This is a genomic window from Streptosporangium amethystogenes, from assembly GCF_000721075.1.
GTDB classification, from domain to species: domain Bacteria; phylum Actinomycetota; class Actinomycetes; order Streptosporangiales; family Streptosporangiaceae; genus Streptosporangium; species Streptosporangium amethystogenes.
On sequence record NZ_JOEQ01000010.1, the window covers coordinates 1 to 57,022 of the forward strand.

Sequence of the window (57,022 nt, forward strand, 5' to 3'; positions counted from 1 at the left end):
AAGCCTGGCAGTGCACCGACCCCAACGAATGCCACATCGTCTACGCGAACAGCGCCACCGCCCTGTGGGACCTCATGCAACAGACAGAACTCGACCTCCAGCGAGCCACACCACCCGGCACGGCCAGCCGCTCGGACCCGGAACCCGTACCCCTGGCCCTACCTCCAGGACACACCGAACCGAGCCCCTCGCCTCCAGAGGGGAGCCAACCGTGATCCCTCCGGCGGGCGAGCGGCCGCACGCCACCGGATGGCACCCCGGTGCCGTCGCCGCCCTCAAGCACCTGCGCACCGAACTGCACACCCACCGCATCTACCCGGCCATCTCCTACGACCACGGCCGGCCCCGCCTCGCGATCAACACCGACCTGACCGTATGGGCCGACACCGCAGGCACGGTCTTCTGCTGGGGACCCCGCCTCCTCGAAGAACCCGCAGAGCAGGCGCCGGCAGACGACCTACCGCAGGTCGCGCACCGCATCGCCGGACGACTCGGGGAGCACTACGCCGAACCGACGGACCCACCCTGAGCCGCGCGGCGGCACGGCGATCCCACCTCCCGTGCCGCCGCGCCCCCAACTCCCTGCTGGGCCTGCATACCTGATGGCCCAGATACCGGTGTTCCTGATCGCGCCGGCCGCGCCGGGCAACGGTAACCCCCTGGCGTGCGCCGTACTTTAATAAGCGCCTGCACCTCAAAGGGAGATGGCTTCCGTCCGTCTGAGCCTGGGTGGCGGACGCCTACCCGCGATGGTTCGCTCGGGGCAGCGCCAACAGCACGAACTCGGGCTCAATGAGCACTCCTCGACCAACCAGGCGTGCTGCGCGGCCGATCCGGTGCCCTACCAGCTGATCCACGACGTCGCGCACGGATCAGCCGGTGCGGTACTCCACCCATGCCCGGCAAGCCGTGGCGGTCCTCGCACGCTTCGCCCGCAGATGAGCCGGACCGACCTCGGCCAGGCGGGCGGCGAACAGAGCACGAGTCGCAGCCAGTGCGGTCACCGCGTCCACCGGAGACGAACCCCACGCGGGCCCCCAGGCAGCGACCCGCTCAGCCCCGGCAGGCGTGTGCCCGGCATCGATCAGCCGTGGAACGAGCAAGGCGACGTCCACCCACGCGGCACCCTGACAGGCCATGGACCAGTCGACGACCAGACACCGATCATCGTCGACCAGGAGATTGCCCGCGTGTAAGTCCGCGTGCAGCAACGTGCTCCCTGTCAGGTCGTCCAGGTCCAGGGTTTTGACGAGCGGCCCGTAGTGAGCGACCTCGGGCCACGGGTCGGCCAGGACGTCTTCGGCCGCGCGTAGCAGCGCGAAGACCTTGACCGTCACTGACGGCGCCCCAGGCCAGGGGCAAGGTATGCCGATACTGTGCACCGCGTCCATCACGAGGGGAAGGGATGGCGAGCCGGGAGCCAGGTTCGCCTCTCGGCCGGGCGCGTGCTCGAAGACGAGTAGGTGCCAATCAGCGACATCATCGGCCCACACCATTCGGGGTGCTGAGATACCCGTGGGGAGCGCCTGGTTGGCGGCGCGCTCCCGTACGTAGTGAGGAGCGACGGGTGCGGCGGAGGGGGCAGCCTTCACGAAGAAAACGGCCCCCTCGGCGGTGGTGACGTGTGCGGCGATTCCAGAGGTCAGACCGGCCTCGGCCGAGCGGATGTGAACGACCGGGCCGATCTGCTCCTCGATCGCCGCACGAGCGGGATCGGGCAGGTCAGCCCACTGTCTTCTGCTTTGGACTGTCACTGCACCCCGCATAGCACTGGTTGCACTTGCCACTGCTGCACTCGGCGGAGGTCGGCCATACCACCGGGTCCACCCGGTAACCGGCGGCCTCCATCGCGGCCATCGTAACCGCGAGGCTGCCCCCGGCCTCGGTTTCGCTGGGGATGTCGTCGGGGGTGTGGTGGATGAACCGGCCGGCGACCCTCGTGCAGAAGTCCCGGTACTCGCGGGTGTACATCAGGAACGTGTGCCAGCCGATGTCGACCTGCTCGGACGGCCCGAGGCCGGCCCCGGGGTTGGCGGCGCAGGCGGCGAGGAACGCGAGCGCCTGCTCCAGGATGACGTCGGCCTGGTGGGCATGAGCGGGGTGATCGACGGCGATCCGCGCGGTCAGCCGGTCGAACAGGTCGGGGCTGATGAGGGTGCGGGGGGTGGTGACGGGCCGGTCGAGGATGACGGTCATGGCGAATCCTCCTTTTGACGGTGCCGGTTGGCTTACGCTTCCACGGTCGCCGCCGCAGGTCGGGGCTGTCATTGCTGGGCTGCCCGCCGATTATTGAGAGTGAGGCGTCAATTACACACACATGGCCTACACGGTAAGTGCCCAGTCGGTTACGGTGCATCGACCGGCGTGCGTGACGTACGGAGGTGCACCCTCATGGGGCAGATCACCAGGTCCAGACGTGCACAGATCCAACGCGAAGCGGCCAGCATCCGCATCCGTGGGCAACGGGAGGGCTTCCCGACCGAGCGAATCGTCACCGTCCTGCGCAGCACCTGCCAGGAGTTGACCCCGCTGGAGGCATGGCGGCTGGCTCTCGGCTGGTCACGCGCCCAAGTCGTCGCCCAGGTTGCAGCCCTGTACCTCGCTGACGGACTACACCCACCAGCCCTGTCTGAGGCGATGCTGTGCCGCTTCGAACACGGCCCTGACCGGCCGGGCCAGGAGTACGCCACGATGCTCGCCCGTGCCTACGGAGCGCACCCGGATCAGCTCGGCTTGCGGCCACGGTGCGTGTGTGGGCGGGGCGAGCGGGAATACGGTCAGCCGTACGAGCCCCATCCCGAGTGGGCGCCGGTCCTGCTGCCAGGAGTAGAACTGATGAGCACAGCCAGTGGACTGCCCGCCATCCGAGAGTCACTTCGCCTTGCCCTGCTGGATGCCCCGCACGGCAACCCAGCGGTGGTGGAGCTCGCCGAGACGGCTGTCGAGTACTACGCGCTCACCTACTCCCGCCACGCCCCCATGCCCCTCTTCAACGAGGTGCATGCCGCCCGCGGCCTCCTGGGCGACGCACTGGCCACCCCTGCTGACGAGGTGACCGGGACAGAGCTACGCCGCACGGCCGGATGGCTGTCCGCGCTCCTCGGCAACCTCGCCTTTCACTTGGGCGACCACAGCGGAGCCCGCGCCCACCTGGCGGTCGCCGGGGCACTCGGCGACCGCACAGGGGATGCCCGGCTGGCGGCGTGGACGCTCGGAGCGCAAAGCATGATCGCCCGGCACCGCCAAGATCTACCCGCCGCTCTCGCCTACGCTCACGCCGGTGCCGGGCAGGCTCCGTCAGCGCTGGTGCGTGCCCAACTGCTCGGCTGGGCGGTGCTGCCCTCGCCGGCCCAGACAGGTCAGGCCGCAGACGCTGAACACGCCCTGGGGGAGGCGACCAGTATCCTCGCCGCGGACCCTGCCGGTGGGGAGCCGGGTCGGTTCGGGTTCGACGCCGCCGAACTGGACTTGCATGAGGCGGAAGCGTGGCTTGCCCTGGGGCGCACAGACCGGGCCGCCGGCCGCGCTGAGACGTCGGCCGCTGGATGTGTGCCGCACACCCCGGGCTGGGCGGCGGCGACGCTGGTCCTCACTCAAGCGGAGGCGCTGCTACATCCGGGGGACGCTGCGGCGCGGGCTCTCGACGTGCTGGAGCGGATCCCAGCGGAGCGGCTACGCTCCACTGCCCGGGAGCGGCTTCAGCGGGTCGTGGCCACGCTGGGCGACATGGACATCGCCACGGTGCGAGACCTTCATGAACGGGTGCGGATACTGCCCCCGCTGATCGACATCCACGGCCGTAGCACCGCCTGAAGGCGAGATGCGCCCGCCGTCCAGCGAGAGTCGGAGACCTCCGCGACGCGGACTCGACATCTCAACTGGTCGGGGGCTTCGGTGCGGCAGGGAGTGGCCGACGATTCTCACCGACCCCGGAGGGTCGGTGCCGGCCCCTAGCGGCCTAAACCGATGGAGAGTCTTTTGAAAACGCACTGTGATCATCCGGGGAACCTGTGCATGCACTGCCATCATGGCTGACCGAGCCGCTGTGGGGCGGCACGGCGATCCCACCTCCCGTGCCGCCGCGCCCCAACCCCCCGCGGGCGGTGGTGCACAACCAGGGACCGGCCGGACCTCGCCCCGGAAAGACGTGTCGCGTCACCGCCGGGGAAGGTCAGCGGACCTTGCCGAAGAACTCGCGGATGTCGGCGGCGACGTGATCGGGCTGCTCCATGGCGACGAAGTGGTGGCCGCCTGGATTGTCTTCCGGCCAGTGAAGGATGACGGTGTGTCGTTCGGCGAGCCGGCGGATTCCGGGCGGTCCGCTGTACACGCCGGTCGGCGCCGTCGTCTGCCCCTCCGGCCAGCCGAAGCCCGTGCTGTCGTAATAGGGCCAGGAGGAGGTTCCCAGCGTTCCGGTGAGCCAGTAGAGGCTCACGTTGGTGAGGATCAGGTCGCGATCGATCACCTGCTCCGGCGGTTTCGCGGCGGTGGTGAACTCCTTGAACTTCTGCGTCATCCAGGCCAGCGCGGCGACCGGAGAGTCGTGCCATCCGTAGGCGAAGGTCTGGGGCGCCGCGCGCAGCAGCCCGTGATGGTCCACACCGTTCATCCAGTCCTGTTGCTGAAGCTGCTCATAGGCCGCCCGCTCGTCGGCGGTCATCTCGGGAACGTCGTCTTCGGTGGGGAAGCCGAGCCCGCCGATGACATAGACGCCGATCACGTGCTCCGGGGCGACCTTGGCGACTTCCGGGGCGACGTACGCGCCGAAGTCCCCACCCTGGGTGCCGTAGCGGTCGTATCCGAGGCGGCGCATCAGCTCCGCCCAGATCCGCGCCACGCGCGTGGCGTTCCAGCCGGTCTCGCGCGGCGGCTCGGAGAACCCGAAACCGGGTAGCGACGGCACGACGACGTGGAACGCCTGGGACGGGTCACCGCCGTGCGCGCGGGGATCGGTGAGGGGGCCGATGAGGTCGGTGAACTCCACGAACGAGTTCGGCCAGCCGTGGGTGAGGATGAGCGGCAGGGCGTCGGGCTCGGCGGAACGCACGTGCAGGAAGTGGATGTCCTGGCCGTCGACCTCGGTCATGAACTGCGGAAATTCGTTCAGTCGTGCCTCGTGCAGGCGCCAGTCGTACTCGCCGCGCCAGTATTCGGCCAGGTCCTTGAGGTAGCCGGTGGGGACGCCCCGGCTCCACTCCTCGCCAGGAAGTTCCCGGGGCCACCGGGTGCGGGCCAGCCGGTCGCGCAGCTCGTCCAGATCTGCCTGGGGGATCTCGATGCGGAAGGGGCGGACCTCGGTGCTCATGACTCTCCTCAGTGGGTACGCGATGCCCCGCCACGTCGTCCCCGGGCAGGCCCGGGTGGTACGTCGCGGTGACATGATCGAGAGTAGGAACCATCTAGGTCATTTCTTGTCCTATATGGCCGGGCATGATGGATCCCATGAGCGACACCCCCGCACGACTGCTCAAACTGCTGTCCCTGCTGCAGACCCCGCGCGAATGGCCTGGCAGCGAGCTGGCAGAGCGCCTGGGAGTCAGCCCCCGGACGATCCGCCGGGATGTCGACCGCCTGCGCGAGCTGGGTTATCCGGTGCGGGCGGCGATGGGAGCGGTGGGCGGCTACCGGCTCGCCGCCGGTAAGGCCATGCCTCCGTTGCTGCTGGACGATGAGGAGGCGGTGGCCATCGCGGTCGGCCTGCGCATGGCGGCCGGGACTCCGGTGGACGGCATGGAGGAGGCGTCCGTGCGGGCCCTGGCCAAGCTGGAGCAGGTGCTGCCGTCCCGGCTGCGGCACCGGGTCGCCACGCTGGCCGCGGCCCTGGTCTCGATGCTGGCCGGGAACGGACCAAGTGTCGATCCGCAGAATCTGACGGTGCTCGCCGGCGCGGTCGCCAGCCGCGAACGCCTGCGGTTCGCCTATCAGGCGGGGGACGGGAGCGAGACCAGACGCCTGGTCGAGCCGTACCGTCTGGTGGCGGCCGGGCGCCGCTGGTACCTGCTGGCCTACGACAACGATCGCGATGATTGGCGGACCTTCCGCGTCGACCGGATCGGTGATCCGTGGCCGACCGGCGTGCGGGTCCCGCCCCGCGAGCCGCCCGAGCAGGACGAGGCCGCCTTCGTCGTCGACAAGCTGTACTCGTCGGCACCCACCTACGAGATGCTGGCGACCCTGCGCCTTCCGGCCGACCAGGTGGTGCGACGGCTCGGCACCGCCCCGGGCGACGTCCAGCCGATCGACGAGTGCAGCTGCCGTCTGCACGGGCGCGCCGACACCCTGGAGTGGCTGGCCTCCCGGCTGCTCCTGCTCGGCTGCGAGTTCCAGGTGCACGAGCCGCCCGAACTGCCGGCGTACCTGCGTGCGGCGGGCGCCCGCGCCGTCCGCGCCGCCGGGGGTCCCGACGGGGCCGACCGGGATGTCGGCACCGATTCAGGCGGAGGCATCGGCGTGCCACCGACCTGACGGCCGACGATTCCCCGGCTTCTGCATGCGTCGGCTCACCGGGGCCGGGTGACCGGGACCACGGCGAGCAGGTGGTCCAGGCCTTTGAAGTCCTTCGGGTTGCAGGTGTAGAGGGGTAGCCGGTTCGCGATCGCCACGCAGGCGATCATCAGGTCCGCTGTCCGGGGGCGGGGTTTGCGGCCGGAGGCGATGACGGCGGTCCACAGCTGGCCGTACTCGCGGGCGGCGTTGTCATCGAAGGGCAGCGGGTCGAACTCGGCCTCGGCGGTTTGCAGGATCCTCATCCGCTGGGCGAGTTCCTGCGCTCCGCCGGCCGTTAGTACGCCGACCGACAGCTCCGCGGTGGTGATGGCACTGATCATCATCTCGTCCGGCAGTTCGTCGGGGTCGATTCCAGCACGCAGGATGAGAATGTTGGTGTCAAGCAGGCCTTGAGTGGGAGTCATTCCCCGTCCTCCGCGAACTCGCCTCTACTGTAGGCGCGGTCGTAGGGGTCGTAGAGGCCGTCGTTGACGTGCTGGTCCATGTCCTGGCGGTACTTCCGGTCGTCCAGGAGCGGCATGGCGCGGGACACGGCGGCGAACTCGGCCCGCGAGACGGCCCGGCGCCGACGACGGATGGGAACCAGATCACCGATGTGATGGCCGTTGCGTGTGACGGCGTACCGCTCTCCGCGTTCCAGTCCATCCATGATCTCCGCTGACCGGTTACGCAGATCGCGCTGGGAGATCTGGTGGGAGTGGTCGGGCTCAGGAATGCTCACCCATCAACTCTAACTCCGTGTGCCACCTAGTGCCACCAGGTAGCACCTGAATGCTCCCTGCGATCCGCCGCTAAGCTCCGAGCCGACACTGCTCGCGGCTGTTCGAAGCCTGGCACTCCGCCCCCGACCAGTGCCACATCGTCCACGCGCACAGCGCCACCGCCCTGTGGGACCTCATGCAACAGGCAGAACTCGATTTCCGTCGGATCACATCATCCGCACCCAGCACGGCCAGCCATCCGGACCCACCACTCCCGGCCCTTGGGCCCGTACCCCTCGCCCTACCCTCAGAATGCGCCGAACGGCCCCGGGGCCACACCCCTCACCGTCGGAGGGGAGCCGGCCGTGATCCCTCACCCTGACACCCCAGCGGGCAAGCGACCGAACGCCACCAGATGGCACCCAGGCGCCATCGCCGCCCTTTTCTGGCCCGTGTACAACCTCTTCGATCATGGCGCCGGGTCACGCCCGTAGGGTGACCCTGCACAGGAAGGCGATTCACCATGGCTGCTCGACCGTCGGTCGACGAGACGGACCGGCCGATCGGACCGTTCGTGATGCTCGTCTTCGTCTTCGGCGCGGTGTTCTACGTCCTGGGCCCACTGCTGGACGATCCGTCGCGCACGGTACTGGCCGAGCTGCCGGTCTCGGCGTTGATGTTCGTCTGCCCAATGATCGCCACAGCCGTTCTGGTGCGCGGTCGCGAAGGTGTTCGCGCGTGGCTGCGGGGAGTGTGGCCTCGTCCGCGTCTTTCCGATGCGCCGTGGTACGCGGTGTCGGTCGTGCTCATGCCGCTCATCGTCGCCGCTGCCGCAGTCGCGGCCGGGGCAGGGGCCGGGCCGCCGGGCGCGGTGGTCACCTGGGACGCCGTTTTCGGTTTGGCCGTGCTCTATCTGATCAGCGCCGTGGCCGAGGAACTGGGCTGGAGCGCCTATGCCACCGGCCCGCTGCTGCGTCGGCTGGGCGCGCTACGGGCCGGCGCGGTGATCGGTGTGATCTGGGCGCTTTGGCATGTCGTCCCGTACGTCCAGCAGGGGCACGGGCTTGACTGGATCGTCGGTCAGTGCGTGTTCACGGTCGGATTCCGCATCGTCTTGGTCCACCTCTACGCGGCCGGAACCGGGGTGACGGGCCCGACGCTCGCCCACGCCGCCTACAACGTTTCGTGGTCCCTGAGTCCCGTCTACGACCCGGCTATCGCCGCGGTGTGCGTGTTCATCGCCGCGGTCGTGGTCGGGGCAGCACGGTCGATCACTGCGCCGACCGACTCTTCATGTGGCCGGTAACACCAATACGCATCATCGGCGTCTCCGCGTTGCGGTCAATTGAACCGAGAGGGCGTTTTGATAGTTTATGAGTGATTGATTCCTGCATATCTGCAGGAGTACCTTCCGGAAAATCGGTGGACGGCGTCGTTATGGTGCTCGTATGACGATGGTGGATGTGGATCGTTTTGTGGCCGAAGGGTTCGTCAAGCTGGAGGCGGCCGTACCCCGGGAGATCGGGGACGCGGCCAGGGCGCTGGTATGGCAGCAGATCGGTCTGTCGCCTGACGACCCCGCCGGCTGGCGGCAGCCCGTGGTGTGGGCCGCCGACCTGACCGGCCACGGACCCTTCGGGGAGCTCGTGCGCAGTCCGCGGCTGCATGAGGCGCTGGACGAGGTGGCCGGTCCCGGTGGGTGGGTGCCGTCCGGGGCCATCGGCAACATGCCGATCCGCTTCCCCGGTATGGCGCCGGTCGACGATCGGGGCTGGCACATCGACGCCTCGGTGGCCCGGCCCGACGGCTCGTGGGCCGTGTCGGGACGGCCGGAGGCGATGCTGCTGCTGGTGTTGCTGTCGGAGGTAGGGGAGGACGACGCGCCGACCCGCATCAGGGTGGGCTCACACCGGGACTCCATCGGGGTGCTGGGTGAGCAGGTGCTCGACCCGTTCGAGGCCGGACCGCTACTGGACGCGGCTTCCAAGGACAGGCCGACGGCGTACGCGACCGGGCAGCCGGGCGACATGTACCTGGTTCACCCGCTGACCGTGCACGCGGCCGACGAGCACCGGGGGACGCGACCGCGTTTCATGGCCCAGTCACCGGTGTTCCTGACCTCGCCGGTCGCGCCGGGCACGGGTAACGCCCTGACACGCGCCGTACTGTATTGACATCCTCTCCGCCCTAAAGGACGGAGGTTCCCGCCTGCCGCGTGGGCTTCGGGTGGGTTACTGCTTCGCCGCGCTGCGCCGGAACGAGTACCGGTCTTACCTGCGCTCCACAGTCGTTTAGTCTCTCCGCCTGTCCGGCGGCGAGAATGTTGATCGCAGCGTTGATGTCCCGGTCGTGGGTCGTGCCGCACGGGCACGTCCAGGACCGGACGTTCAACGGCATCGATTCGGCATGCCGCGGGACCCGGCGGCGGACTCGGCCCACGAGACGGCCCGGCGCCGCCGGGGGGACCGGATCGCCGGTACGGATCATCGGTAAGACTCTCGGTCATGCAGATGCGGATCGAACTGGTGGCGGTTGTCGTGGAGGACTACGACCGGGCCATCGAGTTCTTCACCGATGCCCTGGGTTTCGAGCTGGCCGAGGACTCGCCGTCGTTGACCAACGACGGCCGCCCGAAGCGGTGGGTCGTGGTCCGGCCGCCGGGAGGCGAGACCGGCATCCTGCTCGCCCGCGCGGACGGGGAGCGCCAGGCCGCCGTCGTCGGGGAGCAGTTCGCCGGGCGGGTGGGGTTCTTCCTGCGGGTGGACCGTCGTGGCTACGAGGTCGCCCACGGCGATGAACACGACGTTCGGCAGGCTACTCCGAGCGGATGAACTCGCCCATGGGTGTGCGGAGTTCCCCTTCTCCGGTGAACTCCACCCGGGACTGATCGAAGCGGAAGACCAGATCGCGTACCGGTTTCAGCTCCTGGAAGTCGCCCTGGGCGATCATCGCGACCAGCGGGCCGTCCGCGCGGCGGGCCACGGTGGCGGTCAGCGGGCCGAGACGGTAGGTGCCGCACAGGGCGTTCAGCACGGTGTCGGTGAGGTGTGCGGTCTCCGGCACCCTCTCGAAGCGGATCGGGGCGACCGCCGCCTCCAGCGATACGGCCATGGCCGTGACATCGCCGTCGAGGTCGTGGAAGAACTGCACCGGTAGCGGGGTCTCGACGCCGCCCAGGTCGACGAGGAAGGTGAAGACCTCCAGGTGGCGGTGGTCGAGGCGGCCGGTCAGCGAACGGTAGCGTCCCGCCAGACCGTCGCCCTCGGCGAGGACGGCCACCTCACCGTACGCCGGGTGCCGGTAACGGCCCACGTAGTCGTGCGGGGGCCGTACCGGGGCCAGGTTCCCGGCGGTGGACGTCGTGTACCGCGCGGACTGGTCGCGGCCCTGACGCACTGCGGTCTCCAGGGCGAGAAACCGCTCGCCGTGCGAGCGCGGCGCCAGATCCAGCAGGCGGTCGTAGATGAGGCAGGGCAGCGCGTCGCGCAGCGCGGTGCCGTCCCGGTTGGCCAGCACCACCACGCCGCAGCCGGCCTCCGGGATGGCGCCGACCTTCGAGGAGAAGCCGTCGATGTTGCCGCCGTGGTGCGCCAGGCGGTGGCCGCGGTAGTCCTCGACGATCAGGCCCAGGCCGTAGCCGACCGGGCGGCCGGCGGCGAGCGGTGAATCCTCCGGGAGGGGGGCGGCCGGGGCACGCATCAGCGACAGGACGCTCTCCGGCAGGAGCGGGGGGCGGCCGTCGACCGGAAGGCCCAGCAGGGTCAGCAGCCACGGTGCCAGCTCCCCGACGGAGGAGTTGAGAGCACCGGCCGGGGCGATGAGGTCGAGCCGCGCGTGTGGCACGTCCTTGACCGGCTCACCCGGCGAGGCGGACACGTACGGTGTCGCCGCGTCGTCGTCGGCCCGCGTCACGTCCACCGAGAAGTTGGTCCGTGGCATGTCGAGCGGGTCCAGCAGGTACCGTCGCACGGCGTCCTCGTAGGAGGTGCCCGCGACGTGCCCGGCGAGTTCGCCCGCGACGGCGTAGAGCAGGTTGTTGTACTGCCAGGTCTGGCGGAAGCCCCTGTTCGGTTCGAGGTCCCGCAGTCTCGCCACGATCTGCGCGCGGGTCAGCTCGTCCCGGGCCGCGTACCAGAGCATGTCGTGACGGGGCAGGCCGGAGCGGTGACAGAGCATGTCGAAGACGGTGAGCTGCTCGGTCGCGACCGGGTCGCGCATCCGGAAGTCCGGCAGGTACTCCCGTACCGGCCGGTCCCAGGCGAGGGCGCCCTCGTTCACCAGGACGGCGCACAGGGCGGCGGTGAACGTCTTGGTGGACGAGGCGATCGGGAAGAGGGTGCGCGGGGTGACGGGAAGGTTTCGCGCGAGGTCGCGCAGGCCGAATCCCTCGCAGAGGACGATCCGCCCGTCGGCGACCACGAGGACGGCGCAGCCGGGCACCTCGAACCTGGCCCGCTCTCTCTCGACGATGTCACGGAGGTCGCCGACCAGATCATTCGCCATGTCTCCACCTCATCACACCGGCACCGCCGGACGCATTGTGACCGCCCACCAGAGCGGGGTGGCCGATTCGGGCGGACGGCCAATGACCACCCCGGCATGTTGGCCGGTGGGCCAATGCGGCGCGGCGCCGGTTACCGCGATGCTCGCGGGGTGAGTCGGGGAATCGAGACGCCGGCCGGTACGGCGGCCATCCGCCTGCCGGAGGGCCTGGACACGCCGGTGCTCGTCGTGGACGCCGCGCGGCTGGACGCGAACATCGCCCGGATGGCCGCCCGGGCGCGGGCCGCCGGGGTTCCCCTGCGTCCCCATGCGAAAACTCATAAATGCGCGGAGATCGCCCGTCGGCAGCTCGGCAGCGGTGCCGCCGGGCTGACCGTGGCGACCCTGGGCGAGGCCGAGTCCTTCGCCGCCGCCGGTTGTGACGACCTGTTCATCGCCTATCCCCTGTGGGCGGGCGGCCCCCGCGCCGCGCGGATTCGCCGGTTGCACGAGACCGTACGGCTACGGGTGGGCGTGGACGGCATGACGGCGGCCGAGCTGCTCGCCGCGGCCACCCGGGGTGCCGGCCCGCTCGACGTGCTGATCGAGATCGACTGCGGCGGGCGCCGGACCGGTGTCCCGGCCGAGGCCGTCGCCGGCCTGGCGGCCGGCTGTCTGCGGCTCGGTCTCAACGTGCTCGGCGCGTTCACCCACCCCGGACACGCCTACGCCACGCCGGCCGGTGCCGAACCCGCCGCCGCCGACGAGCGGACGGCGCTGGCCGTCGCCGGGGTCGCGCTGGAGAGGCTGCTCGGTCACCCCCCGGTCCTGAGCGGCGGTTCGACGCCGACCGTGGTCGCGGGCGTGGCGGCGCCGGTCAACGAGGTCCGCCCCGGCACGTACGTGTTCGGCGACCGGCAGCAGACGTACCTGTCGGGCATGTCCGCGCACGACATCGCGCTGGTCGTGGCGGCCCGCGTGGTCAGCACCCCGCGCCCCGGCGAGGCGGTGATCGACGCCGGTTCCAAGGCGCTGGCGAGCGACCGCCCGGCCTGGCTTGAGGGGTACGGCCGGCTGCTGGAGGTTCCCGAGGCCACCATCGACGCCATCACCGAGGAGCACGCCCTGGTCCGGGGGTTCCGGCATCCCCTCGCGGTCGGCGACCTCGTCGGCGTGGTGCCGAACCACGTGTGCACGGCCGTGAACCTGGGCACCGAGTTCGCCGTGGTGGCGGACGGCGCGGTCGTCGACCTCTGGCCCGTGTTCTCCCGCTGACCGTGCGTGTCTACGCGGGGGCACGCACGGTCAGCGGGTCACAGGCCGTCGCCGATGCCGGGGACCGCCGCCATGAGGGTGCGGGTGTAGTCCTCGCGCGGGTGGTTGATCACCTCGTCGGTGGGCCCCACCTCGACGAGCCGGCCGTTGTGCATCACCGCGATCACGTCGGCGACGTAGCGGACGACCGCCAGGTTGTGGGAGATGAACAGGACGGCGAGGCCGAGCCTGGCGCGCAGGTCTCGGATGAGGTTGAGGATCGCCCCCTGCACCGACACGTCCAGGGCGGAGGTGATCTCGTCGGCGACGAGCAGTTCGGGGCGGGCACCGAGGGCTCGGGCGATCGCCACCCGCTGACGCTGGCCGCCGGACAGCTCGCGGGGGTAGCGGGAGGCGACGGCGGCGTCGAGGGTCACCAGGTCGAGGAGGCGCGCCACCTCCGTGGCCCGCTCCCCTCTGGGCAGCCGGATCCCCTCGGCGACGCTCGCCCCGACGGTCAGCCTCGGGTCGAGCGAGTGGTACGGGTCCTGGAACACCATCTGGGCGTGACCCACCGGGATCCCGGTGATCGTGCCGGCGCTGACGGGGGCGAGGCCGACGAGTGCCCTGGCGAGGGTGGACTTGCCGGAACCGGACTCGCCGACGAGTCCCACCGCCCCACCAGGCGGGATGTCCAGGCTCACGTCGTCGACCGCGGTGAACGCGCCGTACCGCACGGTCAGCTGGGTGATGTTCACGGTGTTTCCTCCCGTACCGGACCGGACCTCGGGTACCAGCACGCGAGGCGCCGGCCCGCGCCGTGCTCTTTCAGCGGCGGACGTTCGGTGACGCACAGCGGTGTGGCGAAGCCGCAGCGCGACGCGAAGGCGCACCCGCCGGTCGACTCGGCGTCGACCGGCGACGGCGGGCGGCCCGGGATCGTGGCGAGGGGGCGGTCGCGGTCGGTTCGCATGTCGGGCAGGCAGGCCACCAGGGCGCGGGTGTACGGATGGGCGGGTTCCGGCAGGTCCTGGACCGGTAGTTCCTCGACCACCCGCCCGGCGTACATGACGACGACCCGGTGGCAGATCTGCGACACCACCGCCATGTCGTGCGAGATGAACAGCACGCCGGCGTCGGTGCGGACGGTGACCTCGGCGAGCAGTTCGAGGACCTGGCGCTGGACGGTGACGTCGAGCGCGGTGGTCGGTTCGTCGGCGATGAGCAGTTTCGGGGTGCCCATCAGGCCCATCGCGATGACGGCGCGCTGCCGCATGCCGCCGGAGAACTGGTGCGGCCGTTGCCGGGACCGCCGGTCCGGGTCGGGGATGCGCACCTGACGGAGCCGGTTCACCGCCCGGGTCCACGAGGCCCGCCGGGACAGTCCCTCGTGGACGATGGGCACCTCGGCGAGTTGCGAGCCGACGGTGAGCGCCGGGTTGAGTGACGACATCGGGTCCTGGAAGACCATCGCCAGTGCGGTGCCGAGCAGTCTGCGCCGGGCCGCGCGGGAGAGCCGGTTCACCTCCTGCCCGGCGAGGGCCAGGCGCGCGGTGGTGACGACGCCCGGGTACGGCACCAGCCCGCCGACCGCGAGCGCGGTGAGACTCTTGCCACTCCCCGACTCCCCGACGATGCCGACGATCTCGCCGGGGTTCACCGACAGTGACACGTCCCGGACCGGCCGGGCGCCGCCGGGGAAGGTGACGGTGAGACCGCGCAGTTCCAGCGCGGCCGAGGGGGTGTCCGCGGGTACATCCACGGGCGGCGCGGGGGCGGCGGGCCCGGTGGGAGCGTGCCGGCTCTCCCTGGCCGCGATCCGGGCCATGCTCTCGCCGAGCAGGTGGAAGCCGATGCCGGCGGCCATGATGGCGACCGCGGGGGCCAGCGCGACCTCCGGGTGCACGTACACCCGGGACAGCCCCTCCGACAGCATCCGGCCCCAGTCGTACTCGGGCGCCTGCACGCCGAGCCCGAGGAAGGAGAGCCCGGCCAGCCCGAGCAGGCTGGATCCGAGGATCATGGTGATGTTGAGGATCAGCGGCTCGGCCACGTTCGGCAGGATGTGCCGGAGCAGGACACGCCGACGGGGGACGCGCAGCATCCGGGCCGCGGCGACGTAGTCGGAACCCGCGACGGAGGCGGTGAGCGTGTGGGTCAGCCGGGCCACGGCCGGGGCCGCGGCCAGCCCGATGCCGAACACCGCGCCGCGTGCGCCGAGGCCGAGCACGATCGTGGTGAACATCGCGAGCAGCAGACCGGGGAAGGCCACCAGGGAGCCGATCAGGCCGACCACGAACCGGCCGGCCCGTCTGGGCAGCACCGCGGGCAGCGCGCCCAGCGGGATGCCGACGACGGTGCCGATCAGCGTGGCGGCCACCGCCAGGAGCAGGGACAGCCTCCCTGCGACGAGCACCCGGGCGAGGATGTCCCGCCCCAGGGTGTCGGTACCGAGTGGATGGCCGGGGGAGGTGCCCTGCAGGATCTTCGCCGCGTCGATCCGGGCCGCGTCCGTGGCCCACAGGGGCGGCCCGATGACCGCCAGCACGACGAACGCGGTCACCAGCAGCAGCCCGGCCAGCCCGGCGGGAGAGCTCCGGAGCCGCCGCATCAGCTCTCCCGGATTTCGGATCGGGGGTCGAGGAAGGCCAGCGCCAGGTCCACGACCAGGTTGACGACCAGCACGATCGCGCCGTACACGAGGATCGCCGCCTGGGCCACCGGATAGTCCTTGTCGATGATGGATTCGATGATCCGTGAGCCGAGGCCGGGCCAGGCGAAGACGTACTCCACGACGACCGTGCCGGTGATCAGTGAGGAGAGCAGCAGGCCGCCCACGGTCAGCGTCGCGGTCAGCGTGTTCGGCAGGAGGTGGCGCAGGTGCAGACGCCAGGCCGGCAGCCGTTTGGCGCGGGCCGACCGGACGTAGTCCCGGCCCAGCTCGCGCAGCGTCTCGACGCGGACCAGCCGGGCCAGGACGGCGGCGGGCCCGATCGCCAGGGCGGCGACCGGCAGGAGGTACGACTCGGGGCCTGCCCGGCCGGCCGGGGGCAGCCACCGAAGGTTCACCGCGAACACCACCACCAGGCCCACCGCCAGGAGGAAGTCGGGGATGGTGCCGAGCGCCCCCGACACGCCGGTGAAGGTCAGCTCGCTGCCCCGGTTGCGGCCGTTCTCGGTCCGTACGGCGAGCAGCATGCCGAGCGGCACCGCGATCAGGAAGGCGACGGCGACGGCGAGGGCGGCCAGTTCGAGCGTGCCGGCCAGCCGGTCCGAGATGATCTCGGTCACCGGCTGGCGGGAGGTGAAGGAGGTGCCGAGGTCCCCCGAGAACAGGTCCCGCAGGTACCGGCCGAACTGGGTCGCGATCGAGTCGTCGAGGCCCAGTTCGGCCCGGCGCTGGTTGACCAGGTCGACCGGCGCGGTCGGCCCGAGCGCGGCCCGGATCGGGTCGCCGGGCACGATATGGATCATCGCGAACGACGCCGTCAGCAGTACCAGCATCGAGGAGACGAACCTCGCGAGGCGTCTCGCGATCATCGATCAGTCCTTCAGCATCCGGGTCAGGGTCGGTTGCGCCAGCCCGCCCGGTATGAACGTCTCGGCCTTCTTCGTCGCGAACAGCTGGGTCTCGCCCGCCACCGGCACCACGTCGAAGTTGTCGAAGAGCGCGGACTCGGCCTGGGCCCAGGTGTCACATCCGCCCTCGTCGGGGAGCATCCCGGCGGCCTTGCCGGTCAGCTCGGTGTACTTCGCGTTCTGGATGTTGGCGAAGTTCGAGCCGTCCGGCACCGTGGGCCCGGACAGGTAGCCGGTGAGCTGCGACGGCAGGCTGACGCCGATCGCCACGGTGGAGACGTCCCAGTCGCCGGTCTTGAACAGCGCGTCGCTCCACGCGCCGCTCGCCGAGCCCTTGAGCTGCACCGCCGCGCCGATCTTCTTCCACGCGTCGGCCTGGTACTCCGCGCCCGCCTGGGGACCCGCGCCGTAGTCGGTGTTGTAGATCACCTTGATGGCCAGCGGTCTGCCGTCCTTCTGCCGGATCCCGTCCGCACCGGCTTTCCAGCCGGCCGCGTCCAGGGTGGCCTTCGCCGCCTCGGGGTCGTACGCCGGCCGGTGGCCGGTGACGCTGTCGGCCCGGCACGGCCGTGGCGAGAGGGTGGTCATGCCGGTGGTCTTGGCGCCGGTGCCCTGGGTGGAGATCTTCGCCAGTTCGTCCAGGTTGACCGCCTGGCTCAGCGCCTTACGGACGGCCGGGTCCGCGCCGGGCCGTCCCTTGCCCTGGTTGTAGAAGAACTCGCCGTTGCCACCGGGCTGGTCGGTCTTGGTGATCCCCGGCGCGTTCTCCACCCGGGCGCGGTCCGCGCCGCTGAAGGTGGCCGCGTTGATGCTCCCGGCCAGCAGCAGGTTCGCGGCGGTCGACTCGTTGGAGACCACCTTGAGGACGACCGTCTGCGGGATTCCCCTTTCGCCGGTGCCGCTGCCGCCGGGTCCCCAGGTGTAGCCCTTGCGCACCGTGAGCGTGTAGTGGTCGCCCGGTACCGATTCGGTCAGCTGGTACGGGCCGGAGCCGGAGGTGGTCGTGGCGAGGGTGGCCGGGTCGGTCAGCCCCTTGCCGCACACGATGAAGACGGCGACGGTGCTGTGCAGCAGGAACGGGCTCGCCTCCGGGGTGCTCAGCGTCACGGTGCCGGCCGTCTCGTCGGCCCTGGCCCTCACCCCCGCCGGGATCAGGACGCCGAGCAGCGGCGACTTCGTCGCCGGGTCGGCCACGTGGTTGACGCTCCTGGCCACCTCGGCGGGACCGAGCGGCGAGCCGTCCGCGCAGGTGACGTTCTTGCGCAGGGTGAAGGTCACCGACGAGGGCTCCACCTGCCAGCTCTCCGCGAGGCCGGGCACGAGCCCCCCGTCCCGGCCGATGTAGGTCAGCGTGTCGTAGGTGTGGGACAGCAGGAGGTTCGTGCTGCCCTGGACGGCGGTCGCCGGGTCGAGCGCGCCCGGGTCGGCGGCGATGGCCATCGTGAACGTCGCGTTGTCGGCGTATTCGGCGGACGCGGAGGTTCCGGTGCCGCCGGGCCGTACCGGCGACGCACCTCCGCCACAGGCGCTCAGGACCAGCGCGGAGGAGGAGAGAAGGGCGATGATCGCCGGTTTTTTCAATGTCACTCCCGTGCACGATCTGGGATCGGTACGACGCGACCAGCATGATCGCTGGATGTGCCGTTGTCTTCGGCAGGACGTACAAGATCGGCCACGGTGATTGTGGGCTTCACCAAGGGGTTCACCGCCCCGGCGGCTATCCGAAGTCGGCCAGCCGCATCTGCAGGTGCAGCAGCAGGCGCTCGTCGGGCTGGTCCAGCCGCAGCCCGAACAGCGCGCTCGCGCGGCCCATCCGGTAGCGGAACGTGTTGGCGTGGACGTGCAGCCGGGCCGCGGCGGCGGCCACGTCGCCGCCCGCGTCGAACCAGGCCCGGAGCGTGGCCAGGTAGGCGGTGTCGTGTTCACCGTCGTACTCGGTGATCCTCAGCGCGGTCCCGGACTGGAGAGCCTCGATGTCGCAGGTGGCGTCGGCCACCTCGGAGAGCAGCAGGGTGTCCCGTTCGTCGTCGACGTGCACGATGTCACCCGGGATCGCCTCTCCCCCGATCCGGGCACGCAGGGCCAGCAGCCGGTCCAGCTGCCGGCGGGTCCGGGAGAGGTCCTCAAGCCGGTCGACGGGGTCGCTGACGGCGATCGTCCCTTTCCCGGTCTGGTCGCCGGCCGGTGCCCGCCGGGAGAGGACCGCACGTAGCTGGGCGTCCAGCCGTACCCTGCCGGTGTCGGGCAGCAGCGCGTACACCCGGCCGTCGATGACCGCGGCGAGGCCGTATCCCTGGAAGCGTTGCGACTGGAGGCTCAGTACGTCCGACAGCCGCGCGTCGAGCAGTTCGTGGTCGCCGTCCTGCTCGCCACGGCTGAACGCGACGAGCACGGTGGGTCCGGGCAGCGCGTATCCGAGGGCCCTGCCGGCCGACTCCGGCCGGTCGAGGAGCTGCCGCACCAGGTGCCCCCGGGTCCGTCTGCCGGAGGAGGCGAAGTGGTCCTGGTGGGCCAGGCAGGTGGCGACCACTTCGGCCGAGCGCCGCAGGATCTCGTCGGCGCCCGGGTTGAGCGTCTCCCTGCTGCCGACGACCCAGATCGACCCCAGTGGCTCGTCACCCGCCCGGACGGCGACCGCGAGCCGCGCCGTGCTCTCCCTGCCGTCGGTGAACTCGGCCACGCCGGTACTCCGCCACAGCCGGGCGTACCAGGCCTCTCGCTCGACATGCTCGGGGACGGCCCGGTCGAGGATGCCCTGCCGGCGTACGTCGTCGACGGGCTGCCCGGGAATCGCGCTGAACGCGACGACTCGGCGGCTGGCGTCCTCGATCGCGACCGCTCCCCCCAGCGCCGCCGCCAGCGCGTCGGCGAGCTGGAACGCGTCGTGCGCGGCGAGCTGCCCGAAGGAGTCGCGCAGCACCAGCTTGACCCGGTCGTAGATGTCGCTCCAGCGCGCGTCGTCCGGCGCGACGAACACGGCCGTTTCCTGCCGCGCGCCCACCATCGCCTTGGCGGCCTGCGACTCGCGGACCGCGATCGCGACACAGGACGGTATCCCGGCCTCGGGGGTGGTGCACAGCGCGAACTGGTCCGGGTCCGGCTCCGGGTCTCCCGGCCCGTGGATGATGACGCCGCGGACGATGGCGCCCGGTTCTGAGATCCGTACGGGGTGCAGGGCCGCGCCGCCCAGGGCGACACCGAACTCCTCGACCGGCGCGCCGCGGAACGTCTCAATCACCGGTCCAATAATACGGATATCCCGGATAAACTACATCAATATTCGCATTTTCCTCCTTTTGCTGTATTTCGTGAGCATTTAGCTTTGCTATGTGTGTATAAACCAATAAATATCACCGCTTCGTCGGGGTTCTGTGCGGTCACCGCTGCGGCGCCGGTGACTGCGACGCGCTGCGCGGTACGACTCCGCCAGGGTGGCGGAGTCGTACCGCGCATCGGCATGGAGGGAGCGACCGGCCCGGCGGCGCAGGGCGCCGTCGTCACCGGGGCCGGCCGAGCGGGTCCGCTACGGGGTGGCGGCGGCCGCCGCCGCGTAGGCCTCCTGCTGCTGCGACTCGAAGTAGGTCCCGACCAGCTGCGGGCCCTCCAGCCAGGCGGCGATCACGTTCGCGGCGTTGGGGTCGCCCTCGTTGCGGCTGGACACCGCGGTCTGGATCCCCACACCGGTGACGGGGTCGTACTCCTCGAACCACGGCCCGCCGCTGGCGCCGGCGCCCAGCGCGCTGGGGATCCTGGGGTCGAGGTAGGGGAAGGCTCCCTGCACGGCGGTGCCAGTGGTCTGCAGCATCACCTTGCCGTCGTTCTCCCGCTGGTCCGCCACGAGGATGCCGTGGTTGATCGGACCCGCCGACGGGTTGGAGTTGATCGGAGACCCGAGGTTGTTCCGGCTGGAGTGGTACCAGAAGCGGGTGTTGTCCTGGGAGTAGCCGATGACCGTCCGCTGCCCGGCCCGGGGCCGGGAGAAGGCGACCTGCTGACCGCCCGTGACGTCCTGGATGGGACGGACGTCGGCCGGGTTCTTGACGGTCAGCGCGGCCATGTCCTGCCCCAAGGCGAAGTAGGGCGCATAGCCCCAGGTCGAGGTGAGGAAGACGTTGGTGACGACCCAGACCCCGTAGGGCGCGATCGCGGCGTCGGGGTGTCCGTTCGGGTTCAGCGCCGCCTTCGCGTCGAGGGTGGCGCCGTCGAAGCCGGGGATGAAGACCGAGTTGAGGATGACCTCCCTCAGCGGGGGAACCTCGGTCTTGACACAGTGCCCGGCGGTCAGCACGACACTCTTGTTCGCGCTGTTCACCACGTTGCCGGAACAGGTGGATTTGAGCAGCCCGTCCGGGATGTTCGCCGTATCCGTGGTCGACTTCAGCGTGAACATCTTGCCCACCGTCCGACCTGCCAGACCGGTCTTCGGGGTGGGGCTGCTGAGCGCGTCGTCATGGCCGGAGGAGACCGCGGTCGGGCTGTGACCGGACCCGTTCGCGACCTTGAGGTTTTCCAGCGTCCAGAAGTCGGCCACCTGCTGCGGGGTGGCGAGTTGACCGTTCACCTTCCATTCCAGAGGCAGTTGGGCGGGGCCGGCGGCGTGCGCCGGGGTGACCGATCCGGCGGCCAGAAGGGCCAGGGAAATGGCCAGAACAGTCAGGCGTCGTGCTGTTCTCACATGGGCTCCCGAAGAGCGCGAAGGGGATTTGAAAGCAGGCTAGAAGGCCGCGCGCCCCGTTGGCTTTGGCGGAACGGACGAGAACCCGGACCGGTGTTTTAGGTGTCGCCTGAAGCATTGGTGCGAATGTCGAACCGGCGACCTACGAGAATCTCAAAATGACAGATCGAGGGTTGTCTGAGCGGCTAATCAACGCACAAACGACATTAAGTGGCTAGCCGTAAGTAGGCGCTCGGCGCATCTGGTTGCCGGACGTATGCGTGCCGTACCGGCCCGCCACGGCGTGCCGGCGAGCAGGTCTACCCGGAACCGACCATCCCGCAGGCCGAGACCGTCTCCTGACCGTCTGACAGGCGTGCCGCGTTGTGGAGCGGAAGCAGTGGTTCACAGCACCCCACCTGGGCCCGCCCGCCCCCGCGCGGGCGGGCCCAGGTGGGGTGCTGCGAGAGTTTCGGACAGGCAGTTCGCTGGGATTAGAGCCATCTGAAATCCGTGAGGGGCCGCGGTCAGGAGTTACCCCGGCAACCGGCCGGGTCATTGTTGGCGGCTGTAGGCGTGGATGGCCAGGGGGCAGAACACCACGAAGAGGGCCGCGCACCAGATGAGCGTGGTGGTGACGGTGCCGCCGACCGGGGTGCCGTTGAGCAGGGCGCGGCAGGCGTTCATGACGTGGGTGACGGGGTTGATCTCGGCCCAGGTTCGCAGCCAGCCGGGCAGGGTCTCGACCGGAGCGGCAAGGCTGGTGCCGAGCTGCAGGGGCAGGAAGCTGATGAAGCTGATCGCCAGGACGGAGTCGGCGCTCTTGACCAGGACGCCGACGAACACGGTGACCCAGCTGAGGCAGAAGCCGAAACCGATGGCCAGGCCGGCGGCGGCAAGGGCGGCCGCGAGGCCACCGTGGACGCGGAAGCCGAAGAGTGCGCCGATGGCGAAGAGGATGGCGACGGCGAGCAGGTAACGGACGAGGTCGGCCAGCACGGAGCCGAGCAGGGGCGCGAGGCGGCTGATGGGCAGGCTGCGGAACCGGTCGGTGACGCCGTTCTTGAGGTCGAGGTTGATGTTGGTGCCGGTCGAGACCATCCCGGCGAGGCCGGCGCCCATGACGAGGATGCCGGGAAAGAGGTACCGGAGGTAGTCGGCGGTGGAGCCGGCCACCGATCCGCCGAAGAGGTAGAGGAAGAGCACCATGAACAGGGCGGGTGTGACGACCCCGTTGATGATCGGGCCGGGGTTGCGGGTGGTCTTGGCGAGACTGCGGCGGGCGAGCACGAGGCTGTGCCGGAGCCAGGCGAGCGGACGGGTACGCGGCTGTTCGATGGCGGTCATCAGGCGGCCTTCGTTGGTTCGGTAATGGTAGGTGCCCCGGTCAGGGCTAGGAAGACCTCGTCGAGGCTGAACACGGTGCCGGTCATCAGGCGGCCTTTGTCGGCTTGTCAGTGTCGTTGGCGGCGCTGGTGGGTGCTCCGGTCAGGGTGAGGAAGACCTCGTCGAGGCTGGGCAGACGCAGCGACAGTTCGGAGACGCCGATGCGGTGTTCGCGCAGCCGGGCGGTGATCTCGAAGAAGTCCTCGTCACCGGCGACCGGCACGACCAGTTCGTGACGGGTGGAGCGTTCTGGGGTCCGCCCGGCGACCTTGGCCAGGATGCCGGCGGCCACGTCGGTGTCGGCGGGGTCGTTCAGCCGTACGGCGATGGTGTGCCCGCCGACCTCTCGTTTCAGGTCCGCGGGAGTGCCGGAGGCGATGACCCGTCCCTGGTCGATGACGGTGATGGCGTCGGCGAGGGCGTCGGCCTCTTCGAGGTACTGGGTGGTCAGCAGGACGGTGACGCCGTCGGCGCTCAGGCCGCGGATCATCTGCCACAGCTCGTCGCGCTTGCCGGGATCCAGTCCCACCGAGGGCTCGTCGAGGAAGACCACCTCGGGGTGTCCGACCATGCTCGCGGCCAGGTCGAGGCGGCGGCGCATGCCACCGGAGTAGCCGGCCACCGGCCTCTTCGCCGCGTCCTCCAAGCCGAAACGGGCCAGCAGTTCCGCGGCTCGCCGGAGAGCCTGCGCCCGGGGCAGGTCGAGGAGCCGGCCGATCATGACCAGGTTCGCCAGCCCGGTCAGCTCCTCGTCCACGCTGGTGTGCTGGCCCGACAGTGCGATCCGCCGACGTACCTGTCCCGGCCGGCGTGCCACGTCGAACCCGGCCACGGACGCGCGTCCGCTGTCGGGACGCAGCAGGGTCGCGAGGACGCGGATCACGGTGGTCTTGCCTGCACCGTTGGGTCCCAGCAGGCCAAGCACCTGCCCGCGCGGAACGGCCAGGCTGACACCGTCGAGCGCGGTGACCTTGCCGAATCTCTTGGCCAGTCCCTCGGTCTCGAACCCATGATCGCTCACCGTCACCATCCTTCGTCTCGGTCAACTCAAATGTTCCTAACATCTGAATTTTGAGAGTATCCTAATGCCGACGATCCAAGGAAAGGAACCGCGATGGTTCGACTGACTCGGGTGCAGCAGCAGGAGCGCACCCGGACCTCCGTGCTGGCGGCGGCGCGGGAGGAGTTCACCGAGCACGGCTACGCCCTGGCCAAGGTCGATCGGATCGCCGAGCGGGCCGAGCTGACCCGCGGAGCGGTGTACTCGAACTTCCCGAGCAAGCGCGCACTGTATCTGGCGGTGCTGATCGACATGGTGGAGAGCGCCGCCGTGGGTGCGCCGACATCGCCGACATCGCCGACATCGCCGACGTCGCCGGCCGATGCGCTGGGCGCGTTCGCCCGGACCTGGCTTGAACGGCTGCCCCTGGTCGGCGACACGGCCTCGGGAGGGCGGCTGCACCTGCGCTCGCTGGTCGGCGTCCTCGATGACGAGCACGGGCGCACGGTATTGGCGCAGGTCGTCCGGCTGGAGGCGCTGTTGCTGGCCATCGCACTGGAATCGTGCGAACCACCGGTGCGACGTGTACGGCTGGCCGAGCTGGTGCTGACGCTGCTGGACGGTTCGGGTCACCTGGCTGAGAGCGCACCGGGATTCGGTGACCCTTTCGACCTGGCGCGTGCGTGTGAGCATCTGGCCGGGATCGATCTCGCCGACACCTGGACGCCGTCGTATCTGCCCTATGTCGCTCCGGCGCGACCGTGTGGGGACGCGTGGGATCCGCCCACGGAACTCGCGGATCAGATCAGCGGGGATCGGGTCGACGTCGGCGCCGACGGTCTGATCGCGGTGCTGGGGGCCGGTCGTCTCGCCGCCGCCGAGGAAGCCGTCCGTTCCGCCCGGCCCGGCGATCAGGTGACGGTGGTCGTCGTCACGAACGATCCCGCCGAGACGGGCCGCCTGGTACGGCTCAGGATCACCGACCTCCTCGGCTGCCTGCGGCGGGTGTTCGCTCCCGGGGTCTGGCAGCGCGTTCGGCTGGTCCTCGATGACGGATCCCTGACGGCGTCGGCGATCGGCCTGACGGACCTCGACGACGAGACGGAGTCCGCCGTACGCGTCCGGGGCGGCGCGATCGTCGCCCGAGCCCACGGGCGAGGCGCCGCGTACGCGGCATCGACCGCCGGCGCCTCGAACGGCACGCAGACGCGGGATGCCAGGACTTGACCTGCCCCCTTTCCCGCAGGAAGACGGCCCGTGAGGGTTCCTGCTTCACCGCCAGTCGCCCACCAGGAGGAATTCCCCCTTATGAACCGACCCGAGCTTCCCGCGACCGGCACCGGCCTGCTGGTACTGCACGCCCTGCGCTGCGGCGGCAGTGCCGGCCTCACCCGCCTGGCCAGGGCCACGGGTCTCGGTGAATCCGATGTCGAGTCCGAGCTGATCGACCTCGCGGTCGCCGGTCTCGTCACGCACATGGCCGGCGAATTCGGCGGGTGGAGTCTGTCGGACACCGGCCGGGTCGTGGACGCCGAACGGATCACCGACGAGCTGGAGTCGGCCGGTGCCCGCGCCGCCGTGACCGCGGCGTTCGACGGCTTTCTCGTGCTCAACCCGGAGTTGCTCGACCTGTGCACGGCATGGCAACTCCGATCCGTCGACGGTGTCACGACCGCCAACGACCACGGCGACCCCTCCTACGACGCCCGGGTCCTCGCCCGATTCGCCGAGTTCGACCGGCGCGCCGCCGTCGTCGGCGCCGAGCTGTCCGCGGCGTTGCCTCGATTCGGCCGCTACCGAACCCGCCTCACCGAAGCCCTCGATCTCGCCACCTCCGGCGCGTTGGAGTACGTGGCCGACGGCACCGCGTCGTACCACGCCGTGTGGGCCGAGCTTCACGAGGACCTGCTCGCCACCCTTGGGATCCCCCGATGGGTATGAGATGGATTCGCCCGCTCTCCACGCGGGTCGAGGAGACGGCGGAGACGCTGGGCGGCAAGGCACACGGCCTGGTGGTCCTGCGCCGTCTCGGGTTGCCGGTGCCGGCCGGGTTCGTCGTCACCACCCAGGCATGTCGCGCGTTCCTGCGTGACGGGCGTCTTCCCGACGGACTCGACGACGAACTCGCGGCGGCCGTCACCGACCTCGAAGCCGCCACCGGGCGCCACTTCGGGGGATCACAGGTGCCGTTGGCGGTGTCCGTTCGCTCCGGGGCCGGGGTGTCGATGCCCGGCATGATGAACACGATCCTCAACCTCGGCCTCACGACCGGAGCCACGGCCGGGTTGGCGGCCGAGACGGGCGACTCGCGGTTCGCGCTGGATTCGCGGCTGCGGTTCCTGTCCAGCTTCACCGCCGCGATCACCGACCTGGACGTAGGGCGGGGAGCCGGCGACGAGACACCGATCCGGCGACGAGGTGACCGGCCGATTCCGGACGACGCGTCCCGGCAGTTGGAGCTGGCGGTCAGGGCCGTGTTCTCGTCATGGGACACACCGCGCGCCCGAACCTACCGCGAACTGCATGACATCCCGCACGACCTCGGCACGGCCGCGATCGTACAGACGATGGTGTTCGGGAACCGCGATGACCACAGCGGCACCGGAGTCGCGTTCAGCCGGGACCCCAACACCGGGGAGAACGTCCCGTTCGGCGAAGTCCTGTTCGGACACCAGGGCGAAGACGTCGTCTCCGGCAGATCGTTGACCCGGCCCCTGCACGAACTCGCCGACCGGGAACCGGCGGTATGGACCGGCCTCCTCGACGCCCTGGGCCGGGTCGAGGGGCACTACCGCGACGCGTGCTACGTCGAGTTCACCTTCCAGGCCGGGGAGCTGTGGATTCTGCAGGTCCGACCTGGCCGGTTCGTCGGGGGGGCCGCCGTCCGCGTGGCGGCCGAGCTCGCCGACGAGCGCGTGATCGGACGTCACGAGGCGCTGCTCAGGATCTCACCGCGGCATCTCCAGCACGTCCGTACACCCCGGATAGTGGCAACCGCCGACATCCTGGCCCGAGGGCTGGGCGCCTGTCCCGGTGTCGCGGTCGGCAGGGTGGCGACCACGGCCGACCGAGCGGTGCGGATGGCCGCGGACGGCCCGGTCATCCTGGTACGGCCGGAGACCTCCCCGCACGACATGCGCGGCCTGGCGGTCGCCGCCGGAATCGTCACCGCCCGTGGCGGGCCGGCCAGCCACGCCGCGGTCGTCGCACGAGCGATGGGAAAACCCGCCGTCGTGGGGGTCGGCGACCTCGTCGTTGACGTCGCCGGCGCCTCGGTGCGAGCCGGTGGGCGCACCATCGGTGAGGGCACCCTCGTCACCATCGACGGGACCGGTGGCGAGGTCGCCCTCGGCAGCCCCCGTACCGTCACGACCGCGGCCGACGTCCACCTGCGTCGCCTCCTCGAATGGGCCGACGACGTATCGGGCGACCACTCCGAACGCGACGAGACCCGGCGCCTCGACGCCGCCCATGCCGTACTCCGTCACGACTAGGGCCGGTACGGACTTCGAATCCACAAGATGGCTCCGCGGAGGCCGACCTCGCGGGGCAAACGCTGCCCGATGCCTGCTCCGGTCCGGCCTTTCACGGTGACGGGCGCGTCAGGACAGCCTCGAAAAGCGCTCAGCGGCGCCCCAGGATCACTCGTCACCGGACGAGGGGCGGTCCTGGTTGATCTACGGCTTTCCGCCACACCGCCACTCAGGGCCGCACGCCGGACCCGAACCCCGTCCACCGCAGGTCAGCCGGGAGGTGACCCATGTCGTTGTACAACAGCACCGTCGGTGCCACGCCGTCGCGATACTCGATCGCCGTCAGCGCCGTGTTTCCGCAGTTCAGCCCCAGCCACCGCGCCGGTGGCGCGTCGAGGGCGTGCCGCACCAGCCAGGCCACCGGATAGGCGTGGGTGACCAGGACCTCGTGGGTCTCGGTTTCGGCGGGGCGCGCGAACCTGTCGATCAGCGCGTCCGCGAGGGCCGCGCCCGCAGCGGCTTCCGCGGCGTCGTACCCATCGAAGAACCCCGCCCACGCGGGGGGCATCTCGTCCGGCACGTGCGGCACGTGGTCGACCAGCTCGGCCGCTTCCCGCACCGCGACGCCCGGCAGGTATCCACCGACGATCCGGGCGGAGCGCACCGCCCGGGGAAGGGGCGAATGCCACACCGCGTCGACCGGCAGGGCCGCGAGGCGCTCCCCGACCAGTTCCGACTGCCACCGCCCGACCTCGGTCAACTCGCCAAATGGGTCCGCCGCGCCGTGCCGAATCACGTACAGGTGCCGAGTCGCCATTGTCAGCCCCCGGGTCTCAGGTCCATACCGCATGGCAGGAGCCGACGCTCGTCCCCGGCGCGGGCCCGCTCGGAAGGTTCGAGCACAGCGCACCCCTGGTAAGTCGAACCATCACTGTTCCTCCCCTGGCCAACCCGAACAAGATACTCACAAAATCCAAATGGTAACAACATTCGAATAGGCGAGACCGGGGCAACGCGGACAAGCCAGGCGCTGTAGCGTCGCAACGCTACGTCCGGTGAGTGCGCCGGAGCATCTTCCGGCCAGGGCCGACAGGATCCGGTCGAAGACCTGGGATCAGTCAGGCCCCACCGGGAAGTGCTCGTCCACATCACCTCTGTCAGTCACCGGTGAAGTCGGGTTGGCGTCCTTCCTGGATCGAGGCGAAGCCTTCGCGGAGGTCCTGGGTGCCGAACATCAGTTGGTAGCCCCGGCGTTCCAGGGCGATGCCGGCTTCGAAGGAGGCGTCCAGGCCGAGGCGTACGACCTCCTTGATCTGCCGTACGGCCAGGCGCGGGCGGGAGGCGATCAGCGCGGCCAGTTCAACGGCCCGGCCGATGGCGTTTCCTTCCACCACCTCGGAGACGTAGCCGAGCCGGTGGGCGTCGGCCGCGCTCAGGGGGGCTCCGGTGAGAAGGGCGTACATCGCGTTCTGCCGTCCGATGGTGCGGGGCAGACGCTGGGTCGCGCCGCCGCCGGGTACCAGGCCGATGGTGACCTCGGTCTGCGCGAAGCGCGCGTTCTCCGCCGCGATGACGAAGTCGCACTGGAGGATGAACTCGTTGCCACCGCCGAACGCGTCTCCGTTCACGGCGGCGATCACCGGCTTGCCGCTGTACCAGAACGCCTGGTGGGTGTAGGCGCGGATCGCGCCCACCACGTCGCGGTCGGCCTGTTCGTTCAGGTCGGCGCCGACGGCGAAGACGGTGTCGCCGCCGGTCAGGACGATCGCGCCGATGTCGTCGTCCCTGTTGAGGGAGTCGATGGCGGCGGCGAGCAGCTCACGTACCTCGGTGTTGAGCGCGTTCCGCACCTCCGGCCGGTTGAGCCGGACGATCGCGACGCCGTCGCGGGGCTTTTCGATCTCGACAACTGCCATGGTGGCCTTTCGGTCGGCCCGATCGCGGGCGGAGGGAGGTCAGCGGTGGGACTCGAAGGTGTCCATGTTCGGGTTGTTCCTAAGCTTTCCGAAGATCTCGGAACCGCCATTGATCCAGTACGGGGACTCGGGCGCACCGGTCGCGCCGTCGAGGTCGGTGACGCCGATGAAGCAGATCATGAACCAGATCAGCTCCGCCGCGAACATCTCCGGGTGCTCGCGCGGGATCCGCCCGCCGACCCGCCGAGTCCACTCGGTCATGGCCGTGTCCAGGTCGATCCGGAAGCCCAGCGTGATGTCGGGGAGATCCGTGTCGTGGAAGGTCACCAGAAGCCGGTCCTTGTCCTCCTCCTTCGCGTATGTCACCCCTTCGAAAGTGAACGCGGGCCAGAAGGGCCGGTCGTGGAGGTACTCGTCCTCGGTCGGCGGGTGCGAGGTGCGGCGGTTGGTGCGGTAGCGGTCGCTCAGCAGCGACCACATGTGGCCCCGGATCACCCCGAACAGCGCGGTGTCCTCGGTCTGACCGCCGTCATGTGCGTGCGTCGTGCCGTCCTTGGCGGGATTGCCGTTCACGTTGCGTACGCTCCCTCGGTCGTCATTCCTTCGGACTGGATACGCGCCTTCATCCGCATCACCGCACGCGGCGCGTTGACCCCGGCCGCGGCGACGACCCGGCCCTTTCGGAAGTAGGTCACGAACGGGTGCCCGCCCGCCCCGGCCGTCTCGACATGGACCTCGTCGTGGTCGCGCGCGTGGCCGACCATCTGGTACTTGAGCCCGTACTGGTCGGACCAGAAGTACGGCACGTCCGCGAACGCCGGGGGCTCCCGGCCCTGCTGCCCGGCCTGCCAGCTCTCGACGGCGTGCCGTGCCTGGGCCGACGCGTTGCTCCAGTGCTCGACCCGCATCCGGCGCCCGAACAGGGGGTGCCTCCAGTTGGCGACGTCCCCGGCCGCGAAGATGTTCGGCCGCGCGGTGCGCAGGGCCTCGTCGCAGCCGAGGCCGTCGGAGAGGTCGAGCCCGCTGCCGTCCAGCCAGTCGCAGGCGGTCACCGCGCCGAGCCCGAGAACGACCAGATCGGCCGTGGTCTCCCCGCCATCGTCAAAGGTCAGGACGGCCGGGCCGTCCGGGCCGTCCGCCGACAGGCCGGTGACGGTCGTCAACAGCCGGGTCGTGACGCCGTGGGCGCGGTGCCGGTCCAGGCAGAACCGCCCCAGCTCGGCACCGAACACGGGCTCCATCGGCAGCCGCCCCTGCACGACCAGTTCCACCGGCAGTCCGCAGGACCGCAACGACGCGGCCATCTCACTGCCGATCAGGCCCGCGCCGACGACCACCGTGCGCGGCCGCCCGGCCAGCCGCTCCTTGATCCGCTCGGCGTCGGCGAGGGTTCGCAGGCAGTGGACCCCTGGCAGCCCCGCGAACCCCTGCGGTACGCGGGCACGCATGCCGGTGCAGACGAACAGGGCGTCGAAGGGGATCCATTCGCCGTCGGACGACTCCCCTCCGGCCTCCGTCTCACGGGTGACCAGCACCCGGTCGGCGTCCGGGTCGAGCCGCGCGCACACCGCGCGGTCCGCGATCCGCAGCCGCAGGCCGTACTCCTGGGCCGGCAGGCGGATCCCGTCGGGGGTGACCTTGCCCTGGATGAGTTCCTTGGACAGGGCGGGCCTGGAGTACGGGGCCACGCCTTCGGGTCCCCGTACCCAGACGACTTCGCCGGTGAAGCCGCGCCGGTCGAGTTCGGCGACCACCGTGTGCCCGGCGAGCGAGCCGCCGGCCACCACGATGGTCTTTGAGGTGTTGCCCGCCACGGTCGTTCATTCCTCCAGGGTCAGGGCGAGGACCGGGCAGGAGGTGACCGACTGCCGGACCTGGGCGTGGATTGCCGGGTCGTCGGGGATCTCGTCCACGATGTGCAGCGTCAGGTCGTCGTCGATGTCGAAGACCTCGGGGGCGATGCCCATGCACACGCCGTTGCCGTCGCACAGGTTGCGATCAACAGTGAGTTTCATGTCGTGTCCTCATACAAGTTTTCAGAGGGTGGCCGAGGGCTTGAGGGCGCTGTCGGCCAGGTCCACGTAGTCCTGGTAGCGCTTCAGCAGCCACTGGTTGAACTGGAGGAGCGACTCCTCCTGGTAGGAGTAGCGGCCGGGACGGCGGAAGCGGGAGCGCATGCCCTTCTGCAGGGAGGCGTCCGAGCTGGCGTCCTGCAGATGGAAGAGGACGAGACCATCCTGGGCGATCTTGTAGAGCTGCTCGAAGCGGGGGTGCTTGGTGGACTCCTCCGGATACAGGTGGCCGATGCGCAGGTTCATGTGCTCGGGCCCGTCCGGCAGGACGAGGTAGTAGAACAGGCCCTCCGGCACCGCCCCGAAGCCCAGGTTCGGCGGGATCGAGGCGAAGATGACCTGGTTGCGTTCCTTCTCGGTGAGCGTCGGGATCACCGGGAGCAGGGCCTTGGTGGTCGGGTTGAAGCCGGCGTCGGGGTGGTAGAAGCCGGTCGGGTGGTAGATCGCGCCCTCGTCGGGGCTGATGTCGACGAAGCTGGTCAGCCTGACGTGCGCGAAGTCGTGCAGCATGCCGTGGAGATAGGCGCTGTGGTATGGCTCGATGCCGTTCTCCAACTGGGACTTCCAGTTCCAGTTGTTGTCGCGCAGCTCGGCCACCGGCATGCTCAGCATCTCGCCGATGTGGTAGTTCTCCAGCTCGGCGGTCAGCTTGGTGAGCGTGGGCGCGAGCGGCTTCGCGTCCGGGTCGAGGTTGGTGAAGACGAAGCCGTTCCAGATCTCGACCCGGTGCGAGGGCAGGTAGGCCTCTCCCTTCAGGTTCTTGAGGCCGATGGTGTCGTTCATGGACGGCGCCGCGATGAGGTTGCCGTCCAGGCCGTAGGTCCAGGCGTGGAAGGGACAGCGGAAGAGCTTGCCGGTGTTCCCCGACCCCTCGCACACCAGGTGGGCCCGGTGCGCGCAGATCGGAGAGAGCACCCGGATCTCCATGTCCTTGCCGCGGACCATCATCAGGGGTTCGTTGCCCATGTCAACGCGCACGAAGTCGCCGGGCTTCGGGATCTCGTCGACGCGGCCGAGGCACAGCCACTGCCGCATGAAGATGGCCTCCTGCTCGAAGGCGTAGAACTCCGGATCGACATAGCACTCGCGGGGAAGGTTCCATCCGGTGGCCATGTCGCGGGAGCCCTCTTCGATGACCTTGAGGATCCGCCGGAGGTTCGTTGAAACGGGCGCCTGACCCATGATGGTGGTGCTCCTTAGGACTTCTGCGATACGTGTGGAATGACGCCGGGCATGGGAGTCACACCGTGCTCTTGGTGCTCTCCTGGGCGTCGGGACTTTCGGTGGCCTGGGTGGCCGGTGTGCTCTCGCGGACCAGCAGGTGGTTGAAGAGCAGGTTGAGCAGCAACGCCACCAGCACGGTGGCCGTGATGGCGCTGCCGAGGATGAACTGCGCGTCCTGGTGGAAGTTCTGGTAGATGGCGGGCACCACGACCGGCAGCATGCCGACGCCGAGAGCGACGGCGACGATGAGCAGGTTCTGGTTGCCCTCGAAGTCGACCTTCTGCAGCATCTGGATGCCCACGGCCGCCGTCATCGCGAACATCACCAGGCCGGCGCCGCCGATCACGGGCCCGGGCAGGCTGGCGACGACCTCGCCGAGCTTGGGAATGGCTCCCATGATCACCAGCAGTACGCCGGTGACCGTGATGACGTAACGGCTTTTGACCTTGGTAAGGCTGATCAGCCCGACGTTCTGCCCGAACGTGGAGTCCGGCACGGAGTTCATGAACCCGGCGAGCATGGCGGCGAGGCCGTCGGTGGCCAGCCCGCGGGCCATATCCCTGTCGGTGACCTTCTTGCCGACGGCGTCGCCGATGGCGAGGACGCACGCGGTCATCTCGCTGAAGACCACGACCATGGCCACGCACATCGCGATGATCGGGACGACCCGGAATTCCGGCGCGCCGAAATGCAGTGGCGTGGAGAAGCCGAACCACTTGGCACCGGCCACGGACGAGAAGTCGCCAAGACCCATGGACCAGGCGATCACCGCCCCGATGACAAGGCCGAAGAGCACCGAGACGTTGCGGGCGAACCCCTTGAACAGGCGGTTCACCAACACGATGATCACCACGACGGTGAAGGCCAGCAGGATGTACCGCGCGCTCGCGTAGTCCGCCGCGGCCGGATCGGAGCCGATGATCAGATCGGCGCTGACCTTGATCAGCGAGAGCCCGATGATCGTGATCACACAACCGGTGACCAGGCTCGGGAAGAACCTCAGCACCTTGGAGAACGGCCAGGCGATCAGGATCCCGAAGACGCCGGCCACGATCATCGAGCCGTACATGGTCGGCAGGCCGTACTCGGAGCCGATCAGGATCATCGGGGTGAGGAAGGTGAACGAGGCACCCGCGACCACCGGCATCCGGATGCCGAAGAAGCGGGTCAGGCCGACACTTTGGATGATGGTGGCGATGCCGGCCACCAGCAGGTCGGCGTTGACGATCAGTGCGATGGTGTGCGTGTCGAGCTTCAGCACCGCGCCCAGCACGAGCGGAACGGCCACGCAGCCCGCATACATGATCAACATGTGTTGCAGGCCGAAGAAGAACAGTTGGGGGATGGGCAGGACTTCGTCTACCGGGTGGCGATTCGAAGTCGCTGGCTTGGGTGCGCGGACGGTAGGTGACACGGCGGTCTCCTGGGCACTGAGTGAAACGCGCCCTGGTCCCTCCGGCGGCGTCGACAAGGCCAAGATCCGGAGTTATGGGCGGGCGTATGCAATACCTGCCTGAGCAGGAGTCCTCGTTACTCCGACGGTCGAGGTCACCCGTCGAAGATCCGGTTCAGTGAGTATCCGGTAGTGCGGTATATGGAGATTAAGGGCGTCCCATATCAGTGTCAACGACTTGTTTTCCTGCGGATCGCTTCTTAGGATCCTGTATACCGTATCCCTGATTCGACCCTTTGAGCGGAGACACAGTGCAGCCGACCGCCCGGCGGATAGGCATGATCACCCCGTCTTCCAACACCGTTGTGGAGCCCGTGACCGGTGAACTGCTGACCTCCCGGCAGGACGTCTCGGTCCACGTCACCCGGCTCCGGGTGACGAGCATCAGCCTCGATCCCGCCGACACCGGCCAGTTCGGCCAGGACTCCTTCACCGACGCCGCACGCCTCCTCGGCGACGCCCGCGTCGATGTCGTCGCCTGGAACGGCACCTCGGGCTCGTGGCTCGGCCCCGGCCGGGACGAACACCTGTGCCGGGCCATGGAGCAGGTCACGGACACTCCCGCGACGACCTCGACGCTGGCCGTCCTGGAGGCGCTGCGGACCTTCGAGGTCCGGCGCCTGGGCCTGCTCACGCCGTACACGCGGGACGTCGGTGACGCCATCGCCGCGCACTACGCGGACCACGGCTTCCCCGTGCACGCGGCCCGCCACTTCGGCCGCACCACCAACTACGACTTCGCGCTGACCACGAGCGCGGAACTGGACGGAGCCTTCGACGAGCTCGCCGCCGCGGACTGCGACGCCGTCGCGGTGGTGTGCACCAACCTGCGCGCCGCCCACCTCGCCGCGGGCTGGGAGAGCCGGACCGGCGTCCTGGTGGTCGACAGTGTCGCGGCGACGCTGTGGCAGACCCTCGGACTGGCCGGAGACACGACGCCGATCACCGGATACGGCCGGCTGCTCGCCGGCCCACCCGCAACCTCCAGGCAGAGATGAGGCACACCATGGCCAAGGAAATCAAGATTCTCATCGGGGTCGACGTCGACGCCGTCGCCGGCTGGCTCGGCTCCTACGGCGGCGAGGACTCGCCGAACGACATCCAGCGCGGGGTGTTCGCCGGCGAGGTCGGCACCCCGCGTCTGCTCCAGCTCTTCGAGCGGTACGACCTGCGGACCACCTGGTTCATCCCGGGCCACTCCATCGAGACCTTCCCCACCGAGATGGCGGCCGTCGCCGACGCGGGGCACGAGATCGGGGCGCACGGCTACTCCCACGAGAACCCCATCGACATGTCCCCGGAGCAGGAGCGGGACGTGCTCGGCCGTTGCGTCGAGCTGATCCGGCGCCTGTGGGGACGCCCGCCGCGCGGTTACGTCGCCCCCTGGTGGGAGATGAGCCGCGACACCCCGGCTCTCCTCAAGGAGTACGGCTTCTCCTACGGCCACTCGCAGAACTACAACGACTTCCATCCCTTCTACGCCCGGGTTGGCGACGAATGGACGAAGATCGACTACAACCGCCGGGCCGAGGACTGGATGAAGCCCCTCCAGCACGGCACCGAGGTGGACCTCGTGGAGTTCTGCGGCAACTGGTACGTCGACGACCTGCCGCCGATGATGTTCGTCAAAAAGTCCCCCAACAGCCACGGCTTCGTCAGCCCCCGCGACGTCGAGCAGCTGTGGCGCGACCAGTTCGACTGGGTCTACCGCGAGTTCGACTACGGGGTGTTCCCGGTGACACTGCACCCCGACGTGTCCGGGCGGCCCCAGGTGTTACTGATGCTGGAACGGCTCTTCGAGAGCTGGCTCGACCTGCCCGGCGTCGAGTTCACCACCTTCGACACGGCGGCCGACGACTTCCGGCGGCGCTATCCTTTCGAGGGCACCGAGCGGCCGGCACCGGTCGGCGACGGTCCGGGATCGAGACGGAAGACCGGGGGGACGGCCCTGTGAGCAGGCAGGCGGACGCGTCGGGTTCGTTCGACATCGACGCCGACTACAAGCCGCTCAGGGACCGCGTCCGCGACGAGCTGCGCCAGCGCATCATCGACGACGTCTACCCTGCCGGCACGCGGCTCGTCGAGACCGAGATCGCGGCCCAGCTCGGGGTCTCCCGGCTGCCGGTGCGCGAGGCGATCCGGGCGCTGGAAAGCGAGGGGTTCGTCAAGACGATCCCCCGGCGCGGCGCGGTCGTCGTGGAGCTTTCGGCACAGGACATCGAGGAGCTGTTCGACGTACGCGAGACGCTGGAGGTCCTGGCCAGCCGGCAGGCCGCGACCCGGGCCACCAAGGCCGAGCTGCGGCGCGTACGAGGCATACTCGCCCGTGGCCGCAAGGCGCTCGACACCGGTGACCGGGTCGCGCTCGGCAAGGCCAACGAGGCGTTCCACGACGAGATCCTGAAACTGTCGCACAACAGCCTGCTCCAGACCGTGCTGGAGCCCCTGCAGGGCCGCCTGCACTGGCTGCTGCGGCAGACCGGCGACCCGTACGACCTGTTCGAGGAGCATTCCGCGTGGTTCGAGGCGATCGCCTCGGGCTCGGCCGATCTCGCCGCCGAACACGCGCGCAGGCACGCCCGGCTGAACCGCGAGATCGTACGGACGCTCCTGGCCGAGCGGCAGCAGCAGGCCCCGCCGGCCTAGAAAGCCTCCGCGACTTCCACGTCACTCCGGCGAGCGCCGGCTGAGCCTCACCACGTACCGCGACTCGGTGGACGAGTCGTCCCCGCCTCACCCGTCGCCCGGCGACGCCGTGATCTCTTTTTCGCCTTCCCACCGACCAGGAGCACCACCATGTCCGATCCCACGCGGTCCGATCCCACGCGGGCGACCCTCGACGCCCTGAACGGCACCGACGTCCATCTGCGTCACGTCTGCAAGGCACGCGACGCCACCGACCGAATCGGGCCTCGGCGATTCCTGCACGCCGGGCCGCCGATCGAACTCGCCGACATCCCCGGGCCTATGCGGGGCGCGATCATCGCGGGTCTGCTGCTGGAACGGGAGGCCGGGTCGGCCGCCGAGGCCGAGGCGATCATCGACCGCGGTGAGGTGAGCATCAGCCCCTGTCACGACGCGAACGCCGTCGGGGCGATGGCCGGGATCATCACGCCGAACACCCCCGTCGTGGTAGCCGAGACCGCGGACGGCGGCATCAGAACGTTCTCCCCCCTGAACGAGGGCGTCGGCGGGGCCATGCGCTACGGGTCGTACGACGAGGTGACCCTGGCACGGCTGCGGTGGCTCGGCGACGTGCTCGCCCCGGCCCTCGACGCGGCCCTTCAGCACTCCGACCCCCTCGACCTGCTCGCCCTGGTGGCCGAAGGGCTGCGGCGCGGCGACGACTGCCACAACCGGCTGGTCGCGACCAGCGCGACCCTGCTGGTGACGCTCGCCCCCGGCCTGCTGCACGCCCCCTTCGACCGGGGGGACATCGCGAAGGTGGTCTCGTTCATCGCCGGCAACGGGCACTTCGCGCTGCCCTTCGCGATCTCCGCCGCCAAGGCGGTCACGCTGGCCGCCGGCGGGATCCCCGGCAGCCCGATCGTGACGGCCATGGCGAGCAACGGAAGGGAGTTCGGCATCCGCGTCAGCGGGCTCGGCGACCGCTGGTTCACCGTGCCCGCCCCGATCGGCGACCCGGTCCTGCTGGAAGGGGCGACCCTCGACGATGTCACCCCGACCATGGGCGACTCGATGATCTCCGAGACCGCCGGCTTCGGCGCCTTCGCGATGACCGCGGCACCGGCGATCATGTCCTTCGTCGGCGGTGACATGGCCAGGGCTCAGGAGATCACCCGGAGCATGCGGGACGTGTGCGCCGGGACCAGCGGGCGTTTCCTCATCCCGGCCGAGGACTTCCGGGGCACGCCGCTCGGCATCGACGTGCACAGGGTGCGCGCCACCGGCATCGAGCCCGTCATCAACAACGGCCTCGCGCACCGGGAACCGGGACGCGGCCGGGTCGGCGCCGGAATCACCCCGATTCCGGTGGAGCCGTTCGCCGCGGCGAGCCGGGCGCTGGAGGAGACCGTTCCCGAACGGGTCGGCGCGGCGGACGGACAGGGGCGCCACGCGTGAGCGATACGAGCATTCCCATCTTCACACCCGCCGAGCTCGCCGCCGTCGCCGGCCGATGGGGCCTCGACCCCGGCCTGGTGGACCGGCTCGGCCCCGCGATCGACCGGATGCGCGACACCTACGGCCGCGTGCGGGAGCTGGCCGCCGAAGGGCGTCCCCCCGAACCGCCGCCCATCGCGGTCACCCGGGTCCCGCGCGGCCCGGACGATCCGCACGGCGCCTGGCTCTACCGGATCGACGACCCCGGGCGTCCGGGGAACGGGCCGCTCGCCGGGCGGACGGTGACCGTCAAGGAGTCGATCGCGGTGCGTGGAGTGCCGATGACCCTGGGCAGCCGCCTCATGGCCGGCTTCGTCCCCGGGTCCGACTCGGCGGTCGTCGGCCGGGTGCGAGACGCCGGAGGGGTCGTCGTCGGCACGTCGGTCTGTGAGGACCTGTGCTACTCCGGGTCGAGCTTCACCAGCGCGCACGGACCCGTCGGCAACCCCTGGGATCCGCGTCGCTCGGCCGGCGGCTCCTCCAGTGGCGCCGCGGTCCTGGTGGCGACCGGGCAGGCCGACTACGGCATCGGCACCGACCACGGCGGCTCGGTCCGCAACCCCGCCGCCTGGTGCGGCGTCTTCGGTCTCAAACCGACGTACGGGATCGTCGAGTACGACGGCGCGATGCCGACCGAGCGCACGCTGGACCACATCGGCGTGCTCACCCGGAGCGCCGCCGACCTGGTCGCCTTCCTGGAGGCGGCCGCGGCGCCCCCGGGTGGGGAGCACGAGTCGTACACCGGCCAGTACGCCCGCGAGATCACCGGGCTGCGCGCCGGAATCCTCACCGAGGGATTCGGCTGGCCCGGCCGCTCCGACCCGCGTCTCGACGACCAGGTCCGCGAGTCCGCATGGGCGCTGGAACGGCTGGGGCTGACCGTGTCGGAGGTGTCGGTGCCGCTGCACCGGTACGGCAGGGACATCCACCTGCCCATCTCGATCGAGGGCGGCCTCACCACCGTCTTCGAGTCCCGTCTCCAGGGCAACAACCACTTCGGGCCCTACCACCCGAACTTCGGGGAGACCTTCGGCGAGGCGCTCGCCCGCCGCCCCGAGGACATACCGGTCGGAGGGGTACTGGCGCTCGTCGGCGCCACACTGCTGCGGGACGCCACCCACGGCAAGGTCATGGCGTACGCGCAGCAACTGCGGGTGCGGCTGCGCGAGCAGGTCGGTCGCGCGCTGCGCGAGGTGGACCTGCTCGTCCTGCCGAGCGTCCCGATGCCGCCTCACCCGCTTCCGGCCGACCCGCGCGAGGCGGTGATCGGCACCGACCTCCCCTTCGAGATGCACGACAACAACTGCGTGTTCAACCTCACCGGGCATCCGGCGCTCAGCGTCCCGTGCGGGTTCGTGGACGGACTGCCGGTCGGCATGCTCCTCGTCGGACGACCCGGCACGGACGCGCGACTGGTCCGCGTCGCGGCCGAGTTCGAGGAGCGCGTCTTCCGCTGCCCCCCACCCCCGCGTCACGACCCGGACGCGGGCCTTCCCACCGCGAGGAGCGGACGATGACCGAGCCGGCACTGAACTTCTTCGGCGAACCCCTCGAATCCTGCGGCTTCGACCCGATCACCGGATACCGCCGCGACGGCTACTGCTACACCGGCCCCGACAACCCCAAGGGGCACACCGTCTGCGCGATCGTCGACGAACGCTTCATCGCTTTCCAGACCACGGCCGACAACGACATCGCCACTCCCCGGCCCGACCTCGCCTTCCCCGGGCTGAAGCCGGGTGACCACTGGTGCGTCATCGCGTCGAAGTGGTACGAGGCGTACCTGGCCGGCCGCGCCTGCCCGGTGAACCTCGCGGCGACCAACATCCGGGCGCTGGAGGTGATTCCGCGTGCGGCGCTGCTGGAGTACGGGGTCGACCCGCGTACCACGGCCCCGGACGACGGCCGGAACACCTCACCGTGAGCCGCTGGAACGCGCTGCGCGCCTACACGGCCCTGCCCGCCACCACCGGGTCCTGGTTCCTGGCGGTCACGCTGATCGGCCGTATCCCCGCGACCATGGGGCAGCTGGGCTCGCTGCTGCTGGTCAGCGGGGCCACGGGCTCCCTCACGCTCGGCGGCGCCACGGCCTCCGCCTTCGCCGCGGGGCAAGCGGTCGGCGGGCCGCTCGTCGGGCGAACGGCGGACCGGTACGGGCACCGGCCGGCCGGGCTGGCCGCGGCACTGCTGCACACGGCGGCCCTCGTCCTGCTCGTGGTGTGCGTGGTGCGGGGCATGCCCACGTGGGCGGCGCTGGTGTCGTCGGTGGTCGCGGGCTTCTCGGTGCCGCAGGTCGGCCCGCTGTCCCGGGCCCGCTGGACCGCGCTGGCCCACCGGGGACGGCTGCCCATGAATCGCTTCCCCGCGGCGATGAGCTTCGAGGGAACGGGCGACGAGTTCGCGTTCGTCCTTGGGCCCGCGCTGGTCGGCGTCATCGCGACGGCGACCTCGCCCCCCACGGCGGTGCTCGTGGCGGCAGGGCTCACCGCCACGATGTGCGTGGCGTTCGCCCTGCATCCCACGGCCGCCGCGGTCACCAGGGGTGGGCGTCGGGACGGGAGCGCCGCGGCCCCGGTGCTGCGCGGCCCCGTGTTCCTCCTCGCCGCCGGGCTGACCGGACTTGGCTGCTACTTCGGCTCGGTGCAGGCCGGCGTCACCTGGCGCGCGGTCGACGCCGGTGCCGACGGGGCCGCCGGGCTGATCTACGCGATACTCGGGCTGAGCAGCGCCCTCGCCGGCGTACTCGTCCCGATGCTGCCCGCGTCCTTCACACTGGCCCGCCGGCTCCAGGCGGGCTTCGTCCTGCTGGCCGTTCTCACCGTGCCTCTCGCGATCGTCGGCGGGCTGCACATCGGCGGTCTCTGGCCACTGGGCCTGCTGATCGTGCTGCCCGGTGTCACCATCGCACCGATCCTCGTCACCGCCTACACCCAGGGAGAGATGACGGTCCCGGTGGAGAGGATCTCATGGGTCATGACCTTGCTCACCTCCTCCGTCGTCGTCGGCTACGCCGTCGGCGCGCTGTTGTCGGGCACCCTCGCCGACCGTTACGGCCCGCTCGTCGCCTTCCTGATCGCGCTCGCCGCGGCCGGCATCGGCATCATGGCCAGCACCCTCGGCCGACGCCGTCTGGCACTGCTGCGCCCCGGGTAGCCTCATCCCACCCCACACCCCGAAGTGCTCGAATAAGCATTAACAGGGTGATATCCGGCATTCAGCTTGATCCAACAGGGTATCGGTAACAAGCCCTAGGATCATGAGGATGCGGATCGATCTGGTGGCGGTTGTCGTGGAGGACTACGACCGGGCCATCGAGTTCTTCACCAACGCCCTGGGTTTCGAGCTGGCCGCGGACTCGCCGTCGTTGACCAACGACGGCCGTCCGAAGCGGTGGGTCGTGGTCCGGCCGCCGGGGGGTGAGACCGGCATCCTGCTCGCCCGCGCGGACGGGGAGCGCCAGGCCGCCGTCGTCGGGGAGCAGTTCGCCGGGCGGGTGGGGTTCTTCCTGCGGGTGGACGTGGCCGAACCCCCGGCCACCGCCGGCGCCTGCTTCCCCTCCCCCGACGCACGCACCTCACGCTGCTGGGCGCGGGCGCCGCCACCGTAGCCGAGATCGCCGCGTCGGCAGCCGGCTGTCTGGATCCATGACGCTTTCGAGGCGGTTCGGACCCCTCTCTGGGGCGCGCCCGCCGGACGGACGGGTGGTCAGCTCCAGTCCCACTTGTGACCCCAGTAGCTGTCGGCGGTGATCTCCTCGGCGGTGTAGGAGGTCTCGTCGACGAGCATGCCCTCGCAGCCGACCTCGAGGTCCCAGCGGCCGGGGGTGCGCACGTAGAAGGAGACCATCTTGTCGTTGGTGTGCCGGCCCAGCGTCGAGGAGAGGTGGTAGCCGCCCGCCGTGACGCGGTCGAGTGCCCGGCCGACCTCATCGAGAGTTTCACACTCGACCATGATGTGCACCAGCGCCGGCGCCTTGAGGTCCGGGGTCGGCAGGATCGCCAGGCTGTGGTGCCGGGCGTTAACGCCCATGAACCGCAACCGGATCGGGCCGTACTCGGGCGGCGTCTGAAGGCGGAACGCCCCGCGGGGCAGGAAGCCGAGGGTTTCGGCGTAGAACCGGTGGTCGCCCTCCAGATCGCTCACCGGCACCACCACGTGGCCCATGCCGAGCCGCCCGGCGACGAAGCGGTTGCCGAACTTCGTCGCGATCGGGCTGTGGTCCAGTGCGGGACCGTGGAAGACCTCCAGTGGAGTCCCACCCGGGCTTTGGAAGGCGATCCCCGCCTCGACCCGGCGGGCCTCGGCGTCCTCCAGCGACAGCGGCTTCGTCGCGATGCCCGCCGCCTCGACGGCCGACTGCACGCGCCGCAGCGCCAGGTGGTCGCGGACCTCCCACCCGATGGCCTCCACCCGGTCCTCCTCGCCGGGCAGCAGCACGATGCGGGCGTGCCGCTCGTCCATGCGCAGGTACAGAGCGTCGGATTCCGGCCCGGTGCCTTCGGCGAATCCGATCGTGTCGAGGGCGAACGTGCGCCACGCGTCCAGGTCCGTGGCCCGGACGCGCACGTAACCCAGCGAGCTGATGTCGGTCATGCCCATCTCTCCTGAATCGATTGAAGTGTTGGTCGAGATCGTCCGCGGGGATCAGATCAGCGCGCGCAGCGCGCCCTGCGGCTCGACACCCATCTGGGTCAGTGCCGTCGCGTGGTAGGTGTTGCCGGGAATGTGGATGGCGTGCTGCAACCCGACGTGCGCGTCGCGCCAGAACCGCTGCATCGGGTTGTTGCGGCGCACCGCGTTGCCGCCGGATCGCGCGAAGATCTCATCGACCGCCGACACCGCCCGCCACGCGCAGCGAACCTGGTTGCGCCGGACCACGGCCCGATCCGCGAAAGTGATCGGCTTTCCGGAGTCGGCGAGGTCGTAGAGCCGGCTGATGCCGTCCAGTAGTTGCAGCCGCGCGGACTGGATGTCGGACGCGGCCTCGGAGATCGCGTACAGCGTGTACGGGTCGTCCTTCACCTTCGCGCCGGAGGCCGTCACCCGGTCCCGCTGGTAGTCCAGGTGGGTGGCGAGCACGCCCTCGCAGATACCGATCACCGCCGAGGTGATGCCCAGGGGGAACATCGACCAGAACGGCAGCCTGTACACCGTCTCGGTCCGGCCGGCCCGCTCGGCCGCGACCTCGCCCTCGGCGACCTCCGCGGCGTCGATCGTCCGGTAGGCGGGGATGAACGCGCCGTCGACGATGATGTCCTTGCTCCCGGTCCCGCGCAGTCCGATGACGTCCCAGGAGTCCTCGACGATCGTGTAGTCGGAGCGGGGCAGCACCACGTGCAGTCCCTTCATCGGCTGCGCCGGCTTGCCCTCGGCGTCTCCGAGCAGCGCGCCGAGGAAGATCCAGTCGCAGTGGTCGGTGCCCGAGGAGAACTGCCAGTGGCCCTTGAGGATGTACCCGCCGTCGGTCGGCGTCGCCACCCCGCTGGGCATGTACGGCGAAGCGATCCACGTGTTCGGATCGGAGCCCCACACCTCCTCCTGCAGCCGGCGGTCGCACAACGCCATCTCCCACGGGTGCACTCCACCGACCCCGCACACCCAGCCCGTTGAGCCGCACGCCTTCGCCACCGCCATCACCGCCTCGGCGAAGTCCCGGGGATGCGCCGCGTATCCACCGAAATCGGTCGGCTGCAGCAGCCGCATCACTCCGGTCTCGCGGATCAGCTTCACGCTCTCGTCGGACAGCTTGCCCAGGCGCTCGGTCTCGTCCGCGACCGCGGCCAGCCGACCGGCGATCTCCTCTACTCGGGAAACAACTTCATGCGCCATCAAGGCACCTCCGGACTGAATCTGAGAGGGGTCGCAATCCGCCGTTTCTGTGGCGGCTCGCTGACGCTAAGCCGCTTTCGACCACCAGGTCACGGCACATCCCGCTGGCCGGGACTGCGCGAGGGGGTACGGCGGGCGGGCCCGTCGTCCGCGGCGGGAATGTGTCGGCGCGCACCGCACGGCGTCGGGAAAAACGGAGATCAGCGGCCGTGGGCGAGTGGTGGCCCGGGCAGCGCCGACAGCCATGTCCCGCTCACCGGGACGTGGCAGCGGACGGGTTCTGGGCGTGGTGACGGGGCGGGAACCGGCCCGGTCACCGTTTTCCGGAGTACGGCGCGAGGAGCAGCCGCACGCCCAGCCGAATGTCGGCCTCCGCCCTCGACAGCGTCGTCTGGCCCCCGAGGGTCGAGACCAGCACACCCCACCAGCAGTGCGTGAGCAGCCGCACCAGGCTCAGATCCTGTCCGTTCGACTCCTCCGCCCCGATGATGCGCAGAAGAATGCGGCCGAGCCCGGACTCCGTCGGTTTGACCTCGTCCATCGTCACCGCCACATATATGGCGTTGGTGGCCTGGAACATCGCGGCGGCCAGTATCGGCCGCAGCAGCAGATGGCGGCTCAGCCCCACCAGGATGTCGGTGACCCGGTCGACGAGGTCCTCGTCCTCACCGGGCCGCCAGCTTTCGTGGAAGGCGCTGATCTCCGCCTGAAAGACCGCGGCGAACAGCGCGTTCTTGGAGGGAAAGTACCGATACAGGGTCGCGATCGCCACGTCGGCGTCCTTGGCGACCTCGTGCATCTGCACCACGTCGATTCTCTTGCAGGCGCCGAGCGCGGCAGCGGCGTCCAGAATGCGCTTTTGCCGGGCGATCTGGCTCTTCGAGGTCGGTGACGCCGGAGCCCGTGCTTCGGCGATTCTCGCCACGAATCCCCCTTGTCTGCTCTGTCTACTCCCGTGTGAACCGTGGGCGAATGCCGATTTCAGGATATCGGCCACCCAACGAACGTGGGCTCCACCGCGTCATCGGAGTGGAGCCCACGTCTTCAGCGCCCCTTCGTGCCGAGTGGTCGGCGGGGGCGGCCTCGTCAGCCGTCTCAGAGATCGGGAATCGGGATGACCCCGAGGCGGACGGAGTTCTCGATGCTGTCGCGCAGTCTCGTGCAGGTCGGGACGACACCCTGGTCGGTGTGCCGGCTCAGCTCGACGCACTGATCGGTCTCTGTGGTCCACTGGACGAGCGTGTGCGCCAGGCTGTGCTTCTTGACCAGGACGCACGAGCCGCAACTGCTGCAGGACACGGGGCGCACGGAACATCTCCTCGGTTGCGATCACTGACGTTCTTGACGGTGGTGGCGCGTCGTCGCGAGGCGCCACCACCGGCCCGTCCCGGCCGATCGGCCGGGACGGGCTAGGCCCGTTTTCCGCATGTGCCGCATCGTTGCAGGTCAGCAGCTATATCTGATCCAATGCCGCGGGTAATCACCCCAGGTCGATCGGGGTCACGTACGTCCTCGACGTCGACGTAGAACTGGTCGTACCAGCGGCGCAGCTGGTAGACCGGGCCGTCCTCCTCGCACAGCAGCGGATTGTCGACCTTGGCCTTGTTCTTCCAGATCTCCACATCCTGCAGGAAACCCGTCTCCACGCCGGCCGCGAAGCCTGCCGCCATCGCCTGCGCCTCGTCGTCGGAGACGCCCTGGGGCTTCTTGACCATCGCGCCCCACTGGAGCACGAAGCTGGTCGGCGACACCGGGTAGTGGCAGTTGATCAGGACGGACTCGATCGTCTGCCCCGCCACGGTGTGCCACAGGTAGTCGATCATGTACGACGGGCCGTAGTACGCCGCCTCCGAACGCCCGTCGGTCCTGTCACCGGAGTAGTTCGTACCGACCTGGATATCCGGACGGGGCCGGCTGTTCATGTACTGCGCGGCGACGTGCCCTTCGAAGACGTTCTTGAAGTACGTCGGGAACGCGAAGTGGATGTAGAAGAAGTGGGCCATGTCGACCACGTTGTCGACGATCTCCCGGCAGTTGGAGCCCTCGATTTTGATCCGGTTCCACGTCCAGGAGGTCCACTCCGACGTGTCCACACCGGCGATCTCCGGGATCGTCACCTCCGGCGGGGGCGGGTTGCCCTGTGGGTCGTGCCAGACGTACAGCTGCGCGTTGCGCTCCAGGGCCAGCCATGTCCTGGTGCGTGCCCGCGGCGGCACCCGGCGGGCGTACGGGATGCCGGTGCACCGGCCGTTGCCCGCCCAGCGCCAGTCGTGGAAGGGACAGGCGATCGCGTCGCCCTTGACCTCCCCCTGGCTGAGGTCGCCGCCCATGTGAGGGCAGTAGGCGTTGAGGACGTTCAGCTTGCCGGTGCTGTCGGCGAACACCACCAGCTTGGTGCCGAATGCCTCGACCTTGTGTGGTTTGCCGCCCCTGAACTCGTTCGCCAGGCCCAGACAGTGCCAGCCTCGTGCATAACGCGCCGGAGGTGGGGCCGCCTCGATCACACGAATCTCGTCGTCACCGGCAGTTTGTATCGACGTCATGAAGTCTCCCTTGCCGTCCAATGCGCCCGGGCCGAATCTCCCTGTCCGCGGGATCCTCATCATGCGAAGCCGACGGTGTGCGACACCGCCCCTTTCCCACTGACCGGGACCTCGTTTCGCAAGTCATGGCAACGCGTTCCGCGAAACACCGGTCTCCGGTCTCCTGTCTCTCGTCGAGATCGAGCGGTGAGAAAGCCCGTCCCGCTCGCCGGGAGGACGAGTTGTGGGGCATCCCGGGCACCGACACCGTGGGATCGACCGATTCGGGCGAAGGAAATCACCCGATCCGGGCGAACGAAGGAGACCGAAGGCCGATATGACCACTCACCAGATCTTGACCGGGCCCGGCAGCGGGGATTCGACACGCGCTCCGGACCCGGCCCCCACCGTGGTGAAGCACCCGTTGCGGGTGGTCCTCGTCGTCGCCTTCGCGACCCTGGTGACCACGCTCAACCAGACACTGGTCGTCCCTGTCCTGCCCGAACTGCCCGGCCGCCTGGGGGTCACGCCCTCCGTCGCCACCTGGCTGGTCACCGCGACGGTCATCGCCGGCGCGGTGTCACACCCGGTGCTGGGCAGGCTGGGCGACCAGTTCGGGATGCGCAGGATGATGATCGTGGCGCTCGGCACGATGATCCTCGGGTCCCTGATGTGCGTGATGAGCGACAACATCGGCGTCCTCATCGCCGGGCGGACGCTCCAGGGGGTCTCCAGTGCGACGATCCCGCTCGGGATGAGCCTGGTGGGGGTGGTCCTGGAGCCAAACCGCCGCGCCTCCGCCATCGCCTCCGTCAGCGCGATGATGGGGATCGGCGGCGCGCTCGGGCTGCCGACCGCCGGGCTGGTCTCCCGGCTGTGGGGCTTCCACGGGCTGTTCGCCGTCTCGGCGGTCGCGGGTGCGGTCGCGGTGGCCGCCCTGCTGCTGGCGGTCCCGGCGCCTCCCCGGCGCGAGCGCACACAGCGGATCGACCTCCTCGGCGCGGTGCTGCTCACCTGCTTCATCGTCACCCTGCTGGTCGGGCTCGACCGCGGTGGCGAGTGGGGTTGGACGAACGCGCTGACCATCGCGTCCTTCCTCGCGGCGCTGGTGTCCGGGTGCCTGCTGACCCTGGTGGAGCTTCGCCGCCATGCTCCGCTCATCGACCTCAGAGCGGCGTTGAGCCGCTCCTCCGCCACGATCAACGGGGGGTCGATCCTGATTGGTTTCGCGCTGTTCGCGAACTTCCTCGGGATCGTCGGACGTCTCCAGGCGCCGGTGTCGACCGGTTACGGGCACGGGCTGTCGGTGTTGATGACCGGTCTATGCCTGCTGCCCGGAGGGCTGCTGTCGGCGGTGGTGGCGCCGCTGTCGGCCAGGCTGAGCGCGATCGTCACCCCACGGGTGACGATCGCGCTGGGCTGTGCGGTCTCCACCGCCGGGTTCGCGGCCCAGATCCCGCTGGGACACGGATCGCTGTGGGTGCTCGTCTGCGTGATCGCCGTTGTCTCGGCCGGCAACTCCATGGTCCTGGCGAACCTGCCCGCACTGATCCTTCAGGTCACGCCGGAGGCGAACATCGGCGTCGCGAACGGGCTCAACTCGCTGGCCCGCGCCGTCGGCATGTCGGTGAGCAGCGCGGTGTTCGGCATCGTCACGACGATTCCCGTCGGCGCCGCGTTCGTACCGCGCGGCTCCTACGACGCGTTCACCGCCGCCGGCGCTGCCGCGGCGCTGGTGGCCCTCGTCCTGTTCCTGCTGCAGCGCCCCCTTCGCACCGCCACGGCCCGGTGAGAAAAGAGCAGCCGCTCCACCGATCCGAAGATCGGTGGAGCGGCTGCCCCTGGTCCGCCGGGCGGTCAGCGTCCGCTGTCCGGACCCGCCGCCACGGTGACCGCAGGCGGATCGAGCAGCGAATCCGAGTCCTGGCCGATCATCGAATCCTGCTTGCGGATCCGCAGGACCGTTGAGGCGAGGAGCAGCCCGACGATCACCAGGCTTACCAGGAACACTCCGCCCGCGGTGATGGCGTTCTCGGGGTACAGGACGGCACCGTCCGGGGTGCGCATCGCGAGCTCCCCCATGATGACGAACAGGATGACCGGTGTGGTACTGGCGAAGCCGCTGTAGCTCACCTGCACCATCCCGGCGATGGAGCCCTGCTTGTCGGCCGGGGAGCCGGCGATGACCATGCCGGGGATCGAGCCATAGGCCAGGCCCGTCCCGGCGCCCACCAGCAGGGCGGCGATGAGGACCTGCGGGTAGCTGCCGTGGTTGAAGCCGAGCTGAAGACCGCCCAGCAGCAGGAGCAGCAGACCGATCCTCATCATGGTCGCGCCGCCCACACGGCTGAGCAGCTTGCCGACGACGACGCCCATGACCACCATGGCCACCGACTGGGGTGCGGTGATCATCGCGTACTCCGACGCGGTCATCCCCAAGCCGTAACCGAGCCCGGCGGCGCCCGGCGTCATGCCGATCATTGGAAGGATCGAACCGGTGATGGCGGTCGACCCGTATGCGGTGGCGGCCGTCACCGCGGCGAGCAGAATCGGCCGGCGGGCGAAGATCCGCAGGTCGACGATCGGCTGGGCGAAGTTCAACGACCGCCTGACGAACCCGACCAGAAGCAGCAGGCCGACTGCTAACGCGCCCAGCGTGGCGACCGAGCCCCAGCCCCACCTGTTTCCGGAGCTGATCCCCAGAAGCAGGATGCCCAGGCCGAAGCCCAGCATGCCGGCGCCCAGGAAGTCGACCCGCGAGGGGACGCGGAGCCGCGTCTCCGGGGTGGTGAGCAGCAGCAGCGGCGTGAGGATGATCATCCACAGCACGTCGAAGGCGAACAGCCCACGGAAGCCCCAGTTGTCGAGCAGCCACCCGATGAGGAACGGCACGCCGATGGAGAAGACCCCGGTGCCGGTCATCGCGACCGCACTGGCCAGTGGCAGGATCCGCCGAGGGTACACGTCGCGCATCAGCGAGTAGCTCAGGAACATCGTAGGCAGCACGGTGCCCTGCAGCATCCGACCCGCGACGAGCACGCCGAAGGTCGGCGCCACGGTCGCGACGACCGAGCCGACGGTGCTCGCCAGCAGACAGATGATCATCATCCGCCGCTTACCGTGGATGTCGGCCAGCTTCCCCACCAGCGGGCAGAGGACGGCCCCGGAGAGGATGAAGCCGGTGAGGAGCCAGCCTCCCTGGTCCGTCTTGAAGTGGGTGGTGATCGCCGGCAGCGCGGTCGTCACCAGGCTGTACCCCAGCGCGGTCCCCTCCAGGATCATGACCATCGTCACCATGGAGAGGACGAGCCGCGGGGTCCACCCGCCCCTCTCCGCCGTCGTATCTGTCGTACTCATCGTCAGGCCTCCAGAAAAACGTGATATTTCAATGAATCTCGGCGTGGCCGCGGACTCCGGCGTCTTCGTGGCTCAGGTCCCGGCGGGGGGTTGCTGTTCCTCCTTGGCACCACGCGGACACCGCGGTGTCACGCACGTCTCTCAGTCGATGACGGACCGCGGGCCCCCCACGACGGGGGTGCGGTCATCTCGCCCCGGTGGGGAGCCGCCGGGGCTCGGGGAGGTCAGGGGCGGCGCGGGGCGCGACCGGCCCGTCTGGTTCAGGCCGCTGCGGCGGACCTGCCGGCGCGGCGGCCGAAGAAGGCCCCGTCACCCAGTGAGGTGCCGCTGCGGTACCCCCGGGACGGGATGCCGCAGCCGACGAGCCCGTCGAAACGCTCCAGCCAGCCCTCCCAGTAGACGGTCGGCTTGCCCTCGGCGGGGTCAGGTCCGGTGGCGAACTTGAGGAAGGCGTACGGCGCCGTCCTCGCCGCGCTCACCGGCGGTCCTTGCACCCAGGCCGGGCGCCGCCGGACGCACCGGCCGACGGCGCAACACCGTTGACCATCATTTTCGGCCTCCTGTTCGCCGGTGACTGTGCCTTTCACCGAGCACCTGCGATGAGCGGCGTCGTGCACTGGCGCAGACGCTAAGCGCCCGGTGACATAGATCACGTCGGGCATCCCAATGAGCGGGACCCGGTGGTGAGAAGGCGGTCACACAAATCTCATCCACACGGCGACGTCCGTACCTGGCGGCCGGTCGGAAGCGGTGATCGGCAGGCTGTTCGCGTCGCCGGTCGAACCCTCACCCCGGTCTTGCCCCGCGCGTCCTGCTGAGCGGGATCGGCCCGGGAACGCGGCGAAGCCGTTGATTACGGTCCGGTTACCCGGAAGACCACACCCCGGGTTCCGGCGGGCCAATACGGACGGAAGTGACGATTCGGTGAGCTCCACCTGTAGCTGGGCGAAGGACGGCGGGTTCCACATCGCCGACGCCCTCGCCTTCGGCCGGGTCGCCGGCCGCACGGCCGCCGAACCGCCCGCCATCACGAGCGATCTGGAGGAGATCAGTGCCAGTTCAGTGGGATGAGACGGCCGACGTCGTCGTCGTGGGGTCCGGGGGCGCCGCGCTGACGGCAGCCTACACAGCGGCGGCGGGCGGATTACGCACCCTGGTGCTGGAGAAGACCGAGTACTTCGGCGGCACCAGCGCCTACTCCGGGGCGGGCCTGTGGCTGCCAGGCAACCACATCCTGTGCCAGGCGGGTGTCGAGGACAGTGTGGAGCGGGGGCTGGAGTACTTCCGGGCCGTCGTCGGCGACCGCACACCGGCCGCACTGCAGGAGGCGTACGTCTCGACGGCGCCCGAGCTGGTGGAGTTCCTGGACCGCGACCCGGTGCTGGAGTTCGAGCACCTGCCGTTCCCGGACTACTTCGCGGCTCCGGGGCGTACTCCCGGCGGCCGGGGGATCCGCCCCAAGCCGCTGTCGGCGCACCTGCTGGGCGCCAGGCTCGGTCAGGTGCGCCCGCCGATCTCGATCGACCAGTTCGGCGTGCCACAGGACCAGGAGACGCTGACCGGGGGCCAGGCCCTCATCGGCAGGTTGCTGCTCGCTCTGGACGGCACCGGGAACGCCACGCTGCGGACCGGAATGCGGATGCGTTCGCTGGTGGTCGAAGACGGCCGGGTCGTCGGCCTGGAGGCCAAGCACGAGGGCCGCACACTGGTGATCCGCGCCGAGCGCGGCGTGATCGTGGCCGCCGGCGGGTTCGAGCGCAACGCGGAGTTGCGGCGCGAGCTACAGGGCCTGCCCGGCGCGGACTGGTCGTCGGCCGCGCCCGGATCGAACACCGGGGACGCGCTCGCCGCACTCCAGGCGGTGGGCGCCGCGACGGACCTGACCGACGAGGCGTGGTGGTGCCCGGCCGTGCTGTTCCCCAACGGCCACGCCGCCTTCACCCTCGGTCTGCGCGGAGGCATCTTCGTGAACGCCGCGGGCGAGCGGTTCGCCAACGAGTCGCTGCCGTACGACCGGATGGGCCACGAGATCCGCGCGGGGCACGCCACCGGGGTGTCACACCTGCCTGTGTGGTGGATCTTCGACGGGCGCTTCGCCAACGCGCCGGGGATGTCCCAGCCCGCGCCCGATCCCGAGGCGTTCCAGGCGGCCGGCCTGTGGCGCACCGCCGACACGCTCACCGCTCTCGCCGAGCGGATCGGCGTGCCCGCCGACGTGCTGGGCAAGACCGTCACCCGGTTCAACGGGTTCGCCGCCTCCGGCGTGGACACCGACTTCCACCGGGGCGAAGACCCATACGACCGGTTCTTCGCGTCCGGCGACGGCTCGAACCCCACCCTCGTCCCGATCGAGCGGGCCCCGTTCCACGCGTTGCAGGTCGTGCTCGGCGACCTCGGCACCAAGGGTGGCGCGCGGATCGGGGAGGACGGGCAGGTGCTCGGCGAGGACGGAAACGCGATCCCCGGCCTGTACGCCATCGGCAACTCGGCCGCCTCGGTCGCCGGGCATGCCTACCCGGGCCCCGGGGTCCCGCTCGGCTCCGGAATGGTCTTCGGCTACCGCGCCGCCACCCGGCTCCGGACGGAGGACCGATGAGCGCCGGGAAGATCAACGATGCCGTCGTCCGTTACCTGGACGCGGTGGCGAACGGAACCGCGGACGACATAGCGTCCTGCTACGCGGAGGACGGGACGCTGGAGGACCCGGTGGGCAGCGAGCCACGCCGGGGCCGCGCCGCGATCCGTGAGTTCTACTCGGCGCTCGAGGGCGCGTGCCGGGACACGGAGTTGCTGACCGTCCGCGTCGCCGGCGACAGCGCCGCCTTCTACTTCCGGGTACGGATCGAGCGGGGTGACCGGACCTTCGAGATCGAGCCGATCGACGTGATGACCTTCGACGAAGAACAGAGGATCACCAGCATGCGGGCGTTCTGGAGCGGCGATGACATGCGGGAGGCACGGTGAATCCTCGGTGCGCGGCCGGCCGGGCCGTCGTCTTCCGCCGTCGGGCGGACCGCCCGGCCGCATAGGTCGAACCCGTCCATGCCACAGGCCCGGCGCATCGCGCCGGGCCTGTGGCCGTTCCACCCGCCCGTCCTGGTCCCACCGGGATGCCCGGCGGGACCGGTTGGCATCAGACCAGGTTGTCCTCGACGGTCAGGCCGAACTCGCCCTTGCCGTACATCCCCAGGGCGCGCTCGGCGTCGTTGGCGACGTGCACGCTGCCCGCGTGCGCGTCCCGCCAGGCCCGCTCGATAGGGTTGCCTCGGCCGAGCGAGTTCCCTCCGGCGGTCTTGAAGAGACTGTCGATCGCCTCTACCGCCCGCTCGGTGGCACGGACCTGGTCCCTGCGGACGCGCAGCCGCAGCTCCATCGGAATTCGTTCGCCCCGGACGGCGTACTCATACACCTCGCGCACGTTGTGGTCCGTCTGCAGCACCGCCGCGTCGATCTCCGAAGCGGCCCGGGCCACCGCGACCTGGGCGAACTGGTCCTCGGCGAACCGGCCGCCGCCCAGGCTCAGCCGTACCCGGTCACGCATCGCGGTGACGTAGGCCCGGTAGCAACCGGCCGCCATGCCGACGACGGGAGCGGTGATCGCGTTGGTGAAGACGGTCGCGAACGGCATCCGATAGAGCGGGCCGGTGTTCACCTTCTGGCCGGGACCGCGCAGTTGTGCCTGCTCGTAGTTACGCATGGCGCGGTGCTCGGGCACGAACACCCGCTTCACGATGATGTCGTTGCTGGCCGTGCCGCGCAGTCCGATGACGTCCCAGACATCCTCGATCACGTAGTCGGCGCGGGGGACGAGGAGGGTCATGAAGTCCACCGGCCTGCCCTGCTTCTCCACCACCAGGCCCCCGACCATTGCCCACGACGCGTAGTCGCAACCGGAGGAGAAACGCCACCGGCCGGAGAGCTCGTATCCACCCTCGACCGGGGTGAGCCGCCCCACGGGAGCGTACGACGAGGACACGAGCACGTCCGGGTCCTCCCCCCATACCTCGTCCTGCGCGGCCTCGTCGAACAGGGCGAGTTGCCACGGGTGGACGCCGAGCACGGAGACCACCCAGCCTGTGGATCCGCAGACCGCGGAGATCTCCCGGACGACCTCGAAGAACCTCACGGGGTCGCTCTCGGTGCCGCCGTACCTCCTGGGCTGCAACATCCGGAAGACCCCCGTCTGGATGAGCTCCCGTATCGTCTCCTCGGACACCCGCCGGTTCACATCGGCTGCGCCTGCCCGCTCCCCGATCTTCGGCAACAGCGCGCGGACCACGTCCAGGACCTCGTCACCCGCGGGAGACACGGAAGAGTCGCGTTCGCCCGGCCCGTGCCGTTCACTCCGGTGCGTCGTACCGAATCTCATCTCCCCGCCGCGAGGGCGACCGCGATCTCGATGAGCTGGTCCTCCTGGCCGCCGACGAGCTTACGGCGCCCGGCCTCGATGAGGATCTCGGCGCCCGACACGCCGTACTTCCTCGCCTGGCGGTCGGCGTGCTTCAGAAAGCTGGAGTAGACACCGGCGTACCCCATGGTGAGCGACAGCCGGTCGAGCAGGCACTCGCCGTCCATGATCGGGCGGACGACGTCCTCGGCGGCATCGATGATCTTCAGGGTGTCGATGCCGGTGCGGATGCCGAGCTTCTCGGCGACCGCGGCGAACCCCTCGACGGGCGTGTTGCCGGCACCGGCGCCGAACCTTCGCGTCGAGCCGTCGATCTGGAGGGCGCCCGCCCGCACGGCGATGACCGAATTGGCCACGCCGAGGCCGAGGTTCTCATGGCCGTGGAAGCCGACCTGGGCATCGGGTCCGAGTTCGGCCACGAGCGCGGCGATCCGGTCGCCGGTCTCCTCCATGATCAGCGCGCCGGCCGAGTCGACCACGTACACGCACTGGCATCCCGCGTCGGCCATGATCCGCCCCTGCCGGGCGAGGGCCTCGGGCGGCTGGCTGTGCGCCATCATCAGGAACCCGACCGTCTCCAGGCCGAGCTTCCTGGCGAGACCGAAGTGCTGGATGGAGATGTCCGCCTCGGTGCAGTGGGTGGCGATTCGGCAGATGCTCGCTCCGTTGTCGGCGGACTCGCGGATGTCGTCCTGGAGCCCGAGGCCGGGCAGCATCAGGAACGCGATCTTCGCCCGCTTCGCCGTCGCCACCGCGGCCTTGATCAGCTCCTGCTCCGGGGTGTGGCTGAAGCCGTAGTTGAACGACGAGCCCCCGAGCCCGTCGCCGTGGGTGACCTCGATCACCGGCACGCCCGCGTCGTCCAGCGCGGCGACGATGGACCGGACGTGCTGAGGCGTGAACTGGTGCTGCTTGGCGTGCGAGCCGTCGCGCAGCGACGAGTCGGTGATCCGGATGTCGAGGTCGGAGCTGTAGGACATGGATCGATCTCCCTGTGACTAGGAGCGCTCGGCGAGAATGCGCTGCGCGAAGCCTTCGCCGACCTTGGCGGCGGCGGCGGTCATGATGTCGAGGTTCCCGGAGTACGGCGGCAGGAAGTCGCCCGCGCCCTCGACCTCGATGAACACGGCGACCCGGGCGAGCCCGCCGCTCGTCGGCGTGGGGTCGTCGAACTGCGGTTCGGCGCGCAGTCGGTAGCCGGGCACGTACGATGCCACGGTGTCGACCACATCCTTGATCGAGGCCGCGATCGCGTCCTGGTCGGCGTCGAGCGGGATCGAGCAGAACACCGTGTCCTGCATGAGCATCGGCGGCTCGGCCGGGTTGAGGATGATGATGGCCTTGCCCTTCCGCGCACCACCGATCATCTCGATGCCCCGCGCGGTGGTGCGGGTGAACTCGTCGATGTTGGCCCGGGTCCCGGGGCCCGCCGACGGAGAGGCCACGCTGGCGACGATCTCCGCGTAGGCCACCTCGGTCACTCGGGAGACGGCGTACACGATCGGAATCGTCGCCTGCCCGCCACAGGTGATCAGGCTGACGTTGGGCACGTCGAGGTGGGCCCCGAGGTTGACGGCGGGTACCACCGCCGGCCCGATCGCGGCCGGGGTCAGGTCCACGGCCGGGATGCCGAGCGCCTGATACCTGGGCGCGTTCTCCCGGTGGACGTACGCCGAGGTCGCCTCGAAGACGATGTCCGGCCGTTCGGCCTGGGCGAGCAGCCACTCGACGCCCTCGGCCGAGGCGATCAGGCCGGCGGACTCCGCCCGCTTCAGCCCGGGACTGTCCGAATCAATGCCGATCATCCAGCGCGGCTGGATGAAGTCGGAACGGAGCAGCTTGTACATCAGGTCGGTCCCGATGTTGCCCGAGCCGACGATCGCGGCGGTTGCCTTGGTCACTGTGTCACCCTCATTCGAATCGAGCGGTCACGGAGCCGAGCCCGGAGAACTCGGCACGGAAGTTGTCTCCGGGGCGCGCGTCGATCGCCCTGGTGCAGGACCCGGGGAGGATGACGTGCCCGGCCTCGAGCTTCACTCCGAAGGAGGCCACCTTCCTGGCCAGCCAGGCCACGGCGGTGGTCGGGTTCCCCAGCACCGCGTTGGTGTTGCCCCTGGTGATCTCGGCGTCACCGGCGTAGAGCACGGCCTCGATGTCGGCGACGTCCATGCCCGCGGCCGTCAGGTCGGCCGGGCTCATCCGGGCGTCACCCAGGATCACACCGGCCGAGGACGCGTTGTCCGCGATGGTGTCGGCCAGGCGGATCCGCCAGTCCCTGATGCGGCTGTCGATCAGTTCGATGCTCGGCACGACGTACTCGGTGGCGGCGAGCACGTCCTCCTCGGTGCATCCCTCGCCCGGAAGGCTCGCCCCGAGTACGTATCCGATCTCCACCTCGATCCGGGGGTGGCAGTACCGGTCAGCCCGGATCGGCGTGTTCCGCGACAGCACCATCGTGTCGAGCAGATGACCGTAGTCGGGCTCGTCCACACCCATCATCCGCTGCATCACCGGGGAGGAGAGTCCCACCTTGTGTCCGTACACCCGGGCTCCGGCGGCGAGACGGCGGCGGATGTTGATGAGCTGGATCTCGTAGGCGTCCACCACGCCGATGTCCGGGTATGCGTCGGTCAGCGGTTCGATCGGCACCCGATCCCGCTCGGCTTCCCACAGCCGTTCGGCCGCGGACTGTCTTCGCGTTCCCTCCAGCATTCAGTTCTCCCGAATTCGTGTCCCGCATCGCGCTTGGGCGGTGCGGGCGGTTGATGGATGGGGGTGGTCAACGGTGACGCGAGGTTTCCGTGACGGTTCCCCTCAGCGAAAGAGTTCTGACGCGGACGAGGTTCACTCGTCGTAGGTGATCCTGAGACGCTCGCTGAGCGGGGTCGCCTGGCAGGAAAGGATCAGCCCGTCGGCGAGGTCCTGCTCGTCGAGGACCGTGTTGCGCTCCAGCGCGACCTCGCCCTCCAGCAGCACACAGGCACAGGCGCTGCAGGACCCCTCACGGCACGAGTACGGCGCCTCCACGCCGGCCGCCAGCAGCACGTCGAGGAGCTTGTTGCCCTTCGGCCAGGTCAGCCTCC

56 protein-coding genes and 1 pseudogene (1 of these 57 cut by a window edge) are annotated in these 57,022 nt (G+C 69.8%); 23 read left to right on the forward strand and 34 right to left on the reverse strand.

Features of this window, described 5'->3' with window-relative positions:
- Together IG98_RS52550 and IG98_RS0115950 are read left to right on the forward strand one after the other, a co-directional pair.
- The coding region (locus tag IG98_RS52550; protein ID WP_211263996.1) for a hypothetical protein at positions 1-215 on the forward strand (215 nt) is incomplete at its 5' end.
- Positions 212-529 (forward strand): hypothetical protein, encoded by a 318-nt coding sequence (locus IG98_RS0115950; RefSeq protein WP_030912294.1) that lies wholly within the window; start codon positions 212-214, stop codon positions 527-529. The genes IG98_RS52550 and IG98_RS0115950, both read left to right, overlap by 4 nt.
- Before the next feature lie 343 nt (positions 530-872).
- Here the strand turns inward: IG98_RS0115950 and IG98_RS46915 are convergent, their stop codons facing one another.
- Entirely contained in the window at positions 873-1,754 is an 882-nt protein-coding gene (locus IG98_RS46915) for a phosphotransferase (protein ID WP_169750126.1), read from the reverse strand.
- Positions 1,723-2,196 (reverse strand): glycine-rich domain-containing protein, encoded by a 474-nt coding sequence (locus IG98_RS0115960; protein WP_030912300.1) that lies wholly within the window; start codon positions 2,194-2,196, stop codon positions 1,723-1,725. Before IG98_RS0115960 ends, IG98_RS46915 begins: the two co-directional genes overlap by 32 nt.
- 195 nt (positions 2,197-2,391) lie before the next feature.
- Here IG98_RS0115960 and IG98_RS46920 point away from each other — a divergent pair, with 195 nt between their 5' ends.
- Entirely contained in the window at positions 2,392-3,813 is a 1,422-nt protein-coding gene (locus tag IG98_RS46920; RefSeq protein WP_051752179.1) for a helix-turn-helix domain-containing protein, read from the forward strand.
- Between the two features lie 358 nt (positions 3,814-4,171).
- Here the strand turns inward: IG98_RS46920 and IG98_RS0115970 are convergent, their stop codons facing one another.
- Complete coding sequence (locus IG98_RS0115970) at positions 4,172-5,305, reverse strand: epoxide hydrolase family protein (protein WP_030912306.1); 1,134 nt, start codon at positions 5,303-5,305, stop codon at positions 4,172-4,174.
- 137 nt (positions 5,306-5,442) lie between these two features.
- On the opposite strand from IG98_RS0115970, the gene IG98_RS0115975 reads away from it, so the two are divergent.
- On the forward strand, positions 5,443-6,465 hold the full coding sequence (locus IG98_RS0115975) for a helix-turn-helix transcriptional regulator (RefSeq protein ID WP_037970509.1): 1,023 nt from the start codon (positions 5,443-5,445) through the stop codon (positions 6,463-6,465).
- A 35-nt stretch (positions 6,466-6,500) separates the two neighbouring features.
- Here the strand turns inward: IG98_RS0115975 and IG98_RS0115980 are convergent, their stop codons facing one another.
- Together IG98_RS0115980 and IG98_RS0115985 are read right to left on the reverse strand one after the other, a co-directional pair.
- Entirely contained in the window at positions 6,501-6,911 is a 411-nt protein-coding gene (locus tag IG98_RS0115980; RefSeq protein ID WP_030912313.1) for a type II toxin-antitoxin system VapC family toxin, read from the reverse strand.
- Positions 6,908-7,228, reverse strand: coding sequence for a type II toxin-antitoxin system Phd/YefM family antitoxin (locus IG98_RS0115985; protein WP_211263997.1), 321 nt, complete (start codon positions 7,226-7,228; stop codon positions 6,908-6,910). The genes IG98_RS0115980 and IG98_RS0115985 overlap by 4 nt, the downstream gene beginning before the upstream one ends.
- Before the next feature lie 503 nt (positions 7,229-7,731).
- Between IG98_RS0115985 and IG98_RS46925 the strand changes: the two genes are divergently transcribed.
- Positions 7,732-8,514 (forward strand): CPBP family intramembrane glutamic endopeptidase, encoded by a 783-nt coding sequence (locus IG98_RS46925; RefSeq protein ID WP_030912319.1) that lies wholly within the window; start codon positions 7,732-7,734, stop codon positions 8,512-8,514.
- A gap of 142 nt (positions 8,515-8,656) precedes the next feature.
- Positions 8,657-9,382, forward strand: a complete 726-nt coding sequence (locus IG98_RS0115995; RefSeq protein ID WP_211263998.1) for a phytanoyl-CoA dioxygenase family protein — start codon at positions 8,657-8,659, stop codon at positions 9,380-9,382.
- A 13-nt stretch (positions 9,383-9,395) separates the two neighbouring features.
- Here the strand turns inward: IG98_RS0115995 and IG98_RS48710 are convergent.
- Positions 9,396-9,608: pseudogene (locus IG98_RS48710) on the reverse strand (zinc ribbon domain-containing protein); the annotation flags it as partial.
- A gap of 104 nt (positions 9,609-9,712) precedes the next feature.
- Between IG98_RS48710 and IG98_RS0116000 the strand changes: the two are divergent.
- Complete coding sequence (locus tag IG98_RS0116000; protein ID WP_245651583.1) at positions 9,713-10,039, forward strand: VOC family protein; 327 nt, start codon at positions 9,713-9,715, stop codon at positions 10,037-10,039.
- On the opposite strand, the gene IG98_RS0116005 is transcribed toward IG98_RS0116000, so the two are convergent.
- Positions 10,023-11,711, reverse strand: coding sequence for a serine hydrolase (locus tag IG98_RS0116005; RefSeq protein WP_051752181.1), 1,689 nt, complete (start codon positions 11,709-11,711; stop codon positions 10,023-10,025). The two genes, IG98_RS0116000 and IG98_RS0116005, sit on opposite strands and share 17 nt — an antisense overlap.
- A 150-nt stretch (positions 11,712-11,861) precedes the next feature.
- On the opposite strand from IG98_RS0116005, the gene IG98_RS0116010 reads away from it, so the two are divergent.
- Complete coding sequence (locus tag IG98_RS0116010) at positions 11,862-12,965, forward strand: alanine racemase (RefSeq protein ID WP_211263999.1); 1,104 nt, start codon at positions 11,862-11,864, stop codon at positions 12,963-12,965.
- A 38-nt stretch (positions 12,966-13,003) separates the two neighbouring features.
- Here IG98_RS0116010 and IG98_RS0116015 read toward each other — a convergent pair whose 3' ends face one another.
- The 8 genes from IG98_RS0116015 to IG98_RS0116055 form a co-directional block, all read right to left on the reverse strand.
- Positions 13,004-13,702: an ABC transporter ATP-binding protein gene (locus IG98_RS0116015; protein WP_030912333.1), complete on the reverse strand. Its 699-nt coding sequence runs from the start codon at positions 13,700-13,702 to the stop codon at positions 13,004-13,006.
- On the reverse strand, positions 13,699-15,555 hold the full coding sequence (locus IG98_RS0116020; RefSeq protein ID WP_030912336.1) for a dipeptide/oligopeptide/nickel ABC transporter permease/ATP-binding protein: 1,857 nt from the start codon (positions 15,553-15,555) through the stop codon (positions 13,699-13,701). Before IG98_RS0116020 ends, IG98_RS0116015 begins: the two co-directional genes overlap by 4 nt.
- On the reverse strand, positions 15,555-16,484 hold the full coding sequence (locus tag IG98_RS0116025; RefSeq protein WP_051752183.1) for an ABC transporter permease: 930 nt from the start codon (positions 16,482-16,484) through the stop codon (positions 15,555-15,557). Before IG98_RS0116025 ends, IG98_RS0116020 begins: the two co-directional genes overlap by 1 nt.
- Before the next feature lie 3 nt (positions 16,485-16,487).
- Positions 16,488-18,104 carry an ABC transporter substrate-binding protein gene (locus IG98_RS0116030; RefSeq protein ID WP_030912342.1) on the reverse strand — a complete coding sequence of 539 codons (1,617 nt, stop codon included), beginning with the start codon at positions 18,102-18,104 and terminating at the stop codon, positions 16,488-16,490.
- Between the two features lie 136 nt (positions 18,105-18,240).
- A complete protein-coding gene (locus IG98_RS0116035) occupies positions 18,241-19,761 on the reverse strand; it encodes a PucR family transcriptional regulator (RefSeq protein ID WP_030912345.1) in 1,521 nt (506 codons plus the stop codon).
- A 285-nt stretch (positions 19,762-20,046) separates the two neighbouring features.
- Positions 20,047-21,198: a trypsin-like serine peptidase gene (locus tag IG98_RS0116040; protein ID WP_157594361.1), complete on the reverse strand. Its 1,152-nt coding sequence runs from the start codon at positions 21,196-21,198 to the stop codon at positions 20,047-20,049.
- Positions 21,199-21,732: 534 nt separating this feature from the next.
- Positions 21,733-22,524, reverse strand: a complete 792-nt coding sequence (locus IG98_RS0116045; RefSeq protein WP_030912352.1) for an ABC transporter permease — start codon at positions 22,522-22,524, stop codon at positions 21,733-21,735.
- Positions 22,525-22,609: 85 nt separating this feature from the next.
- Positions 22,610-23,584, reverse strand: a complete 975-nt coding sequence (locus IG98_RS0116055; RefSeq protein WP_030912355.1) for an ATP-binding cassette domain-containing protein — start codon at positions 23,582-23,584, stop codon at positions 22,610-22,612.
- 93 nt (positions 23,585-23,677) lie between these two features.
- Between IG98_RS0116055 and IG98_RS0116060 the strand changes: the two genes are divergently transcribed.
- From IG98_RS0116060 to IG98_RS0116070, 3 genes are all read left to right on the forward strand, one after another.
- The gene (locus IG98_RS0116060; RefSeq protein ID WP_030912358.1) at positions 23,678-24,790 is read left to right on the forward strand and encodes a TetR/AcrR family transcriptional regulator; all 1,113 of its coding nucleotides are present in this window, start codon (positions 23,678-23,680) and stop codon (positions 24,788-24,790) included.
- Positions 24,791-24,871: 81 nt separating this feature from the next.
- The gene (locus IG98_RS0116065) at positions 24,872-25,504 is read left to right on the forward strand and encodes a hypothetical protein (protein WP_030912361.1); all 633 of its coding nucleotides are present in this window, start codon (positions 24,872-24,874) and stop codon (positions 25,502-25,504) included.
- Complete coding sequence (locus tag IG98_RS0116070) at positions 25,495-27,057, forward strand: pyruvate, phosphate dikinase (RefSeq protein ID WP_245651584.1); 1,563 nt, start codon at positions 25,495-25,497, stop codon at positions 27,055-27,057. The genes IG98_RS0116065 and IG98_RS0116070 overlap by 10 nt, the downstream gene beginning before the upstream one ends.
- Before the next feature lie 208 nt (positions 27,058-27,265).
- Here IG98_RS0116070 and IG98_RS0116075 read toward each other — a convergent pair whose 3' ends face one another.
- The 7 genes from IG98_RS0116075 to IG98_RS0116105 all read right to left on the reverse strand — a co-directional run bounded on the left by IG98_RS0116075 (position 27,266) and on the right by IG98_RS0116105 (position 33,662).
- Entirely contained in the window at positions 27,266-27,853 is a 588-nt protein-coding gene (locus IG98_RS0116075; protein ID WP_030912366.1) for a histidine phosphatase family protein, read from the reverse strand.
- A gap of 340 nt (positions 27,854-28,193) precedes the next feature.
- Complete coding sequence (locus IG98_RS0116080; RefSeq protein WP_030912369.1) at positions 28,194-28,952, reverse strand: enoyl-CoA hydratase-related protein; 759 nt, start codon at positions 28,950-28,952, stop codon at positions 28,194-28,196.
- Between the two features lie 39 nt (positions 28,953-28,991).
- Positions 28,992-29,525 (reverse strand): hypothetical protein, encoded by a 534-nt coding sequence (locus IG98_RS0116085; protein WP_030912372.1) that lies wholly within the window; start codon positions 29,523-29,525, stop codon positions 28,992-28,994.
- A complete protein-coding gene (locus IG98_RS0116090; RefSeq protein WP_051752185.1) occupies positions 29,522-30,766 on the reverse strand; it encodes an NAD(P)/FAD-dependent oxidoreductase in 1,245 nt (414 codons plus the stop codon). Before IG98_RS0116090 ends, IG98_RS0116085 begins: the two co-directional genes overlap by 4 nt.
- Positions 30,767-30,772: 6 nt before the next feature.
- Positions 30,773-30,967, reverse strand: a complete 195-nt coding sequence (locus IG98_RS0116095) for a ferredoxin (RefSeq protein ID WP_030912378.1) — start codon at positions 30,965-30,967, stop codon at positions 30,773-30,775.
- Between the two features lie 21 nt (positions 30,968-30,988).
- The gene (locus IG98_RS0116100; RefSeq protein WP_051752187.1) at positions 30,989-32,206 is read right to left on the reverse strand and encodes an aromatic ring-hydroxylating oxygenase subunit alpha; all 1,218 of its coding nucleotides are present in this window, start codon (positions 32,204-32,206) and stop codon (positions 30,989-30,991) included.
- 58 nt (positions 32,207-32,264) lie between these two features.
- The gene (locus tag IG98_RS0116105) at positions 32,265-33,662 is read right to left on the reverse strand and encodes a nucleobase:cation symporter-2 family protein (RefSeq protein ID WP_051752188.1); all 1,398 of its coding nucleotides are present in this window, start codon (positions 33,660-33,662) and stop codon (positions 32,265-32,267) included.
- 317 nt (positions 33,663-33,979) lie between these two features.
- On the opposite strand from IG98_RS0116105, the gene IG98_RS0116110 reads away from it, so the two are divergent.
- The 8 genes from IG98_RS0116110 (at position 33,980) to IG98_RS0116145 (ending at position 41,430) form a co-directional block, all read left to right on the forward strand.
- Entirely contained in the window at positions 33,980-34,699 is a 720-nt protein-coding gene (locus tag IG98_RS0116110; protein WP_037970512.1) for a maleate cis-trans isomerase family protein, read from the forward strand.
- Between the two features lie 8 nt (positions 34,700-34,707).
- The gene (locus IG98_RS0116115) at positions 34,708-35,655 is read left to right on the forward strand and encodes a polysaccharide deacetylase family protein (protein WP_051752190.1); all 948 of its coding nucleotides are present in this window, start codon (positions 34,708-34,710) and stop codon (positions 35,653-35,655) included.
- Positions 35,652-36,347 (forward strand): GntR family transcriptional regulator, encoded by a 696-nt coding sequence (locus IG98_RS0116120; RefSeq protein WP_211264000.1) that lies wholly within the window; start codon positions 35,652-35,654, stop codon positions 36,345-36,347. Before IG98_RS0116115 ends, IG98_RS0116120 begins: the two co-directional genes overlap by 4 nt.
- 150 nt (positions 36,348-36,497) lie before the next feature.
- On the forward strand, positions 36,498-37,784 hold the full coding sequence (locus IG98_RS0116125; protein WP_051752191.1) for a YlbE family protein: 1,287 nt from the start codon (positions 36,498-36,500) through the stop codon (positions 37,782-37,784).
- Complete coding sequence (locus IG98_RS0116130; RefSeq protein WP_051752193.1) at positions 37,781-39,340, forward strand: amidase family protein; 1,560 nt, start codon at positions 37,781-37,783, stop codon at positions 39,338-39,340. Before IG98_RS0116125 ends, IG98_RS0116130 begins: the two co-directional genes overlap by 4 nt.
- Complete coding sequence (locus IG98_RS0116135; protein ID WP_051752195.1) at positions 39,337-39,747, forward strand: DUF2237 family protein; 411 nt, start codon at positions 39,337-39,339, stop codon at positions 39,745-39,747. Before IG98_RS0116130 ends, IG98_RS0116135 begins: the two co-directional genes overlap by 4 nt.
- A complete protein-coding gene (locus tag IG98_RS0116140; RefSeq protein WP_051752197.1) occupies positions 39,744-40,976 on the forward strand; it encodes an MFS transporter in 1,233 nt (410 codons plus the stop codon). The genes IG98_RS0116135 and IG98_RS0116140 overlap by 4 nt, the downstream gene beginning before the upstream one ends.
- Positions 40,977-41,085: 109 nt before the next feature.
- Positions 41,086-41,430, forward strand: coding sequence for a VOC family protein (locus tag IG98_RS0116145; RefSeq protein ID WP_084195394.1), 345 nt, complete (start codon positions 41,086-41,088; stop codon positions 41,428-41,430).
- A 98-nt stretch (positions 41,431-41,528) separates the two neighbouring features.
- Here the strand turns inward: IG98_RS0116145 and IG98_RS0116150 are convergent, their stop codons facing one another.
- From IG98_RS0116150 to IG98_RS0116170, 5 genes are all read right to left on the reverse strand, one after another.
- On the reverse strand, positions 41,529-42,416 hold the full coding sequence (locus IG98_RS0116150) for a VOC family protein (protein WP_030912411.1): 888 nt from the start codon (positions 42,414-42,416) through the stop codon (positions 41,529-41,531).
- Positions 42,417-42,467: 51 nt separating this feature from the next.
- Positions 42,468-43,652: an acyl-CoA dehydrogenase family protein gene (locus IG98_RS0116155; RefSeq protein WP_030912413.1), complete on the reverse strand. Its 1,185-nt coding sequence runs from the start codon at positions 43,650-43,652 to the stop codon at positions 42,468-42,470.
- A 313-nt stretch (positions 43,653-43,965) separates the two neighbouring features.
- Entirely contained in the window at positions 43,966-44,577 is a 612-nt protein-coding gene (locus tag IG98_RS0116160; RefSeq protein WP_030912415.1) for a TetR/AcrR family transcriptional regulator, read from the reverse strand.
- A gap of 170 nt (positions 44,578-44,747) precedes the next feature.
- Entirely contained in the window at positions 44,748-44,960 is a 213-nt protein-coding gene (locus tag IG98_RS0116165) for a hypothetical protein (RefSeq protein ID WP_037970515.1), read from the reverse strand.
- A 101-nt stretch (positions 44,961-45,061) separates the two neighbouring features.
- Entirely contained in the window at positions 45,062-46,195 is a 1,134-nt protein-coding gene (locus IG98_RS0116170) for a 3-ketosteroid-9-alpha-monooxygenase, oxygenase component (RefSeq protein ID WP_084195413.1), read from the reverse strand.
- A 316-nt stretch (positions 46,196-46,511) separates the two neighbouring features.
- Here IG98_RS0116170 and IG98_RS0116175 point away from each other — a divergent pair, with 316 nt between their 5' ends.
- Positions 46,512-47,966 (forward strand): MFS transporter, encoded by a 1,455-nt coding sequence (locus IG98_RS0116175; RefSeq protein ID WP_051752199.1) that lies wholly within the window; start codon positions 46,512-46,514, stop codon positions 47,964-47,966.
- Between the two features lie 65 nt (positions 47,967-48,031).
- Here the strand turns inward: IG98_RS0116175 and IG98_RS0116180 are convergent, their stop codons facing one another.
- Both IG98_RS0116180 and IG98_RS0116185 read right to left on the reverse strand, forming a co-directional pair.
- Positions 48,032-49,531, reverse strand: coding sequence for an MFS transporter (locus IG98_RS0116180; protein ID WP_084195395.1), 1,500 nt, complete (start codon positions 49,529-49,531; stop codon positions 48,032-48,034).
- Positions 49,532-49,791: 260 nt separating this feature from the next.
- The gene (locus tag IG98_RS0116185; protein ID WP_030912424.1) at positions 49,792-50,010 is read right to left on the reverse strand and encodes a hypothetical protein; all 219 of its coding nucleotides are present in this window, start codon (positions 50,008-50,010) and stop codon (positions 49,792-49,794) included.
- Between the two features lie 445 nt (positions 50,011-50,455).
- On the opposite strand from IG98_RS0116185, the gene IG98_RS50550 reads away from it, so the two are divergent.
- The 3 genes from IG98_RS50550 to IG98_RS0116200 are packed head-to-tail and all read left to right on the forward strand — an operon-like array spanning position 50,456 to position 52,495.
- On the forward strand, positions 50,456-50,602 hold the full coding sequence (locus IG98_RS50550; RefSeq protein ID WP_169750124.1) for a hypothetical protein: 147 nt from the start codon (positions 50,456-50,458) through the stop codon (positions 50,600-50,602).
- Complete coding sequence (locus IG98_RS0116195) at positions 50,583-52,127, forward strand: FAD-binding protein (protein ID WP_030912427.1); 1,545 nt, start codon at positions 50,583-50,585, stop codon at positions 52,125-52,127. The genes IG98_RS50550 and IG98_RS0116195 overlap by 20 nt, the downstream gene beginning before the upstream one ends.
- Positions 52,124-52,495, forward strand: a complete 372-nt coding sequence (locus tag IG98_RS0116200; protein WP_030912430.1) for a nuclear transport factor 2 family protein — start codon at positions 52,124-52,126, stop codon at positions 52,493-52,495. The genes IG98_RS0116195 and IG98_RS0116200 overlap by 4 nt, the downstream gene beginning before the upstream one ends.
- A 169-nt stretch (positions 52,496-52,664) precedes the next feature.
- Here the strand turns inward: IG98_RS0116200 and hsaA are convergent, their stop codons facing one another.
- From hsaA to IG98_RS0116225, 5 genes are all read right to left on the reverse strand, one after another.
- A complete protein-coding gene (gene hsaA / locus IG98_RS0116205; RefSeq protein ID WP_030912432.1) occupies positions 52,665-53,840 on the reverse strand; it encodes a 3-hydroxy-9,10-secoandrosta-1,3,5(10)-triene-9,17-dione monooxygenase oxygenase subunit in 1,176 nt (391 codons plus the stop codon).
- 56 nt (positions 53,841-53,896) lie between these two features.
- Positions 53,897-54,919 carry a 4-hydroxy-2-oxovalerate aldolase gene (dmpG, locus tag IG98_RS0116210; protein ID WP_030912434.1) on the reverse strand — a complete coding sequence of 341 codons (1,023 nt, stop codon included), beginning with the start codon at positions 54,917-54,919 and terminating at the stop codon, positions 53,897-53,899.
- Between the two features lie 18 nt (positions 54,920-54,937).
- Complete coding sequence (locus IG98_RS0116215; RefSeq protein ID WP_030912435.1) at positions 54,938-55,840, reverse strand: acetaldehyde dehydrogenase (acetylating); 903 nt, start codon at positions 55,838-55,840, stop codon at positions 54,938-54,940.
- Positions 55,841-55,850: 10 nt separating this feature from the next.
- A complete protein-coding gene (locus IG98_RS0116220) occupies positions 55,851-56,651 on the reverse strand; it encodes a 2-keto-4-pentenoate hydratase (protein ID WP_030912437.1) in 801 nt (266 codons plus the stop codon).
- A 132-nt stretch (positions 56,652-56,783) separates the two neighbouring features.
- On the reverse strand, positions 56,784-57,022 hold the final stretch of the coding sequence (locus tag IG98_RS0116225; RefSeq protein WP_030912439.1) for a ferredoxin--NADP reductase. Its footprint extends 796 nt past the window's final position; only the last 239 of its 1,035 coding nucleotides appear in the window; the start codon falls outside the window, past its right edge; its stop codon occupies positions 56,784-56,786.

Coding starts and splice junctions, on each gene's coding strand:
- IG98_RS0116220 (WP_030912437.1), bottom strand. CDS start 56,651: ATGCTGGAGGGAACGCGAAGACAGTCCGCGGCCGAACGGCTGTGGGAA.
- IG98_RS46920 (WP_051752179.1), top strand. CDS start 2,392: ATGGGGCAGATCACCAGGTCCAGACGTGCACAGATCCAACGCGAAGCG.
- IG98_RS0116115 (WP_051752190.1), top strand. CDS start 34,708: ATGGCCAAGGAAATCAAGATTCTCATCGGGGTCGACGTCGACGCCGTC.
- IG98_RS0115960 (WP_030912300.1), bottom strand. CDS start 2,196: ATGACCGTCATCCTCGACCGGCCCGTCACCACCCCCCGCACCCTCATC.
- IG98_RS0116155 (WP_030912413.1), bottom strand. CDS start 43,652: ATGGCGCATGAAGTTGTTTCCCGAGTAGAGGAGATCGCCGGTCGGCTG.
- IG98_RS0115975 (WP_037970509.1), top strand. CDS start 5,443: ATGAGCGACACCCCCGCACGACTGCTCAAACTGCTGTCCCTGCTGCAG.
- IG98_RS46925 (WP_030912319.1), top strand. CDS start 7,732: ATGGCTGCTCGACCGTCGGTCGACGAGACGGACCGGCCGATCGGACCG.
- IG98_RS0116060 (WP_030912358.1), top strand. CDS start 23,678: ATGGTTCGACTGACTCGGGTGCAGCAGCAGGAGCGCACCCGGACCTCC.
- IG98_RS0116000 (WP_245651583.1), top strand. CDS start 9,713: ATGCAGATGCGGATCGAACTGGTGGCGGTTGTCGTGGAGGACTACGAC.
- IG98_RS0116125 (WP_051752191.1), top strand. CDS start 36,498: ATGTCCGATCCCACGCGGTCCGATCCCACGCGGGCGACCCTCGACGCC.
- IG98_RS0116150 (WP_030912411.1), bottom strand. CDS start 42,416: ATGACCGACATCAGCTCGCTGGGTTACGTGCGCGTCCGGGCCACGGAC.
- IG98_RS0115970 (WP_030912306.1), bottom strand. CDS start 5,305: ATGAGCACCGAGGTCCGCCCCTTCCGCATCGAGATCCCCCAGGCAGAT.
- IG98_RS0116100 (WP_051752187.1), bottom strand. CDS start 32,206: ATGGGTCAGGCGCCCGTTTCAACGAACCTCCGGCGGATCCTCAAGGTC.
- IG98_RS0116080 (WP_030912369.1), bottom strand. CDS start 28,952: ATGGCAGTTGTCGAGATCGAAAAGCCCCGCGACGGCGTCGCGATCGTC.
- IG98_RS0115980 (WP_030912313.1), bottom strand. CDS start 6,911: ATGACTCCCACTCAAGGCCTGCTTGACACCAACATTCTCATCCTGCGT.
- IG98_RS0116170 (WP_084195413.1), bottom strand. CDS start 46,195: ATGACGTCGATACAAACTGCCGGTGACGACGAGATTCGTGTGATCGAG.
- IG98_RS0116145 (WP_084195394.1), top strand. CDS start 41,086: ATGCGGATCGATCTGGTGGCGGTTGTCGTGGAGGACTACGACCGGGCC.
- IG98_RS0116045 (WP_030912352.1), bottom strand. CDS start 22,524: ATGACCGCCATCGAACAGCCGCGTACCCGTCCGCTCGCCTGGCTCCGG.
- IG98_RS0116065 (WP_030912361.1), top strand. CDS start 24,872: ATGAACCGACCCGAGCTTCCCGCGACCGGCACCGGCCTGCTGGTACTG.
- IG98_RS0116095 (WP_030912378.1), bottom strand. CDS start 30,967: ATGAAACTCACTGTTGATCGCAACCTGTGCGACGGCAACGGCGTGTGC.
- IG98_RS0116070 (WP_245651584.1), top strand. CDS start 25,495: ATGGGTATGAGATGGATTCGCCCGCTCTCCACGCGGGTCGAGGAGACG.
- dmpG (WP_030912434.1), bottom strand. CDS start 54,919: ATGTCCTACAGCTCCGACCTCGACATCCGGATCACCGACTCGTCGCTG.
- IG98_RS0116075 (WP_030912366.1), bottom strand. CDS start 27,853: ATGGCGACTCGGCACCTGTACGTGATTCGGCACGGCGCGGCGGACCCA.
- IG98_RS0116020 (WP_030912336.1), bottom strand. CDS start 15,555: ATGCGGCGGCTCCGGAGCTCTCCCGCCGGGCTGGCCGGGCTGCTGCTG.
- IG98_RS0116200 (WP_030912430.1), top strand. CDS start 52,124: ATGAGCGCCGGGAAGATCAACGATGCCGTCGTCCGTTACCTGGACGCG.
- IG98_RS0115995 (WP_211263998.1), top strand. CDS start 8,657: ATGACGATGGTGGATGTGGATCGTTTTGTGGCCGAAGGGTTCGTCAAG.
- IG98_RS0116005 (WP_051752181.1), bottom strand. CDS start 11,711: ATGGCGAATGATCTGGTCGGCGACCTCCGTGACATCGTCGAGAGAGAG.
- IG98_RS0116180 (WP_084195395.1), bottom strand. CDS start 49,531: ATGAGTACGACAGATACGACGGCGGAGAGGGGCGGGTGGACCCCGCGG.
- IG98_RS0116025 (WP_051752183.1), bottom strand. CDS start 16,484: ATGATCGCGAGACGCCTCGCGAGGTTCGTCTCCTCGATGCTGGTACTG.
- IG98_RS0116175 (WP_051752199.1), top strand. CDS start 46,512: ATGACCACTCACCAGATCTTGACCGGGCCCGGCAGCGGGGATTCGACA.
- IG98_RS0116110 (WP_037970512.1), top strand. CDS start 33,980: ATGATCACCCCGTCTTCCAACACCGTTGTGGAGCCCGTGACCGGTGAA.
- IG98_RS0116135 (WP_051752195.1), top strand. CDS start 39,337: ATGACCGAGCCGGCACTGAACTTCTTCGGCGAACCCCTCGAATCCTGC.